This is a genomic window from Bisgaardia hudsonensis, assembly GCF_004345785.1.
GTDB lineage: Bacteria > Pseudomonadota > Gammaproteobacteria > Enterobacterales > Pasteurellaceae > Bisgaardia > Bisgaardia hudsonensis.
The window spans coordinates 517,659-575,329 of the sequence record NZ_SLXI01000001.1; the positions used below are offsets into that span (position 1 = coordinate 517,659).

Annotated in this window: 56 protein-coding genes and 2 pseudogenes (1 of these 58 only partly in view); 26 read left to right on the plus strand and 32 right to left on the minus strand. The window is 32.7% G+C overall.

The window, feature by feature from the left end:
* Together EV697_RS02420 and EV697_RS02425 are read left to right on the plus strand one after the other, a co-directional pair.
* Positions 1 to 451, plus strand: partial view of a hypothetical protein gene (locus tag EV697_RS02420; protein WP_132022156.1) — the 3' portion only. The gene continues 434 nt to the left of window position 1, outside the view; the window shows 451 of its 885 coding nt (coding positions 435-885); its start codon lies off the left edge, out of view; it ends in the stop codon at positions 449 to 451.
* Between the two features lie 81 nt (positions 452 to 532).
* Positions 533 to 1,516, plus strand: coding sequence for an ArdC family protein (locus EV697_RS02425; RefSeq protein WP_132022305.1), 984 nt, complete (start codon positions 533 to 535; stop codon positions 1,514 to 1,516).
* Positions 1,517 to 1,752: 236 nt separating this feature from the next.
* On the opposite strand, the gene EV697_RS02430 is transcribed toward EV697_RS02425, so the two are convergent.
* From EV697_RS02430 to tnpA, 5 genes and pseudogenes are all read right to left on the minus strand, one after another.
* Complete coding sequence (locus EV697_RS02430) at positions 1,753 to 2,913, minus strand: MFS transporter (RefSeq protein ID WP_132022158.1); 1,161 nt, start codon at positions 2,911 to 2,913, stop codon at positions 1,753 to 1,755.
* The gene (locus EV697_RS02435) at positions 2,900 to 4,177 is read right to left on the minus strand and encodes an ABC transporter (protein WP_132022160.1); all 1,278 of its coding nucleotides are present in this window, start codon (positions 4,175 to 4,177) and stop codon (positions 2,900 to 2,902) included. The genes EV697_RS02430 and EV697_RS02435 overlap by 14 nt, the downstream gene beginning before the upstream one ends.
* 9 nt (positions 4,178 to 4,186) lie before the next feature.
* Positions 4,187 to 5,503 (minus strand): periplasmic substrate-binding domain-containing protein, encoded by a 1,317-nt coding sequence (locus EV697_RS02440; RefSeq protein ID WP_132022162.1) that lies wholly within the window; start codon positions 5,501 to 5,503, stop codon positions 4,187 to 4,189.
* On the minus strand, positions 5,500 to 6,444 hold the full coding sequence (locus EV697_RS02445; protein WP_132022164.1) for a ThiF family adenylyltransferase: 945 nt from the start codon (positions 6,442 to 6,444) through the stop codon (positions 5,500 to 5,502). Before EV697_RS02445 ends, EV697_RS02440 begins: the two co-directional genes overlap by 4 nt.
* 325 nt (positions 6,445 to 6,769) lie before the next feature.
* A pseudogene (gene tnpA, locus EV697_RS02450) lies at positions 6,770 to 7,225 on the minus strand (IS200/IS605 family transposase).
* A gap of 550 nt (positions 7,226 to 7,775) precedes the next feature.
* Between tnpA and EV697_RS02455 the strand changes: the two are divergent.
* The 3 genes from EV697_RS02455 to EV697_RS02465 all read left to right on the plus strand — a co-directional run bounded on the left by EV697_RS02455 (position 7,776) and on the right by EV697_RS02465 (position 11,295).
* Positions 7,776 to 8,363, plus strand: coding sequence for a recombinase family protein (locus EV697_RS02455; protein WP_132022166.1), 588 nt, complete (start codon positions 7,776 to 7,778; stop codon positions 8,361 to 8,363).
* 98 nt (positions 8,364 to 8,461) lie between these two features.
* The gene (gene mobH / locus EV697_RS02460; RefSeq protein WP_132022168.1) at positions 8,462 to 10,372 is read left to right on the plus strand and encodes a MobH family relaxase; all 1,911 of its coding nucleotides are present in this window, start codon (positions 8,462 to 8,464) and stop codon (positions 10,370 to 10,372) included.
* A gap of 134 nt (positions 10,373 to 10,506) precedes the next feature.
* Positions 10,507 to 11,295, plus strand: a complete 789-nt coding sequence (locus EV697_RS02465; RefSeq protein WP_132022170.1) for a tyrosine-type recombinase/integrase — start codon at positions 10,507 to 10,509, stop codon at positions 11,293 to 11,295.
* 275 nt (positions 11,296 to 11,570) lie between these two features.
* Here EV697_RS02465 and EV697_RS02470 read toward each other — a convergent pair whose 3' ends face one another.
* The 3 genes from EV697_RS02470 to EV697_RS02480 all read right to left on the minus strand — a co-directional run bounded on the left by EV697_RS02470 (position 11,571) and on the right by EV697_RS02480 (position 13,697).
* Positions 11,571 to 12,245: a hypothetical protein gene (locus EV697_RS02470; protein WP_132022172.1), complete on the minus strand. Its 675-nt coding sequence runs from the start codon at positions 12,243 to 12,245 to the stop codon at positions 11,571 to 11,573.
* A 404-nt stretch (positions 12,246 to 12,649) separates the two neighbouring features.
* Positions 12,650 to 13,051, minus strand: coding sequence for a MerR family DNA-binding protein (locus EV697_RS02475; protein WP_132022174.1), 402 nt, complete (start codon positions 13,049 to 13,051; stop codon positions 12,650 to 12,652).
* 16 nt (positions 13,052 to 13,067) lie between these two features.
* Positions 13,068 to 13,697: a cation diffusion facilitator family transporter gene (locus EV697_RS02480; RefSeq protein WP_132022176.1), complete on the minus strand. Its 630-nt coding sequence runs from the start codon at positions 13,695 to 13,697 to the stop codon at positions 13,068 to 13,070.
* A 161-nt stretch (positions 13,698 to 13,858) separates the two neighbouring features.
* On the opposite strand from EV697_RS02480, the gene EV697_RS02485 reads away from it, so the two are divergent.
* Together EV697_RS02485 and rluB are read left to right on the plus strand one after the other, a co-directional pair.
* A complete protein-coding gene (locus EV697_RS02485) occupies positions 13,859 to 14,482 on the plus strand; it encodes an L-threonylcarbamoyladenylate synthase (protein WP_132022178.1) in 624 nt (207 codons plus the stop codon).
* 218 nt (positions 14,483 to 14,700) lie between these two features.
* Positions 14,701 to 15,621 (plus strand): annotated as a pseudogene (gene rluB / locus EV697_RS02490) (23S rRNA pseudouridine(2605) synthase RluB); the annotation flags it as partial.
* Positions 15,622 to 15,699: 78 nt separating this feature from the next.
* On the opposite strand, the gene EV697_RS02495 reads toward rluB, so the two are convergent.
* Complete coding sequence (locus tag EV697_RS02495; RefSeq protein WP_132022182.1) at positions 15,700 to 16,908, minus strand: aromatic amino acid transport family protein; 1,209 nt, start codon at positions 16,906 to 16,908, stop codon at positions 15,700 to 15,702.
* Between the two features lie 277 nt (positions 16,909 to 17,185).
* Here EV697_RS02495 and ribH point away from each other — a divergent pair, with 277 nt between their 5' ends.
* The 6 genes from ribH to dapB are packed head-to-tail and all read left to right on the plus strand — an operon-like array spanning position 17,186 to position 21,139.
* Positions 17,186 to 17,659, plus strand: a complete 474-nt coding sequence (ribH, locus tag EV697_RS02500; protein WP_132022184.1) for a 6,7-dimethyl-8-ribityllumazine synthase — start codon at positions 17,186 to 17,188, stop codon at positions 17,657 to 17,659.
* A gap of 27 nt (positions 17,660 to 17,686) precedes the next feature.
* Positions 17,687 to 18,124, plus strand: a complete 438-nt coding sequence (gene nusB, locus EV697_RS02505) for a transcription antitermination factor NusB (protein WP_132022186.1) — start codon at positions 17,687 to 17,689, stop codon at positions 18,122 to 18,124.
* A gap of 25 nt (positions 18,125 to 18,149) precedes the next feature.
* Entirely contained in the window at positions 18,150 to 19,145 is a 996-nt protein-coding gene (thiL, locus tag EV697_RS02510) for a thiamine-phosphate kinase (protein WP_132022188.1), read from the plus strand.
* 7 nt (positions 19,146 to 19,152) lie between these two features.
* Complete coding sequence (locus EV697_RS02515; protein ID WP_132022190.1) at positions 19,153 to 19,638, plus strand: phosphatidylglycerophosphatase A family protein; 486 nt, start codon at positions 19,153 to 19,155, stop codon at positions 19,636 to 19,638.
* A gap of 29 nt (positions 19,639 to 19,667) precedes the next feature.
* Positions 19,668 to 20,291, plus strand: a complete 624-nt coding sequence (locus EV697_RS02520; protein WP_132022192.1) for a LysE family transporter — start codon at positions 19,668 to 19,670, stop codon at positions 20,289 to 20,291.
* Between the two features lie 35 nt (positions 20,292 to 20,326).
* Positions 20,327 to 21,139, plus strand: a complete 813-nt coding sequence (dapB, locus tag EV697_RS02525; RefSeq protein WP_132022194.1) for a 4-hydroxy-tetrahydrodipicolinate reductase — start codon at positions 20,327 to 20,329, stop codon at positions 21,137 to 21,139.
* A 58-nt stretch (positions 21,140 to 21,197) separates the two neighbouring features.
* Here dapB and EV697_RS02530 read toward each other — a convergent pair whose 3' ends face one another.
* The 6 genes from EV697_RS02530 to EV697_RS02555 are packed head-to-tail and all read right to left on the minus strand — an operon-like array spanning position 21,198 to position 27,213.
* A complete protein-coding gene (locus EV697_RS02530; protein ID WP_132022196.1) occupies positions 21,198 to 21,761 on the minus strand; it encodes a YtfJ family protein in 564 nt (187 codons plus the stop codon).
* Positions 21,762 to 21,795: 34 nt separating this feature from the next.
* A complete protein-coding gene (locus tag EV697_RS02535) occupies positions 21,796 to 22,602 on the minus strand; it encodes a peptide ABC transporter ATP-binding protein (protein WP_132022198.1) in 807 nt (268 codons plus the stop codon).
* Positions 22,603 to 22,610: 8 nt separating this feature from the next.
* Entirely contained in the window at positions 22,611 to 23,663 is a 1,053-nt protein-coding gene (locus tag EV697_RS02540; RefSeq protein ID WP_132022200.1) for a peptide ABC transporter ATP-binding protein, read from the minus strand.
* Positions 23,664 to 23,673: 10 nt separating this feature from the next.
* A complete protein-coding gene (locus tag EV697_RS02545; RefSeq protein WP_132022202.1) occupies positions 23,674 to 24,561 on the minus strand; it encodes an ABC transporter permease subunit in 888 nt (295 codons plus the stop codon).
* Complete coding sequence (locus EV697_RS02550; protein WP_132022204.1) at positions 24,551 to 25,516, minus strand: ABC transporter permease; 966 nt, start codon at positions 25,514 to 25,516, stop codon at positions 24,551 to 24,553. The genes EV697_RS02545 and EV697_RS02550 overlap by 11 nt, the downstream gene beginning before the upstream one ends.
* Positions 25,516 to 27,213: an ABC transporter substrate-binding protein gene (locus EV697_RS02555; RefSeq protein ID WP_132022206.1), complete on the minus strand. Its 1,698-nt coding sequence runs from the start codon at positions 27,211 to 27,213 to the stop codon at positions 25,516 to 25,518. Before EV697_RS02555 ends, EV697_RS02550 begins: the two co-directional genes overlap by 1 nt.
* A 195-nt stretch (positions 27,214 to 27,408) precedes the next feature.
* Here EV697_RS02555 and EV697_RS02560 point away from each other — a divergent pair, with 195 nt between their 5' ends.
* From EV697_RS02560 to EV697_RS02570, 3 genes are all read left to right on the plus strand, one after another.
* Complete coding sequence (locus tag EV697_RS02560; protein WP_132022208.1) at positions 27,409 to 28,827, plus strand: YcjX family GTP-binding protein; 1,419 nt, start codon at positions 27,409 to 27,411, stop codon at positions 28,825 to 28,827.
* A gap of 62 nt (positions 28,828 to 28,889) precedes the next feature.
* Positions 28,890 to 29,987, plus strand: coding sequence for a TIGR01620 family protein (locus tag EV697_RS02565; protein ID WP_132022210.1), 1,098 nt, complete (start codon positions 28,890 to 28,892; stop codon positions 29,985 to 29,987).
* 67 nt (positions 29,988 to 30,054) lie between these two features.
* Entirely contained in the window at positions 30,055 to 30,999 is a 945-nt protein-coding gene (locus tag EV697_RS02570; protein WP_132022212.1) for a sigma 54-interacting transcriptional regulator, read from the plus strand.
* Positions 31,000 to 31,057: 58 nt separating this feature from the next.
* Here the strand turns inward: EV697_RS02570 and EV697_RS02575 are convergent, their stop codons facing one another.
* From EV697_RS02575 to fumC, 3 genes are all read right to left on the minus strand, one after another.
* A complete protein-coding gene (locus tag EV697_RS02575) occupies positions 31,058 to 31,492 on the minus strand; it encodes a Z-ring associated ZapG family protein (RefSeq protein WP_132022214.1) in 435 nt (144 codons plus the stop codon).
* 103 nt (positions 31,493 to 31,595) lie between these two features.
* On the minus strand, positions 31,596 to 32,207 hold the full coding sequence (locus tag EV697_RS02580; protein ID WP_132022216.1) for a chalcone isomerase family protein: 612 nt from the start codon (positions 32,205 to 32,207) through the stop codon (positions 31,596 to 31,598).
* Positions 32,208 to 32,308: 101 nt separating this feature from the next.
* Positions 32,309 to 33,703 (minus strand): class II fumarate hydratase, encoded by a 1,395-nt coding sequence (gene fumC / locus EV697_RS02585; RefSeq protein WP_132022218.1) that lies wholly within the window; start codon positions 33,701 to 33,703, stop codon positions 32,309 to 32,311.
* A 377-nt stretch (positions 33,704 to 34,080) separates the two neighbouring features.
* On the opposite strand from fumC, the gene EV697_RS02590 reads away from it, so the two are divergent.
* Positions 34,081 to 34,809 carry an AzlC family ABC transporter permease gene (locus tag EV697_RS02590; protein WP_236824071.1) on the plus strand — a complete coding sequence of 243 codons (729 nt, stop codon included), beginning with the start codon at positions 34,081 to 34,083 and terminating at the stop codon, positions 34,807 to 34,809.
* 1 nt (position 34,810) lies between these two features.
* Positions 34,811 to 35,140, plus strand: coding sequence for a branched-chain amino acid transporter permease (locus EV697_RS02595; protein ID WP_132022220.1), 330 nt, complete (start codon positions 34,811 to 34,813; stop codon positions 35,138 to 35,140).
* Between the two features lie 61 nt (positions 35,141 to 35,201).
* Here EV697_RS02595 and EV697_RS02600 read toward each other — a convergent pair whose 3' ends face one another.
* Together EV697_RS02600 and dacB are read right to left on the minus strand one after the other, a co-directional pair.
* Positions 35,202 to 35,996, minus strand: a complete 795-nt coding sequence (locus tag EV697_RS02600) for an MOSC domain-containing protein (protein ID WP_132022222.1) — start codon at positions 35,994 to 35,996, stop codon at positions 35,202 to 35,204.
* Positions 35,993 to 37,381 (minus strand): serine-type D-Ala-D-Ala carboxypeptidase, encoded by a 1,389-nt coding sequence (gene dacB / locus EV697_RS02605; protein ID WP_236824072.1) that lies wholly within the window; start codon positions 37,379 to 37,381, stop codon positions 35,993 to 35,995. Before dacB ends, EV697_RS02600 begins: the two co-directional genes overlap by 4 nt.
* Positions 37,382 to 37,605: 224 nt before the next feature.
* On the opposite strand from dacB, the gene greA reads away from it, so the two are divergent.
* Complete coding sequence (greA, locus tag EV697_RS02610; protein ID WP_132022226.1) at positions 37,606 to 38,082, plus strand: transcription elongation factor GreA; 477 nt, start codon at positions 37,606 to 37,608, stop codon at positions 38,080 to 38,082.
* 44 nt (positions 38,083 to 38,126) lie between these two features.
* Here greA and yhbY read toward each other — a convergent pair whose 3' ends face one another.
* Entirely contained in the window at positions 38,127 to 38,426 is a 300-nt protein-coding gene (gene yhbY, locus EV697_RS02615) for a ribosome assembly RNA-binding protein YhbY (protein WP_132022228.1), read from the minus strand.
* Positions 38,427 to 38,542: 116 nt separating this feature from the next.
* On the opposite strand from yhbY, the gene rlmE reads away from it, so the two are divergent.
* The 5 genes from rlmE to sixA all read left to right on the plus strand — a co-directional run bounded on the left by rlmE (position 38,543) and on the right by sixA (position 43,964).
* Entirely contained in the window at positions 38,543 to 39,172 is a 630-nt protein-coding gene (rlmE, locus tag EV697_RS02620; protein ID WP_132022230.1) for a 23S rRNA (uridine(2552)-2'-O)-methyltransferase RlmE, read from the plus strand.
* A gap of 113 nt (positions 39,173 to 39,285) precedes the next feature.
* Positions 39,286 to 41,181, plus strand: a complete 1,896-nt coding sequence (gene ftsH, locus EV697_RS02625) for an ATP-dependent zinc metalloprotease FtsH (protein WP_132022232.1) — start codon at positions 39,286 to 39,288, stop codon at positions 41,179 to 41,181.
* Between the two features lie 109 nt (positions 41,182 to 41,290).
* The gene (folP, locus tag EV697_RS02630) at positions 41,291 to 42,118 is read left to right on the plus strand and encodes a dihydropteroate synthase (RefSeq protein WP_132022234.1); all 828 of its coding nucleotides are present in this window, start codon (positions 41,291 to 41,293) and stop codon (positions 42,116 to 42,118) included.
* A 30-nt stretch (positions 42,119 to 42,148) separates the two neighbouring features.
* Positions 42,149 to 43,483 carry a phosphoglucosamine mutase gene (gene glmM, locus EV697_RS02635; protein WP_132022236.1) on the plus strand — a complete coding sequence of 445 codons (1,335 nt, stop codon included), beginning with the start codon at positions 42,149 to 42,151 and terminating at the stop codon, positions 43,481 to 43,483.
* Between the two features lie 13 nt (positions 43,484 to 43,496).
* Entirely contained in the window at positions 43,497 to 43,964 is a 468-nt protein-coding gene (gene sixA / locus EV697_RS02640) for a phosphohistidine phosphatase SixA (RefSeq protein ID WP_132022238.1), read from the plus strand.
* A 65-nt stretch (positions 43,965 to 44,029) separates the two neighbouring features.
* Here sixA and dolP read toward each other — a convergent pair whose 3' ends face one another.
* The 4 genes from dolP to EV697_RS02660 are packed head-to-tail and all read right to left on the minus strand — an operon-like array spanning position 44,030 to position 47,360.
* Positions 44,030 to 44,617 (minus strand): division/outer membrane stress-associated lipid-binding lipoprotein, encoded by a 588-nt coding sequence (gene dolP, locus EV697_RS02645; RefSeq protein ID WP_132022240.1) that lies wholly within the window; start codon positions 44,615 to 44,617, stop codon positions 44,030 to 44,032.
* Positions 44,618 to 44,674: 57 nt separating this feature from the next.
* Positions 44,675 to 45,259, minus strand: coding sequence for a D-sedoheptulose-7-phosphate isomerase (locus tag EV697_RS02650; RefSeq protein WP_132022242.1), 585 nt, complete (start codon positions 45,257 to 45,259; stop codon positions 44,675 to 44,677).
* A gap of 9 nt (positions 45,260 to 45,268) precedes the next feature.
* Complete coding sequence (locus tag EV697_RS02655; protein WP_132022244.1) at positions 45,269 to 45,631, minus strand: YraN family protein; 363 nt, start codon at positions 45,629 to 45,631, stop codon at positions 45,269 to 45,271.
* 1 nt (position 45,632) lies between these two features.
* Positions 45,633 to 47,360, minus strand: coding sequence for a penicillin-binding protein activator (locus tag EV697_RS02660; protein ID WP_132022246.1), 1,728 nt, complete (start codon positions 47,358 to 47,360; stop codon positions 45,633 to 45,635).
* A 76-nt stretch (positions 47,361 to 47,436) separates the two neighbouring features.
* Here EV697_RS02660 and rsmI point away from each other — a divergent pair, with 76 nt between their 5' ends.
* Positions 47,437 to 48,282, plus strand: a complete 846-nt coding sequence (gene rsmI / locus EV697_RS02665) for a 16S rRNA (cytidine(1402)-2'-O)-methyltransferase (RefSeq protein WP_132022248.1) — start codon at positions 47,437 to 47,439, stop codon at positions 48,280 to 48,282.
* An 81-nt stretch (positions 48,283 to 48,363) separates the two neighbouring features.
* Here rsmI and mtgA read toward each other — a convergent pair whose 3' ends face one another.
* From mtgA to tgt, 7 genes are all read right to left on the minus strand, one after another.
* Entirely contained in the window at positions 48,364 to 49,083 is a 720-nt protein-coding gene (mtgA, locus tag EV697_RS02670) for a monofunctional biosynthetic peptidoglycan transglycosylase (protein ID WP_132022250.1), read from the minus strand.
* Positions 49,055 to 49,369, minus strand: coding sequence for a trp operon repressor (gene trpR / locus EV697_RS02675; RefSeq protein WP_132022252.1), 315 nt, complete (start codon positions 49,367 to 49,369; stop codon positions 49,055 to 49,057). The genes mtgA and trpR overlap by 29 nt, the downstream gene beginning before the upstream one ends.
* A gap of 32 nt (positions 49,370 to 49,401) precedes the next feature.
* On the minus strand, positions 49,402 to 51,447 hold the full coding sequence (locus tag EV697_RS02680; protein WP_132022254.1) for a transglycosylase SLT domain-containing protein: 2,046 nt from the start codon (positions 51,445 to 51,447) through the stop codon (positions 49,402 to 49,404).
* A gap of 120 nt (positions 51,448 to 51,567) precedes the next feature.
* Entirely contained in the window at positions 51,568 to 52,533 is a 966-nt protein-coding gene (secF, locus tag EV697_RS02685; protein ID WP_132022256.1) for a protein translocase subunit SecF, read from the minus strand.
* A gap of 11 nt (positions 52,534 to 52,544) precedes the next feature.
* Positions 52,545 to 54,395, minus strand: a complete 1,851-nt coding sequence (gene secD, locus EV697_RS02690) for a protein translocase subunit SecD (RefSeq protein WP_132022258.1) — start codon at positions 54,393 to 54,395, stop codon at positions 52,545 to 52,547.
* Positions 54,396 to 54,444: 49 nt separating this feature from the next.
* Entirely contained in the window at positions 54,445 to 54,744 is a 300-nt protein-coding gene (gene yajC, locus EV697_RS02695) for a preprotein translocase subunit YajC (RefSeq protein ID WP_132022260.1), read from the minus strand.
* A 105-nt stretch (positions 54,745 to 54,849) separates the two neighbouring features.
* On the minus strand, positions 54,850 to 56,013 hold the full coding sequence (tgt, locus tag EV697_RS02700; RefSeq protein WP_132022311.1) for a tRNA guanosine(34) transglycosylase Tgt: 1,164 nt from the start codon (positions 56,011 to 56,013) through the stop codon (positions 54,850 to 54,852).
* A gap of 194 nt (positions 56,014 to 56,207) precedes the next feature.
* Between tgt and EV697_RS02705 the strand changes: the two genes are divergently transcribed.
* Positions 56,208 to 57,626, plus strand: coding sequence for a YdgA family protein (locus EV697_RS02705; protein ID WP_132022261.1), 1,419 nt, complete (start codon positions 56,208 to 56,210; stop codon positions 57,624 to 57,626).
* Positions 57,627 to 57,671 lie beyond the last annotated feature (45 nt).

The window sequence follows — 57,671 nt, forward strand, 5'->3', positions numbered from 1 at the left end:
TATTCAAGACTTATCTAAGCAATTAGCACAAGAAGGTTATCGAATTATTGAGGCTACGCCATATCAAAAAGAAGTTGCTTATCAATTTGAGACTCAACATTATCGAGTTGAATTTGTGACTGAACCCCATGAGTTTTATGCCCATCATTTTGAAACCTATATGTATGATTGTGACTTTGAAGATGTCGAAAGTCTTTGCAAATCGGTACTGAATGGTACTCGTATTGCGAATGTTTATGCTCAAGTTTTAGATAAAGAAACCGGCATTGCATTAGGTGAAGATTACTTTGGCTATCTATGTTATGACCAACATGACAAGACCTTTGGGGGCTATCGCCAAATTTTGATTCGAGAGGCAATTAAAGCTGCATGTTCAAAAGATGGATTGATTAGTCGCCAGGCACAATTAATGCAGAAAAAATTATCGTATTTACATACACCGACAAACTGAGTTCCATCTCAGCATATCACCCATTGGGGAACATATTCCCTAGTGGGCGTGTTCTCCATTTTTACTTTAGGAGAACACATGATGAACACTCAAATTCAACACAAACCAGACTTATACCAAGAAATCACCGACCGCATCATCAAATGCCTTGAAGATGGCACTGTACCTTGGCTAAAACCATGGACTACACCTGATGCGGCATCTTGTTTTGCAACTGTGTTACCACGTAATGCCGTTTCAGGACGCTTATATTCAGGAGTGAACATCCTTTTATTATGGATTGCCGCCGCTGAACATGAGTATAAACAATGCAAGTGGATTACTGCACAAGCAGCCAATAAATTAGGTGGTCACGTACGTAAAGGGGAAAAAGCAACCATTATTGTTAATTATAACCCTATCGACCGTGAAAAATGTGATGACGACGGTAATCCAATCTTGGATGAGGATGGTAATCCGGAAATGGAACATTTTGCTGTGTTAAGAAGACATCCGCTTTTTAATATTGAGCAATGCGATGGGCTTCCAAATTCAATGTATGATACTGTGTCAGCAGAAAATGCAGATGCTGAAACAGTGCAATACACCTTATTTGCTGAAATCCGGCAGATGATTAAAGGTATGGATTTAGAAGTCAAAATAATGCCAAGTAATCGTGCATTCTATCGTCCTGGCGAGGATAAGGTAGTCATGCCTGAAATGAAACAATTCAATTCAGAAGCAAGATTCTATGGCACATTACTTCATGAAATGACCCATGCAACAGGTCACCTAAAACGCTTAAATCGGGAAGGTATTACCTCCGGTAAGGCAAAATTTGGTAATCAAGTTTATGCTTTTGAAGAGCTTGTTGCTGAAATGGGCGGCGCATTTGTCTGTGCACATTTAGGATTTAATGAAGTACCACAAAATGCAGCTTATATTGAAAGTTGGATCAAAGTATTGAAGGAGGACAAACGAGCAATATTTAAAGCCTCAGGATTTGCACGTAATGCGTGTGAATACATGATGGATGCACTCAATGTTCAACAACAATACGAAAAACATTTTTCTGATGCAGAATAATAAAGACTGAGGAATATTGTAAATCGTAATATTCCTTTAATCCCAAGGGGACTATCCCCTTGGGTATAGTGTATCCCTTTGTATTAATAATGGAGTACATAATGCTTGTTATTTTAACATATAACTCTATAGATTTTGAACTTTACAAAATAAAAATTGAGTATATAAATGGCATTTGTACTTTATCTCAAAAAACTCAAGGATAATAATGCATACAATTACTAATTAGTAATCTTTTATTTATTATACTTTTTACTGTAGATATGAAATATTGTTATAAAAACTAGCATGCAAAAAATTCCAGATGCAAAAATTATTTTGCTAAAATCAAAATAGTTAGATAACGCGCCAATTAACCAAAATGAGAAAATCATTATTAAAGAGCACAACGAGTTGACCATAGATAAAATAGTTCCTCTATCATTTGGTGAAAGAGAGTGATTTAATAATACTCCGAGAGATGTATCTATAATCTCATAACTGATTAAAATTATAATGAAAGTCAAAGCTATCCATATACCGCCAAACATAAGAGAAAGGCCTAGAAAACATAACAGTAGTAAGGAAAATAGCATTATTGACCTTTTTTCTCCAATTAAATCGGCAATCCCTCCTGAAAACACCGATGAAAAAGCACTAAATAAAAAAGAAACAGAGTATATTCCAGAGATAAACAATAAAGAAAAATCATTATCTTTAAGAACTGTTTGATAATACAAGGTAATAGAAGAAAATACTCCTTGAAATATGGCAAGAGAAATAATCAATATATATATATTTAACGATATATTGTGCAACATTTTAAATGTAGAAATACTTTCTCTATCATGAATAAAATTTCTCTTATAAAAGTCTACTACAGAAAATAGAACAATCATTGCAATAAATTGACTAATAACTCCTAAATAAAATACCATATCCCAGGCATTGTACTCCGCGATTACTCCTCCTAAGAAAGAACTTATTGCCAAAGCAGATATAGAAATGAAGTTATATCTCCCTATAATCTTATGATATAAATTTTTTCTTCTCTTAAATAAAAGTTCATCATAAATTAATGATTGTTCTGTCCCTGATAGTAATGCAATACCAAATCCATAAATAATGAAGAATATAAATACAGAGATATTATTTTCGGCAACAAGCATTCCAATAAGATAGATTATAGTGCATACTAATCCTAAAAACATTGATATTTTTCGTCCAAACCTATCAGAAACAATTCCAGATGGAACTTCAAATATAAACATTGCTATATTTAATCCAATCTGAAAAAAGGATATTTCAGACATCGAAAACCCTTTACCTTGCAAATATATCATCCATAAACTTCTTTCAAAAAACAGGCTACTAAAAAAACCAAAAATCAGCACCTTTGATATATTATTTAATTTCATAGATAAACCTTTTCATATCAAACAACTCTAAACACTCTATAATAAAATCAATATCATTCTCGGTGAATTCATCTTTTAATGAGGTAAATATATCATTTATATCCATCGATGGATTAATATTTCCTATCATACAAAAATCAATGTATTTATTGTAAATCATGTTAGATAAACTATGTAGTAAATAGTCAATATTTCTACTCTCTAAATTAAGCCCTCTAATATATTGGAATTTGGACTCATCTAAACAGACCCATCCTACAGACTCAAAAATAGGCATGAATTTAGCTAATGCAGATTCGACATATAATATTTTATTAGGGTATATTTTGTAAATATGTTCTAAAAATAGTCTTAACATACCGCATCCTCTTATAATGGGATGGAAGATTACTCTATATAATACTTTTATTTTATTGTTTATGTTTAGCAAGCTATCATTTTCTTCATCATTAGAATAGGGAGTTCTAAAAACCAAAACGCCAACAATATTTCCTTTATATACCAATTTATAGTAATCTGCATTATAACTATCATTTATATGTTCTTCTGCTGAAGGGAAATAATGATATTTTTCTAACAACTCATATTCATGATATGTAGCTTCGTCTATTATTATATCTTTTTCAAATGGGTTGATTTGCGAGATGGGATTTAATTCTAGATTAACATTTGAATATAAATCAAATGATATATGGCAATCAGGGAAAAGATATTTTCTTATATTCTCATCATTTGATATTAATATAAAGTTGAACTTGAATTTATTAGAAAATCGTCTTAAATTGTAGCTAAGAAAATAGGCTGTTTCTCTATCCAAATCACTACAAAATTCATCACAGTAAACATTTTTTATTCCATTGGAAAGGATTAAGGCGATTAAGAATCTGAACTTTTGGCCGGAAGAAAGGCTATTATATGGAGTTAAATACAAGTATGGTTCTGATAATCCAGAGACATTTAGAAAATATATAGCTTCTTTAAAATCATATTTTAAAATATCTATTATAGGAAGATCGCCATTACTTATTTTTATATCTTTTATATCAAAAAAATTATATTTTTCTTTGAGCAATTTCCCTAAAGTACTTTTACCAACTCCAGAATGTCCTGTTATAAGAGTTATACCATTACTGATGGTAGAGTCCAAACTAGATAGTTCTACATTATTTAAATTAAATATATCCCTATGAGGATTAGAAATACCAAAACTATTGCAAACAATATCACATTTTTCTGATGAAAATTTTAAATCAAAACTAACCATACATAATCCCTAGAAATTATAAACACCTTTATCACTAATATAGAAATTTTTTAGATGTGATGACTTCATGTAGATAAATCTTCCCCTACAAATTGGTAAGCATAATGCATGAGACAATAAATATTCACTTTGATTTTTATAATCATCTTCCGGGCCTTCACTATTCAATATTTTTAAATATTGCTCTATATCTTTACTATCAAGATAAGACATATAAAAAATTGACAAATCATAATTATTTTCTGTTAATAATACACTTAATGTTAGATAAATATCATATTTAGACTTATCTATTTTGCAGTAAGTATGTATATCAAATCCATGTAAATTTATTTTTAATCCTAGATTAGAAAGAAAATCACACAAGACAAATATAATATGTTCATTTGGATAATAATCCAAATATGCTATATTAATCTCTTTAGGGCTAATATTGTTAACTATATGACATTCTTTATATTCAAGATCATTGTCAAAAAAATATCCATTTAATGGTGATAAAATATTTAAAAGATTTTTATTTATATAATCTGTTAATAGTTTTTTAAAAGCAGACTTAAATATGACAAATTCCTTTTTCATCCCTAATATAAAAAATATGTTTGATTCTTTATTTATTACTTTTTCATGAGCCACCAATTCATTAGGGAAATATGTACAGCTAGTCACATCAACATTACCCTTTCTATACAACTCTATTGGATAGTAAAGATTCTTATTTACTATAAAGTTAACATACTTTATATTTTCATATTTATTTAAACAATAACCATTTCTTTCTAAGGTAATTTGATATTCTTTTATTTTAAATATTTTAAATTTACCATTAGATACATGTAATTCTGGATAATTATTCTCATTAAAATAAACAGGTGAGAATTCAACATTAGAAAAAAGATCACAATAATCAACCTGTCTATTATAGACAATCTTTAACATGTTTTTATCTACGATATCAATAATACCGATGTCCCCGTGATGAATATCATCATATAATATCGATGGCACCCCCTCAATAAAATCAAGGTAGTAAGAAAACATTGTTCTATTCATTATTTGATAGAGGAGTGTTTTATAAATGCTTGTAGATGTTAGCTTCTGACCATTTGAGAAAAACAGCCCATCAAAAAGCTCAAGAGTTATTGAATGATCTTTTGTATTTAAATAATGATTTTTTATATAATTACTGCTATAAACACCATCCTTTTTATTGAATAAAGGTTCATACAACATAGAAGCAATGCATCTTGAGGAAAAATCTTTACACTCAAAGGGAAAAGATAACTCAAATTCTGCATCTAGTAAAATATTGATATAATTTTTCATATAACTTCACACTCAAATGTTTGAAAATTAAAAATTTTCCTGTAGTAGAGGTTTTCGATTCGAGGATTTATAAAATATTGAAGTATATCTTGGCACATCATGCTCCCTATCATCATATTAGTTGTTGGTAGCGATCCCTTAATTGGTTTACTAATTAAATTTGGAGACTTATCATATTTCTTATTGCTTTCAACAAATGGATATATCGATATAGGCCCCCAAAATCCACTATTTATTCCTACACCACAGTTAATGCTAGGTATTTCTAATAGAGTGGATACATCAAATATAATTCTTTCTATATTTTGGGGAGTATCTAACGCATTTATTATAAAATCGGGGCAGTAATCTATACATATAGATTTTAAAAGAGAGTGATTATCAATATAATCTCTAGAATTTTCAATATTTAAATTACCATATATTAACTTTAACCTATCCCTTACAGCATCAACTTTATATAAACCTACATCATCTTTTGTAAATAAGATTTGTCGATTTAAATTAGATTTATCAACAATATCTGAATCAACAATAAAAAAATCTTTTATACCTAGTCTCAGTAGGTTATCCAAAACAACGCATCCAATACCTCCAACCCCTAATAATAGAATTCTACTATTCGAGATAGTATTTTGAATATCAATTGGAGATCTAGGGTCTCTAGAGTCCATTAAACTTTCAATGAGGTAAATATTTCTGTCTAGTTCAGAATTCTCATAATAATGAGTATAGTTTTTTATAATTAAATTATGTTCAATTAAAACTTCTACTAGGTCATTGGGTAAATCGCTTAAAGTCCATTCCCTTTTTTTTAGGAGAGAAAAATACGTTTGATCATCATCAAAAATCTCAACACATTTAGTACCTAAAAAAATTTTGGTACTCAACTCATCATAGTGCAGTAAAGCATCTGTCTTTAATTTATAATTTTTTCCCATTTTATAGTTCCAAACCTATTGACAATAAACTAGCTTAATAGTATAAAAATGATGCTTGTAAAGCAAGCAAAAACTCCTTTTAACTATAAAAGGTCTATATTCATTACTCTCTAAGTGAGGATATTTATGAACAATAATGCAACTCAAAATAAACCAATGAAAGTTACTGCAAAACATGTTAGAGAAAGCACTACTCGTTGCTAGTTTCTTTTAACTTCAACGCCCGTGAAACGGGCGTTTTTTCGGCTACCTTATAAAGGCCTAGTACTTCATATGCCCCTCAAGGAGCATGTGAATTCTGACAACCGTTCAATAACTCTCTGGCTCACCCCTTAAAGGGATCAATATATTCTTTCTTCGATAAATTATCCTGAATCATATCTTCCTTTTCCTGATTTCGGATATATTCCTCTACAACTTTCGTATTTAAACCTACTGTACTTACATAATAGCCTTTCGCCCAAAAATTTCGGTTCCCATACTTATATTTTAGGTTTGCATGCCTTTCAAAAATCATTAACGATGACTTGCCTTTTAAATACCCCATAAAACTTTAGACCGACAATTTCGGAGGGATTTTGAGTAGCATATGAATATGATCTTTCATCGCATGGGCTTCTATTATTTCCACATTTTTGTAATTACATAATTGCCTCAATATTCTCCCTATATCCATTCGCAATTTTCCATAAATCGCCTTTCGTCTGAACTTAGGAATAAAGACAATATGATACTTACAGTTCCATATAGTCTTTATTCCGGTATATAGAAGAAAAACAATTTATGGCGTATTAGAGAATATAAAGATTTACTGTATTTGTAGTAAATTATTACATTAACGATTTTTCTAATTGATTATTTAAAGCATACAATGCTGGATATTTTTCTCTATTCCTACTTACACAAATTAATACAGATTTGCTCACACACTGCATCAATACACATGCTCCTTGAGGGGCATATGAAGTACTAGGCCTTTATAAGGTAGCCTAAAATTGCCCATTCAATGAGCGGATTGTTATGATAACTTAGCCTTTCTCATAAGCCCCATAATGTGTATATATCTACGCCTACCTTTTTTGAACTACAGTTAGGAAAAGTAATAGGCTGTATGTTTATATAGAAAGGTGAAATAAACCTAAGAATCATTTTTCCCCTGATGAGAATTAATTTTCCCAAGTTCTAAAAAACGAACGTTTTTTTGACACATTTTGAAAAACAGAAAAATATTCATTTTTACCTGTATTTTCAGTTCAATAACTCAGTTTAAAAATCTATGTTCATAAACTCATTTGGATATTGAGTTTTTATACTATATAGGTGGAATTATTATGTTAATTGGCTATGCTCGAGTTTCAACAGAAGAGCAAAATCTAGATCTTCAAATTGATGCACTTACCAAAGCAGGATGTGAAAAGATATTTACAGATAAAGATTCTAGAACTTTATTTAATCGTTCTGGATTATTAGAGGCATTGGAATATTTAAGAAAGGGGGATACTTTAGTTATCTGGAAATTAGACAGACTCGGAGGTCGAACAAAAAATCTGCTAGAGCTGTTTGATGTTCTGCAACAAAGGAATATCAATTTGAAAAGTATAAAGGATTCGATTGATACTGGCTCAGCAATTGGTAAATTATTTTTCCATTTTAGTTCTGCGTTAGCAGAATTTGAAGTTGATATGCTTAGAGAAAGGACACGTGCAGGTTTAGCAGCGGCAAGAGCACGTGGGCGATTAGGTGGAAGACCGAGATCTCTCAGTGAAATTCAAAAACAGCAAGCTTTTGATTTATATTACAGTAAAAAACACAGCGTAGATAGTATCTGTAAAACTCTCTCTATATCCAAGGGAACATTTTACAATTACCTGAAAAAGGAAAAATCCTTAAACGGCAAAAAGATAAAGGAAAGCCCCTAAGGGCTTTTAAGGGTAATTTTTCCAAGGGGAAAGGTCTTACCCAAAAAGGCGAAAAGGCCAAAGGGCTAGTTCTTCAACAATATTATAGAGATTATGTTATGTTGAAAATATTCAATAAATTTTTTAAAAAAGAACCATCATTATTACCAGGAACAGAGTTAGATACTCACTTAGTTCAGGATAAAGATGGTTGGATTTATCCTAAAAATGCAAATGAACTACTTAATACTAATTTACGCAGAAAATATCTTGGATTGCTTTGGCAACAAGTTTCTATGGATAGAAAGATGTTCAATGTGCTTTACCAGAAACCAATAGAAAACTATGCTGAAATTGTACAATTATTACCAGCTTCAGAAGCTCATCATCATTCGCATATAGGTGGTATGCTTGATCATGGTTTAGAAGTTATTACTTTCTCAGCTAAATTGCGCCAGAGCTACGTTTTACCCCCAAATGCAGCCCCCGAAGATCAATCTAAACAACGTGATGCTTGGACTGCAGCCACTATTTATATAGCTCTTGTGCATGATATTGGTAAGGTTATTACAGATGTTGAAATTATTTTGAAAGATGGTACAAGGTGGTTTGCATGGAATGGAATACCATCCCAGCCTTATAAATTTAAATATATTAAAGGTAGAGACTATGATTTTCATCCTGTTATAGGTAGCTTTCTTGCTAATCAATTAATTCCTAAATCTGCGTTTGATTGGATTGCACAATTTCCTGAAGTCCTATCATCCTTAATGTATGCAATGGCGGGGCACTATGATAAGGCGGGATTATTATCTGAAATCATACAAAAAGCTGATCAACATAGCGTTACAGTTGCCCTTGGTGGTGATGTAAATAAATTGGTACAACGCCCTGTTAATTCGCTTGCCAAGCAGTTGGTTATGGCATTGCGTTATTTATTGGAACATAAAATTAAGTTAAATACTCCTAAGGGACCTGCCGATGGTTGGTTTACAGAGGATGGATTGTGGTTAATGAGTAAGACTACAGCTGATAGTATTCGTGCTTACTTATTAGGGCAGGGTATCTCGGTACCTAAAGATAATGGAAAATTATTTGATGAAATGCAATCATTAGGGATTGTTGAGGCAACTACTGAGGGGACAGCAATATGGCATTGTCGAATTCAAGCTGATTCAGGTTGGACTCCTCCTTCATCATTTACACTATTAAGAATTAAGCCTGAAGTCGCTTGGGAAAATATAAGTATTAGACCGCAGTACTTCGCAGGTAAAGTTAAAATAGAAGATAATTCACATGTAAATGAAAATTTATCTAAGCCAGAGCAAGATGTTGTAGTACCAAAAAATACTCCGACATTAGAAGTAAAAAATATGCGGGCAGAAGCTAAACCAATTCATAAAATTGAAGAAAATACATCTTTAGTCGGAATGGAAAATGACTTAACAGAACAATTGCTAAGTATGTTTGATGTCAATATTAATGCTGAAACAGAGCAAAATAACACATATATTGAACCAGTAATTGATAATATAGAACCAAGTAAGATTTGCATTGAAGCAGTCAATGATATAGAGAACGTAAAAAAACAGCCCAAATATAATTCTACGGCGATAACAGTTAAAGAAGATTCTCATTCAGGTAAAAAGTTTGTGGATTGGTTAAAGAAAGGAATTGCTCAGAATAAATTTGCAATTAGTAAAAATACTGCTAAATTACATATTGTTGAAGGTGCATTATTTCTTGTGTCTCCTGCTATATTTGAGCAATTTTTGCAAGAGAATGGATTATCCTACGATAAAGATTCTATTACTAACTTACAATATAAATTTCAAGATTTGGGATTGCATACACCTAAAAATGTAATGATAAAAGGTAAGCCTGATAGTATAAATTTCTGGCGTTGTGCTGTAACTGGTCCAAGAAAAACTTCATATTTAACAGGATATTTGATAAAAGATACTAGTCTCTTTTTTGGAGACAAAGTTCTTTTAAATAATTTATGTCTAACTTTGCAAAAAGAGGAATAGTTGTATGAATAAATCAATATCTTTTAATGAACTATTAGAACAATTTTTTTTTCTATCGTAGTTATCTACGCCCTGAAACAAAGCGTAGTTATCAAAACGTAATTAATATTATTCAGAAAAGATTTTCTGATAAAATGGCTGAAAATATTAGTAATATCGACTTAATTATCTGGAGAAATGAGATTCTTAATGTAAAAATAAAGCCTGTTACCTGGAATAATTATGTCAGGCATTTAAAAGCTATCTATAATGTTGGTATTAGATACAATATTATTCATATTCCAAGCAATCCATTTTATGGATTATTCATCAAAGAATCCAAACGTAAGAAAAAAACGTTATCAAAAGAGCAATTAGATAAATTAAGCTATACTTTAGATGGAAATATTGAATTGCCTGAAATGTTAAAGCCAAGCTGGTTTATTAATTGTCTAGTAATGACATTACGCTGTACGGGAATTCGTCGTTCTCAACTGGTACAACTACAAATACAAGATGTAGATCTTAGTCGTAAGATTATCTATATTTCTCCAGAAATTAACAAAAACCATGATTACCACATGGTTCCAATATCAGATAATTTGTATCCTCACATAGAGCTTTTATTAGGGAAGTTAAAAGAGCGGAAACAACTATTAAATAGCCAATTATTCAATTTTAACTTATTTTCTATAGCTACTCGTAGGAGAGGGAAAAATATGAGTGTCAATCAGGTCACCCATATTTTTCGGTGTATATCTAATGTTGTTGGATTCACATCATCTCCGCATCGTTTCAGACATACAGTAGCAACCTCACTAATGAAAAATCCTGAAAATGTTTATGTTGTACAAAAATTGTTAGGACATAAAGATATTAGTGTTACATTAGGGTATATTGAGCATGATGTAGAAATGCTAAGAGATTCTGTAAATTTATTGTGACGTCTCAAATAAGGCGTTAATTAAAAGATAATAAGTTTCAGCGATCAATTGATGAAATATTGATAGGAATTAATAAAAAATGAAGGGGAACATAAGTTCCCCATTACAACATGTTAATGTTAGCCGCGCCTAACAACCCAATTTTAATTTGGTTCGTACAAGTACTCGGATCCCTGCATTTTAAATGACCGAGGGGACATTCTCCCAGCCATTCACCCTTACACTATAAGGATGATATTTCTGTATTCTATAGAAAAAATAACTAATGTCAATACTCATTTTTTAGTTTTAGGTAGAGGACCAAACAATGTTAATGCAGAAATTCTTGCATTAGGGTAAAGCTTTTTCAATATGTGTTTTGCGCTAGCTAGTGTTAGCCCAGATGTAAAAATATCATCAACTAGCACTATATTAGTAGGAGAATAATTCTCAAATATACTCGTGGTGCCCGATATTTTGTAAATAGGGAAAAGATAATGCCTATATTGAACTTTTACATTTTTGATACTGAGTGTTTCTTTATTTCTATTTAAAGCTGTTTTAATGATTTGTTTCTCTTTATCTGGAATAGCTTCATTTGAAGAAATTAGCTCAATTATCTCTCCTGGGGTCTTTTTAACAATATAGTTTTTAATATCGAGAATATTAATATTATAGATCTTCCGTATTATTTTGGATATATCTAAAGGAATACTACAACTGGATGACATTGGAATAATGAGGTCAAAATTACATTTATCACCGAAATAATTTACAATTGAGCGGCTAGCATAATCATATAATTCATCAATAGTATCTTTTTTAGTTGTAAGATTATCGCTATTTTTCATTGCATATAACATAGGGCAATTATCGCCAAGTGGTCGATTACGTGAACGACGAATAATTTCTCTCTGAATAATTGAATATAAATAGTCATCTTCCCATTGAGCACATTGAATTTGGGGCACATTAGTTTTGTTAGATATGGTTACAACATTGTTCTCTATTATAAACTTCATCGAATGCATTTCAGTAATCAAAAAATTAGGTAAAAGTATATCAGATATGTGGAGCATCATACACTATGGGGTCATAAAATATTAGGAATGAGCCTTACACAATTTGATCATATTTTTACATTCAGACTTTACAAACATAAAAAAGCTATGTAAGATTGGAAAAGTTGATTAAATAATCAATATAATGCCCTATTCAGGATGTATTGGCTAGGTACATCCAAGTAAGGGGAAATATTTTAGTGATTTACTAGAATATCTTCCTACGCACTTGATTCAAAATCCGCCGCCCTTAAAAGCGTGCCGGTTCGAGTCCGGCCACTGGCACCAATAGCTAAATTCATTTCTACTTATGATTATTCCTCTTTAGTTAGATAGGTCAATACTTTGCATTGATGCACTTGATTGTTTGAACAGTTTTCCAAAGTAAGTAGGGTCTGTTTAATTTCCTGCAGTTGATTTATTTTCAATTCTACATTTTTCAAGTGTTTGGCGACGAGATTGTCAGCATCGTGGCAACTGTTTTGAGGCTGATTTTGCAAATTACGCAATTGTTTGATCTCTTGGATGCTAAAACCTAGAGAGCGACAAACTTTGATAAAATTGAGTTCTTGCAGGCTTTTATTAGTAAATAAACGATAGCCGTTTGCTCCTCGTTTGGGAGGAGTAAGAATACTGATAGATTCATAATATCGTATGGTTTCTGGCGACAATCCTGTTAATGTACTTAATTCTTTCTTTCTTAAAAATTGCTTCATATTGAGATATCCTCTATTAGTGTCTGCAACAGATGTTTGGTTTAGTGCGTTGTGCTAATTCTTGATGAGCTTGTTTGATTATTTGGATACCGGAAGATAATGCCAAATAACTCATAATTACAGCAACTACTAAATCGGGATAATAGGTTCGAGTTAGATAAACGCCATAAGAAGCAAATACCACAGCAATATTGCCTAAGGCATCATTACGAGAACACAACCATACACTTCGCATATTACTTTCACCATCACGAAACTGATATAGTATTACAGCAACTATCACATTAACTAACAACGCTAATACACCCAAGATACCCATGTCACTATAACTGGGTAGCTGTCCTTGAAAGAATTGATACACAGTTAGACAGGTTACTAATCCGCCTAATACTATCATGGAATATCCTTTTATAATAGAAGCTTTAGAACGGTAATAAATGCTCATGGGCAAAACAGTTAAACTGATACCATAATTGGCTGCATCACTAAAAAAATCAATACTATCGGCAATCAATGAAACCGAGTCCGCCTTTATACCAGTAAATATTTCCATAATAAACATAGTGGCATTGAGTATTAAGGCTATCCATAAAATACGTTTGAAACGTGGAGTTTTAATGGTGGGAATATTGTGTAAACAAGCCATAGGGATATCCTTTCTAAAGAATCATTCGAGTTTAAAGAATTATCCAAGCATAAAGCTTGTAGTAGATACAAAGTCAACTCTAATATAATAAAAGATCTTTTCCCAATAAAAATGTATAATTAACCAGTTTTATTGATTATCAGTAAGAGATAGGTGGCGTTGTGAGTCAATTTTTTTATATACACCCTGAAAATCCGCAAGTGAGGTTAATTAATCAAGCAGTGGAAATTTTGAAAAATGGTGGGGTGATTGTTTATCCAACAGATTCTGGTTATGCGTTAGGTTGTATGATTGGCGATAAGCATGCGATGGATCGGATTGTCACTATTCGTCAGCTCCCTGAGGGGCATAATTTTACTTTGGTTTGTAGTGATTTGTCGGAGTTGTCTAATTATTCTGTTGTAAATAATACGGCTTATCGCTTACTGAAAAATAATACACCGGGGCGTTATACTTTTATTTTGACTGCGACGAAAGAGTTGCCACGTCGTTTAATGACATCAAAACGAAAAACTATTGGTATTCGTGTACCTGATAATCAAATTGCATTAGATTTATTAAAAGCATTAGGCGAGCCGATTTTATCTTGTTCGTTAATGTTACCAGGGGAAGAATATGTAACGCAATCTGATCCTGAAGAAATTCGTGATCGTTTGGAAAAACAAGTTGATTTAATTATTCACGGTGGATATTTAGGTCAAGATCCGACAACGGTCGTTGATTTAACGGGCGACAGTCCTGTTATTTTGCGTGAAGGTAGTGGGGATATTACACCATTTGTGTAATCTACTATTTTTACTTTATTAGACGCTTGTGAAAGCGACAAGGAAAATTTATGAGATCAAACAATAAGCAACAATTTAAACCACAGTTTTCAGAAAAAAGAGAACAACAGGGTGGCTTTCACTCCCCTAAAAATGAACGAGATAAGAAGCAAGAACGTTATTCAAGAAAAGATAATGAGCAAGGTGCGGTCAAATCTAAACAAGTTTTTAGAAAGAATGTAAAAAACTCGAAACCTTCAAATAAGCCCGTTTCTAGTACTGTTTCGTTAAAATCAGGTAAAGTGGAAGGAGAAAAATTACAAAAGGTATTAGCGAGAGCTGGTCAAGGATCTCGTCGTGAGTTAGAAACAATGATTTTAGATGGTCGTGTAAGTGTTGATGGTAAAATTGCAACGTTAGGCGATCGTATTGATATTAATTCTGGAGTAAAAATCCGTATTGATGGGCGTTTAATTAATTTACTGCACGCTCAAAAAGAATTATGCCGAGTGCTAATGTATTATAAACCTGAAGGGGTGCTATGTACACGTAGTGATCCAGAAGGACGCGCAACAGTATTTGATCGTTTACCACGTTTGACTGGAGCTCGTTGGATTGCAGTAGGGCGTTTAGATATTAATACATCAGGATTATTATTATTTACTACTGATGGAGAATTAGCAAACCGTTTAATGCACCCTAGCCGAGAAGTTGAACGTGAATATTCAGTACGCGTTTTTGGACAAGTGGATGATGCAATGATTGCCCGTTTACGTAAAGGTGTGCAGCTTGAAGATGGACCAGCACAGTTTAATTCAATTAAGGTTGCTGGAGGACAAGGGATTAATCAATGGTTTGATGTTACCTTAACAGAAGGGCGTAATCGTGAGGTTCGTCGCCTTTGGGAATCGCAAGGGGTTCAAGTCAGTCGTCTTATTCGTATTCGTTATGGGGATATTAAATTAATGAAATCTCTGCCACGTGGTGGTTGGGAAGAAATGGATTTAGAAAATGTGAATTATTTACGTCAATTAGTGGATTTACCACCTGAAACTGAAAGTAAGTTAGATGTAACAAAACCACGTCGCCGAGCGAAAACAAGCCAAATTCGTAAAGCGGTAAAACGTTATTCAGAAGTCGCAAAACGTTATAAGAAATAATCTAGCTATAAAATTGTTAAATTAAAAACAGCACCTTATTTGGTGCTGTTTTTTTGATCTTAATTAATTGATTGTATCTTAGCCTGCAACCACAGGGAGATAGCCAGCTTGGATTAAGAAAGGTACATTCATAATTAACACTCCTAGAATAAGGGCGATAACTAATCCTAGATTTCCTCCGAAAACACGGTATTTTAAATCAGGGTATTTTCTTCTTAATACAAATGCCATACCTACTGGTAATACTAAACCATAGAATGTAAACATTTGTCCTGCATAGCTTAATACACCTAAAAAATCACGATAGAATAATGCAAAGAGTAAAACTGGCACAAAAGTTAGTAAGCTAAGTGAAATACGATTAGCATTAATATTAACTCGTTTTAATAAATCATCAAGACAATCAACAAGTGCTAACGCAACACCTAAATAAGACGTAATCAGGGCTAATGCAGAGAATAAACGTACAAATTCACTAATAAAGCTACTTCCTGTTGCTTGTAATGTTGCTGCAATTAAGCCATTTAATGTTGGATCTTGACGGATAATTTCAATAAATTGTAATTGTGAAAATACGCCATGTGTTGCCATTTGCCATAGAATATAAGCTACTAATGGAATAGCCGTACCACCGATAATGGCAATACGTAAACGACGAATATCGCCATCTAAGTAATTATTGATACTCGGGATAACTACGTGGAAACCAAATGAGGTAAAGAATACTGGGCTAGCAGAAATAATAACTAAATATTTTAATGGTAACGCACCTAAGTTTTCTGAAGTAACCAATGGTAACATCATTAATAGAACAAAAAAGAACGCAACTAATTTTACTAAGAATAAAATACGAGTAAATGCATCAACCGCTTGTGTTCCGATAGTAACAGCAATAGCAAAAACTATAACAAACAGAATAATTGAAATACTTTCCGCATTTTCACCTAAGAAATCTAGGAAGGGAGCAAGTAAATTTCCACCCCCCAGTGCATACACAGTCAGAATGGCGTACATAAAAATCACTAAGGAAAGGGTAGCGAGTATTCTACCGATGATGCCAAAATGTTGTTCTGCAAGTGTGGCGATACCTGCATCTTGTCGTTCTGCTTTTTGATAAACTTCGACAAATAGCAAAGCACTGTATGAAAGTAGTAGCCATAAAGTAAAAAGTAAAAGTAATGTGTAACTAAATCCCATTTCTGCGGAGGTAAGTGGCATAGCTAACATTCCAGCGCCAATAGTTGTTCCTGCAACAATTAGAGCACTGCCAAAAGTTTTATTTTTCATATGATGTTATTTCCTGTATAAAAGTAAAATAAAAAAGATGGTTGAATTCTACCGCACTTTTTTTTATAAGTGTATTATTTTTTTTACAGATTTGTATAAAATAAATTACGAAGTCTATTTTTTAATAATTTTTGGTAGGCTGCCTAGACTATCATATTATTACTAAAGTTGTTATATGCTATTCGTTTATATTTAATCGAAAACTCTTATTATATACATTAATGATTTATGATAGAATTTATCTCTAATTATTAATATAGACATAAAAGGAAATATTATGAAAATATTGGAAGGTGTTGTTGCTGCGCCAGAAGCAAAAGTTGCGGTAGTTATTGCTCGTTTTAATAGTTTTATTAATGAAAGTTTATTAGAAGGCGCTTTGGACGCATTAAAACGTATTGGGCAAGTGAAAAATGAGAATATTACTTTAGTGAGAGCTCCTGGGGCTTATGAACTCCCTCTAGTTGCAAGACGTTTAGCCGAAAGTAAAAAATATGATGCCATTGTTGCTTTAGGAACGGTTATTCGTGGAGGTACTGCTCATTTTGAATATGTAGCAGGTGAAGCCAGTAGTGGATTGGGGCAAGTGGCGATGCAATCTGAAATACCAGTAGCATTTGGCGTATTAACAACAGAAAATATTGAACAAGCTATTGAAAGAGCTGGAACTAAAGCGGGTAATAAAGGGGCTGAAGCGGCATTAGTTGCATTGGAAATGGTCAATTTATTAAAGCAAATTGAAAAGGCTTAAATTTTAATATAAAAAATAGAAGATAATATGACAGAAAAAGTAAAAAAAATCTCGCCACGTCGTCGAGCGAGAGAATGTGCTGTGCAAGCATTATATTCTTGGGCGATTTCAAAAAATTCGCCTGAACAGATTGAATTGACCTTTTTTATTGATCAGGAAGATGAATTTAAAGGTGTTGATAAGCCTTATTTTCGTAAATTATTCAATGGTGCCATATCTAATGTTGATACAGTAGATACTACAATGACGCCTTATTTAGATCGCGCATCAGATGAATTAGATCCCATTGAACGAGCAATTTTACGTCTTTCAGTATATGAATTACAATTTGAGCTAGATGTTCCTTATAAAGTAGTGATTAATGAGGCGATTGAAGTTGCTAAAGTATTTGGATCTGACGATAGCCATAAATATGTTAATGGTGTGTTAGACAAAGTAGCTTCTTCATTATCTCGTCGTGGATAATAAATAGGCGTTAAAAGGAATTACAATGAGTAATGGTGAATTTGAGATTATTCAGCGTTATTTTACTTTATCTAAACGTCCTCCTCGTAAAGATGTGATTGTATCTATTGGCGATGATTGTGCTATTACTGAGCATCGCCAAAGTCAGCGGATAGCAATAACTACTGATACAATGGTAGAACATACGCATTTTTTACCGACAATATCAGCCGCCGATTTAGCTTATAAACTAGTTGCGACAAATTTAAGTGATCTTGCTGCGATGGGGGCGGAGCCTGCTTGGTTTTCTTTAGCTTTAACATTACCTAATATTGATGAACAATGGTTAAGTGAATTTAGTGAGAGCTTCTTTGCTATATTAGATCATTATAATGTGGAACTTATTGGTGGTGATACGACAAAAGGTCAAGTTAAAACATTAACCGTTACAGCACAAGGTATTATTCCTAAAGGTAAAGCTTTGTGTCGACATAGTGCTAGAGTAGGTGATTGGATTTATGTTTCAGGATCTCTTGGGGATAGTGCTGCTGGTCTAGAATTATTATTAAAAGGTAAAACTGCGGTCAATTTAACCGAAGAATTTTTAATAAAACGTCATTTACGTCCAACACCAAGAGTATTATTAGGATTGGAGCTTTCTAGTTCTTTATTGGCTAATGCCGCAATTGATATTTCAGATGGTTTAGTTGCAGATTTAGGGCATATTTTAGAACGAAGTGATTGTAGTGCTGTAATTGATTTAGATAAATTACCTTTATCGCCTGAATTAATTTCTTATGCTGGGCGAGAGAAAGCCGAGATATTCGCACTGACTGGTGGAGAGGATTACGAACTATGTTTTACTGTTTCTCACGATAAGAAAGATAAGTTAAATAGATATTTGGCTAATATTGGCGTACCTTATACTTGTATTGGACAACTTCGAGCTATTCATAGTAATAACAAGCAACGAATAAATTTTCAACGTGATGGTCAAAAAGTTATCTTGGACAATCTAGTTGGTTTTGATCATTTTAAATAGGCTATTTATGCAACATAATCCTCTTGATAATCTTAGTTTAAAAAATCCGATTCATTTTTTTGCATTAGGTTTGGGATCTGGATTGATGAAACCTGCACCAGGTACTTGGGGAAGTTTTATTGCTACAATTATTGGTTACTTTCTATTACAAATTGTTAATCATAGTTTTTTTACTATCTTTACAGTGCTTTGTTTTTGGATTGGTTGCTATTTGTGTCAGAAAACTGCAGAAGATATGCAAGTTCACGATCATGGTGCAATTGTTTGGGATGAATTTGTTGGGATTTTTATTACGATACTTGCTATTCCTGAGCTTTCAGTCAAGTGGTGTATCGTTGCATTTGTTATATTTCGATTTTTTGATATTCTCAAACCTTATCCAATACGTTACTTTGATCAAAAATTAGAGAGTGGATTTGGTATTATGATTGATGATGTTTTAGCTGCGATATATTCAATTGGGGTTATTTTTATTTTTAGAATAATTTTCTAGTATTATTCGATTTTAATATAGGTAGTAGAATGTTAAACCTTTTTATCATTCATTTAATTGGGCTAATGAGTCCAGGGCCTGATTTCCTCTATGTTGTTAGAACGGCGATTAGAGATTCAAGAAGTCGTGCTATTGCCTCTGTATTTGGCATTACACTTGGTGTTGGTTTTTGGGCTATATCGGCAATTTTAGGATTATCTTTATTATTTACTACGTATCCTTTTTTGCAAGGTATTATAATGTTACTAGGCGGAAGCTACTTACTATATATAGGCTTTCATATGCTAGCAAGTCGTCATAATATAAGATTTGAGGACGCTTACCAGTCTGAAAATACGACCATAGGAAAAGCGGTTTTAAAAGGCTTGTTTGTTAATTTATCCAATGCAAAAGTTGTTATTTATTTTAGTAGTGTAATGTCTTTTGTATTGGTAGATATTACCGAAACGGGAGTCATTTTTGGTGCTTTATCTATTATTGTTATAGAAACTTTTCTTTATTTTTATTTAATATCTTTTTTATTTTCAAGAGGTATGGTAAAACAATTTTATTCTAATTATAGTCGTTATTTAGATAATATTGCTGGGATAATATTTTTAGGATTTGCGTTATATTTAATTTATAGCAGTATTCAATTAGAACTTAAGATTTAGTTTAATGTTTACGAATATAAAAGAAGGAACAGATTATGACATTAAGAATTGCTATTGTTGGTGCTGGTGGAAGAATGGGGCGTCAGTTAATTCAAGCTGTGTATAATGCTGAATCTATTGAATTAGGTGCAGTATTTGAACGACAAGGATCTTCTTTGGTTGGTGCTGATGCTGGTGAATTAGCAGGTATTGGTAAATTAGGTGTGATAGTAAAAGATGATTTAAATACACAAAAAGATCAATTTGATGTATTAATTGATTTCACTCGTCCAGAAGGAACTTTAGAACATATTCAGTTTTGTATTAAAAACCATAAAAAAATGATTATTGGTACTACTGGATTTGATGATCAAGGTAAACAAGTGATTCGAGATGCTTCTAAGAATATTGCAATTGTGTTTGCTTCCAATTACAGTGTGGGTGTTAACCTTGTTTTTAAATTGTTAGAAAAGGCAGCAAAGGTAATGGGGGATAATTGTGATATTGAAATTATTGAAGCTCATCATCGACATAAAGTAGATGCACCTTCTGGTACAGCACTATCTATGGGTGAACATATTGCGAAAATATTAGATCGAGATTTGAAAAAAGATGGGGTTTTTGCTCGTGATGGGATAGTCGGTGAAAGAAAACCAAATGAAATTGGATTCTCTACTATTCGTGCTAGTGATATTGTTGGGGAACATTCAGTATGGTTTGCTGATATTGGTGAAAGAGTAGAAATATCTCATAAAGCATCAAGTCGAATGACCTTTGCAAATGGGGCTGTTAGAGCGGCTAAATGGATTAGTGCTAAAGAAACAGGTTTATTTGATATGACTGATGTTTTGGATTTGAATAATTTATAGTAGATAAGACCGCACTTATGGTAAGATAAATACTTATAATAAGTGCGGTTCTATTTTTTTATTTATTTTTTAATAATTCTTTTACTAAATTGATGATTTTATCTATTTCTTCAGAAGATAATTTTCCTTCTGATACGTATTGTACTTTAGCATTTTTATCTAATACGACAATCAAGCTTTCCTTCTCTTTTAATTGCCACGCATTTTTGACAGTGCTGTGTTGATCAAGAATAATTTGGCTATGCTCATTTTCTTTTTTTGCTTCTTCTGTACTTGTTTTTACAAAGATAGCCGTTCCAAATATCGCATCATCTGCATTAATGATATTTGTTGTTTGATAGTGAGTAGGATTAAATTTTGCATTTTTAATTGCTGACATTAAAGGAATATTTTTTTCTTTGACTGTTGTACGTCCTGCGATATGTTGCAAGACTCTTACTTTTCCAATCAAATTCTGAGAATTCCAGACTTGGTATTCAATTTGATCATCTATCAGTTTCAATTCTCCCTTTTCTTCTATTTTAACTAAAGGTAATGCTTCATTGATTTTGATATTATGAGCAAAAACATTGCTAGCAATAAATACAGAGATTACAGAGGTAAATAATGTTAATTTTTTCATATATATTCCTTATTGAAATAATTTGAATTGTATTTTAATTTTGTATTGATTCCCAAGAATCATTTGTTAATAATTGACCAAAGTGACTTTCTACTAAGCGTTTTGTTATATCAGCTTTAGGCTCCGTAAATAACTGTTTTGTTGAGCCATATTCAACCATTTTTCCTTCATCCATTACTAAGACATCATCAGCAATATGTTTTATAATTCCCAAATTTTGTCCAATGTAAATATAAGAAATACCTAACTTTTCTTGAATATCTAACATTAGATTCATCAGTTGTATTTTAACTGTCGCATCTAATGATTCCAGTGCGTCATCAATAATAATTATTTCAGGATAAAGGATAATTGCTCGGGCTAGTGCAATACGTTGCTTTTGGCTGATAGACATTGAACTAATGCCAATATGAACATGTTCTGGACGAAGTCCTACTAAGCGTAATGTACTGGCGATTCTTTGATTTCGTTCTTCTTCATTAAGATTTGTAGAAAGCTCTAAAGGGGAATCGAGTATCTGTCCAATATTTAAACGAGGGTTAAAAGCAGAATTAGGATCTTGAAAGACCATTCTAATATGTTGTGAGCGGTATTGATAATCACCAAATTTCAGCTTTTTACCTTTAAATAAAATTTTTCCATAAGAGGGCTTTTTTATTCCTACAATCATTTTAGCAACAGTTGATTTTCCCGAACCATTTCTCCCTATAATTGCTAAGGTCTTTTTTCTTTCTAGTGTGAAGCTAACATCATCTACTGCTTTAAATTTTGAAGCACCAAACAAGCCGATATAATCACTAAATGATTTTGTTAAGTTTTCTACTTTTAGTAATGAAAGCATTATTCTTCCTAGTTATTATTTGCAGTATTAATTGTTAAAGGCTCTAATATATTATTTTTTTCTTTCATTTGATTGTCTCTTAAATTTATTGGGTAGTGGCAAGCAAATTCATGTTGTTTAATTTTTACAGTTGATGGTTTTATGACACATTTTTTTTGCGAAAATGGACAACGAGGACCTAATCGACACCCTATTGGCATTTGATTTAACAGAGGAATATTCCCCTTCAACGTACCTAAATGACTTTTTAACGGTATAGGTTGCTTAAAATCAGGCATAGAATGTAGTAATGCCTTTGTATAAGGATGATGTGGTTGTTTTAGAATACTTTCTTTAGGACCAGACTCTGCATTTTGACCACAATATAAAATCGTCAAATGATCACACCATTCAGCAATGCTGGTAATATCATTACTTGCAAGTAGAATAGTCGTACCTAAATTTTGATTCATACTTGAAAGTAATCGAAATACTTGGGTTTTAGTAATCGATTCTAGTGAGTTAGTTGGCTCATCTGCAATTAGTAAACGAGGTTGATTAGCGATGGCTAGGGCTACCATCACTTTTTGACCTTCTCCCTCGGTAATTTCTGTTGGATAACTTCCCATTATATCTTTATGATCTTTAATTCCAACTCGATGTAATAATTCTATTGCGCGACGTTTTTTCCAACCAAACCATTGCCACCAACGTCCTTTGAAGGTCCAAGATGGAATATTTTGTATTAATTGTTTTGCAATTTTTTTACTCGGATCTAAAGAGTTCAGAGAACCTTGATAAATCATCGAAATTTCTCTTCCGATAATTTTTCTTCGCTTCATTGGATTTAATTTTAATAACTCAATATCATTGAATCGAAATCTATCAGCGGTAACAATCCAAGAGTCCTTAGCAGAATTGCAAATAACTTTTGCAATGATACTCTTACCTGATCCTGACTCCCCAACAAGTCCACAAATATCCCCTTCATTGAGCGTTAAGTTTACATTATCAACGATCCGAATATTGCCTTTTGAGGTTTTTATATCAACACATAAATTACGTATATCTAACAATGCCATAATAATTTACCTACGCATAATATTTTTCTATTGCTTTGCATAATCCGTTGCTAAAAATAAGCCCAATAATAATGGTTCCAATAATAGCAATACCTGGTAGGATAACTGTCCAAGGTGCGAGATAAAGTAGTCCCATAGAATCTTTTATCATTGCTCCCCATTCTGGCATTGGTCTTTGTGCACCCAAAGAAATAAAACTTAATGCACTAATATCAACAATAGCGATAGTTAATGCTCGTGTGATTTCTTTAATATATTGTATGGTGATATTAGGTAGAATAGTGGTTTTCAATAAATACCAATTACTCGCCCCATCTAACCTTAATGTTAAGATATAATCTTTTTTGAGTTCTTGTTGAATTGCCTGATAAATTTCGTGAATAAAGTAAGGCAATAATGCTAAGGTGATTGATAGCATTGCATTCATTAAGCTAGGTTGCATTAATGTCGCAATGATAATAGCGATTAATAACACAGGAATTGATAAAAAGCTATCAAAGAAATGTTCCAATATTCTCGAACGTATTCCCTCTGAAAATCCAGCTATAATGCCTAGTACTCCCCCAATAATAGCTGTAATGATAACCACAATTAACGCTGATCCTAAAGTATAGCTAGTACCAATTATTAAGCGACTTAATATATCTCTACCAATGTCATCTGTTCCTAGAAAATAGCTTATTTTTCCACCTTCTGCCCAAGATGGTGGCATTAATTCAAATCCAACAAATTGCTGATTGCTGGGGTATGGTGCAATAAAATAGCTAAAAATAGCGATAATAATTAAGATAACAAAAAGATAAAAACTTAATAAAGCAGCCTTATCTTGATAGAAGAGTAACCAAATTTTACGTATCCCTTGTGTTTCTCTAAATTCTTCTGGTAGTTTATCTCGCATACCAACCTTTCTTATTAAATGGATCTAATATAAAAATGAGTATTTCTGTAAATAAATTAACAATAGCAATACATAAACCAATTACAATAACACCAGCGGAGATACTATTATAATCTTGTAGGTTTACAGCATTAATTATCCAACGCCCAATACCAGGCCAGCCAAATGTTCCTTCAATTAACATACATTGAGCAACTATTATCGTAAATAATCTTGGTATTTTAGGTACAAGTAAGGGTAATGTGTTTGGTAATATGTATCTATATAAAATCTTTGTATTTGACCAACCATGCGTAATAGATATTTTTATATAATTTTGTGTAAAGAGAAAATCTGAGCGTTGTTGTACGAAACTTGCAATTTCCATTAATGGTAATATAGTTAAAACTAAAGTAGGTAATGCTAAGTGTTGTAAAACATTTTGAATAATTTTTATTTTATATGGCTCATCAATAAACCATACATCAATGATTGAAAAGCCAGTCAATGGTTTTATTTCATATAAAAGATTATAAGGACCGATAGCTGATATTTCCCAATTATTTACAGCAGAGAAATAAAGTAGAATAGGAGCTATCCAAAAAATAGGAATAGATAAACCTACTACGTAGATTGATTTTATTGTTTTTCCCAAAAAATTATGCCCATTGGTTGAACTTATAAATCCAAGTGGCAATCCTAATAGAAGAGAAAGGAACATCGCCATTGTACAAAGCTCTAAAGTCGGGGGAAGCACTGCAAAAATAAGATTTTTTACCGCTTCTCCAGCGTTATAGCTTATGCCTAGATCGCCATTTAGTAAATTTTGTAGATAGAAAAAATAACCAGAATAAAAATGAGGTGTTGCTAGAACCTCATTAAGTGGATCTTTCAATAAAATATTGTAACTAACCAAAGTTAATATAAATAATGTAATAAACAGCAGAAGTAAATGCTTTAAAAATGACACAATCATTATCTACTCTCCTGTTTTAATGAAAGCATTGAAAAATTGACATTACCAAAAGGGGACATTTTTAGTCCTTCAACGCGATTATTTACAACTAATAGTCTTTTCACGTTAGCTAAGGGAATGATTGGTACCTTAGAGAGCACTATTTCTTGGGCAATATTATAATATCTTGCTCTTGAGCGTAAGTTTGTTGTAATGAGTGCTTGATTCATTGCTAGCTCAAAAGGCGCATAGCACCAATTAGACAAATTAGTTATCTCTGTTTGAGAGCCACAGCTTAAAATTGGTCGCATAAAGCTATCTGGATCGAGGTTTCCTGCAAGCCAACCTGTTAGAATGAGATCATAATCTTCTTTCTTGTGTTGAATTTGACTAATAAGAAAAGTTCGAGTTACATTGGTTACGTTAACCTTTACCCCTACTTTTTCTAGATCAGATTTGATTAATTCTGCCATCTTTATTGGAGCTGGGTTATAAACTTGTTCTTCATTAAATACCCATATATTTAGTGTTATTTCTTTATTCGCTAAATATTTTTTGGCCGCTTCTGGATTATAATCATAAGCATAATCAGGCGTATTCACTACTGATGCCCAAGATATTTTTGGAATAATATTATTCGCTACATATGCGGTATTATGATAAATAGTTTTTGTGATTCTTTTCCTATCAATTGATTGAGATATTGCTCGACGAAAATCTACGTCTTGTATTAGCGGTTTTTGTAAATTAAAAGCAAGATAAGATAGATTCATTCCTTCTGTCGATATTAAAGAATATCGATTATTATTTTTAAGTAATCCTAATTGGCTAACTTCAAGATTGGCAGAAATATGGCATTCATTATTTAAAAATTTAACAATTCTGCCTGTTCGTTCAGTGGAAAGATCAATAATAATATTGTTGATCTTAGCATCTTTATTCCAATAATCTGGATTTTTTTCCAAACGGACATATTGATTACGAATATAATTTTTTATTTTATAAGGACCTGTACCAACAGGTAAAGTATTTAACTGAACTAAATTATCATCAGCACTTAATTGTAAGGCATATTCTTGTGATAGTATCACCGCATATTGACTAGCTAAGTGCGAAAGTACCGACGCATCTGGTTGATATAATGTAATTTCAACTTGATCTGGTTTAGTCGCTTTTACTGACTTAATTTTTTCACTTAATTTAATACTTTCAAAAAAAGGAAAGCGAACTTTTTTGGCTTTTTCGTGAAAAATTTTATATTGTGGATTTTTATAGGTTATTTCTCCCGTATCAAGTTCAGGTAATGAAGCGTTTTGACCTAAAACACGATTTAAAGAAAATACTACATCTTCTGCATTGAAATCTCTTGTTGGGGTAAACCAATCAGTATCGTGAAATTTCACATTATGGCGTAAATTAATTATGATTTTTTTACCATCGTCAGAAATTGAAAATGACCTAGCTAATACAGGCTCTAACGTGGAGCTATTATCTCTTATCTCAAATAATTTATTGTAAATCTGTTCAGTTACCACATTCATACTTGTGCCAGCATCTGCTGTTTGTGGATTGAATGAGAAACCATTTGCATTAGTGCAGTAAATTAGCCCATTATCAGTTAGTATTTTAGGTACACGAGGGGCGGAAAATACATTAAAAGTAATAGCAAACAAACAACAGAGAAGTACAGTAAATCGTATAATTTTTATTTTTAACATAACAGTAATACTGTGATAAATTTCTTCATTTATGATAGATTAGACTAAATTGTAAGGCATATTCATTAAATTGGCTAGTTTATATAGAAAGAGTTTATGAGGAATTATTTTTATATGGCGATTATATCGTAATATGAGCCAATATTTTTTATTAATTTTTGTTTAGAAATAGCGAATTAGGATATTAGAACTATTATGTTGGATTATATACAAAATGAAATTGACGATATAATTAACCGCACTTTAGATCGCTCTTTACGTATCGCTGTAACAGGCTTAAGTCGTAGTGGCAAAACAGCATTTATTACTAGTCTAATGAATCAGTTACTTAATATTAATCAATTGGAAAATAAACATCTTCCACTATTTCAGGCTTCACGTAATAAATCAATTATCGCAGTCAAACGAATTGGGCAGAAAGATTTAAAAATCCCACGTTTTGATTATGAGAGTAACCTCAATAGTTTGATGAAAACACCACCAGAATGGCCTAGTTCAACAACAGGGGTAAGTGAAACGCGACTAGCGATTCGTTATCAACGGCAACAGGGCGTAATGCGTCATTTTAAGGATAAAAGCACATTATATATCGATATTTTTGATTATCCAGGGGAATGGTTATTGGATTTACCACTATTATCATTAAGTTATCAACAATGGTCATTACAACAAGCTTCATTACCAATCCATTACCAAGCACGATATCAAGCATTATCGACTGTTTGGTTAGAAAAATTAAAAAAAATAGATCTAACCACTGCGGCTGATGAGGATATTCTGGCACAAATAGCCAAAGATTATACCGACTTTTTATTTTCAGCTAAAGCTGAAGGATTACACTTTATTCAACCTGGACGCTTTGTATTACCCGGTGAATTAGCTGGATCGCCTGCATTACAATTTTTTCCATTAATTCATCTAAAGGAAGAAGAATGGCGGAAACTGAGTGCAACTAAAAAATCAGGTAGCTATTTCTCTGTTCTTACTCAGCGATATGAGTTTTATCGTCAGAAGATTGTAAAAGTATTTTATCAAGATTATTTTTCAACTTTTGATAGACAGGTTATTTTGGCGGATTGTTTATCGCCATTAAATCATAGTCAACAAGCATTTTTAGATATGAAAGAAGCATTACAACAACTTTTCAACAATTTTCATTATGGAAAACGGAGCTTATTACATCGCTTATTTTCTCCAAATATTGATAAACTGATGTTTATTGCTACAAAAGCAGATCATATTACAACGGATCAATTACCTAATTTAATGAGCTTAATGAAACAGCTTGTACAAGAAGGAGGACATTATGTTGCATATGAAGGGATTGAAACAGATTACACGGCAATTTCTGCAATTCGAGCCACAAAACAGGTTTCTATTAATAAAGATGGGCAAGTTTTTAAAGCAATACAAGGAATGCGATCTTCTGATCATAAAAATATTACGCTATATCCAGGATCTGTACCGAATCGTTTACCTAATGCTGAATTTTGGGATAAACAGAAATTTGAGTTTGATACCTTTGAGCCACAACCTTTAGGAGAAGATGGGATGCTTCCTCATTTGAGAATGGATTTAGTGTTACAATTTTTACTAGCAGACAAACTGGATTGAAAAATCATTTCTATTCAGAAAAAGTGCGGTATTTTTTATCGAAGTTTTTAGAGTAAATGAATATGCAAAAACAAATTTTTAGTAAAGAAAATATTCAAGATAGCAAGAATGATAATAATGGAGAGCCATTTGTACCTCGTCAAGAATTTGATGAGGCGTCAGTAAAAATTGAAGACGAGGTGATAGATAGTGAAAGTTTACAAGGTGAATTATTAACAGAGGAATTTTCTGATATCGTTAAGCCAAAGCCAAAATGGTGGAAAAAAGTTTTCGTCAGTACGGTAATTTTATTTATTGTCGCAACAGTTGCTCAGTCTATTCAATGGATTATTAATAGTTGGCAACAAAATCAATGGTTATCTCTTGCATTTTCTATTGTTGCATTTTCAGTGTTATTACTCGGACTTACGATGATTATTCAAGAAATGAGACATCTTGTTGCCTTACGGAAAAGAATGTTATTACAAGAAAAAAGTGAGGCACTTTCGCTAGAAAGTGCGGTCGATTTAAACACTGATTCTCAATATAGTTTTGAAGAAGGGCAAAAATTATGTCTTTCGGTGGTAGATAATATAAAAATGCCTAAAAATACATTAGAGTTAGTGGAGTGGAAACAACTAATTAATGAAAGTTATTCGGCACAAGAAGTAGTTCACTTATTTAGCGAAACGGTATTATCACCTATTGATAAACAGGCTAAAAAACTGGTAACTAAAAATGCGGTTGAATGTGCTGTAATTATTGCAGTTAGTCCACTCGCAGTGGTTGATATGTTTTTCCTTGCTTGGCGTAATATTCGCCTGATTAATCAATTAGCTAAAATTTATGGTATTGAACTTGGTTACGTTAGCCGTTTACGATTATTAAAAATGGTCTTTCTTAATATGGCGTTTGCGGGGGCAACTGAAATTGTTCAAGATATTGGAATGGATTGGCTTTCTCAAGACATTACCGCAAAGGTATCTTCACGCATTGCTCAGGGGATCGGTGTTGGGTTATTAACAGCAAGATTAGGTATTAAAGCAATGGAATTTTGTCGTCCGATTGTATTTGAAAAAAATGAAAAACCTCGTTTATCTCATATTCAAAAAGAATTACTTACCACATTAAAGTCAACTATTTTGAGAGAAAATAAGATCAAAGAAAATGTAAAAATGTAAATTTTTCTTTCCATTTTTATTTGCTATATTATTATAGTGCTAATTTATTTTAATGAGAGAACCTTTTATGTTTTCAGAAAAAACCTCTTTTTCCGATATTATTTTTCAAAGTGAAAAAATGCGATCGGTAATTGAAACGGCAAAAAAATTTGCTGTTCTAGATGCCCCCTTACTTATTCAAGGAGAAACTGGAACAGGAAAAGATCTTTTTGCTCGAGCTTGCCATAATTTGAGCCCTAGAGGAACAAAAAAATTTATTGCCATTAATTGTGCAGGGCTACCGCCAGAAGATGCTGAGAGTGAAATGTTTGGGCATTCAGATGGGAACAATGAAACGATAGGTTTTTTTGAATATGCAGATGGTGGAACAGTATTACTTGATGGTATTTCAGAGCTTTCTTTATATTTACAAGCAAAATTACTTCGATTTATTACAGATGGAACATTTAAGAGAGTAGGCGAAGAAAAAGGTCATTATGCAAATGTGAGAGTAATTTGTACTTCCCAAGTTCCTTTACATATTTGTGTAAAACAAGGAAAAATGCGTGGCGATTTATTTCATCGATTAGATGTGCTGACGATAAATATTCCTTCGCTTCGTGAACGACCAGAAGATATTGACTTATTACTTCCCCTCTTTATTAAACAAATCTCAACAAGGTTATCGATTAATCAACCATCTTATAACGATACTTTTTTAAGTTATTTAAAAAATTATACTTGGTCAGGTAATATTCGAGAGCTATATAATGCTCTATTTAGAGCTTGTTCTTTATCTGAAAATAATCAGTTGTCTGTGAGTGGATTAAATTTGATAGAACAAGAAATTTTATCTCTCACAGTTGAACAGTTCCAAGATGAAACCTTAGATGAAATAATGGGAAAATTTGAAGCAATGGTATTACAAAAGTTTTATAGTGAATACCCAAGCACCAGAAAATTAGCCGCAAGATTAGGGGTTTCTCATACTGCTATTGCTAATAAATTAAAGCAATATGGGATTGCTCGCTAATAAAAAATAAAGGATCAAAAATTATTTGATCCTTTTATAGTAAATGATTTTATTGTATTTACTTTTCTGCTTTTAAAATGCCTGATGCACCTTCAGAATAATCTCTTGGTTGATCTTTATCATCTTCAGTTTTGTTTACTTCTATATCAATAGCATCTTGTTTTTCTTCTTTATTATCAATAAGGTTTTTAGAGAAGAGTTCTTTGTTAGCTAATTCGGGAAGTAATTCAGTTGATGAAGTGGCTAAGTGTTTATAAAGTTTTTGATAATCTTGAGCCAAAGTTTTTAATAAATCAGCACTTTCAGAAAAATGTTTCTCTAAATGTTGTTTTTGTGTTTCTAGCTCAGTTTTTGTTTGTTTTAATTCTGATTCTGTTTTAAGCTGTTTTTTTACCGATCCTTTTGTTAAACGTAATGCTAAGTAGCCGATAATAAATCCAATAACTAATCCAATAAGAACTGCTTGCCAAGTTTCTAATACAAGGTTTTCCATATTTACACTCCATTCGTGGTTAACAATGTCTTTTCACAGTATAGCATTAAAACAGGTTAAATTCTTAGATATATTTCACATTTTATTAAATCTATGTTATCTACTAGCTATAATCCTGATCTTTATTTTCAAATTGAAAATTAGGTGGTAATTGTGGTGCATTATCTTCTTCATTTAATTGCTTTATTTCAGGATCATAAAATAGATTTTCTTGATTAGAATGAGTATTTTTTTCTTTACCTATTAGCTGTGTTCTAATTTTTGAAAAATGGCTATTTTGTGATAACCATATACCTAAAAATGCTTGATTAAATGATGTTTCAAATTCAAGGTTTAAGATTGAGTCATTTAAAATGAAATAACCTTTATCCTTTAAGGCAATATAGTTTAAAACATCATTTGGTGAAAAATCAGGAAATATATTTTGTAATTGTTTTAATCGTTTATCAAAGTCTTCTTTGTAACCTAGCGATTTAATTTCTTTTATCAAGGTAATTGCAAAACTTCTGCCCTCGATAGGCTTGTTATATTTAAAGGATAATAATAAAGGTCGGTCACCTTCTGAATATTCGCCATTTTCGGTATAAAGACCCATTGTATAGACGTCAAATGGTCCCCAGTTGTAATTTGCATTACCTACCATTTCCCATTGTGCTAACACTGAATTTGAAAGTAAGCTTATGATAAATAATAACTGATAAGCTCGTCGTTTCATAAGAATCTCGTTATCTAAAAATTTTTTGCATTATAACAATAAATAAAAAAAAGGCGAGAATCTAACTCGCCTTATTTACAGATTTACAGACTATTTAGTCATTATTTTAAACTACCAACCATATCTTCAGGGCGTACCCATTCATCAAATTGTTCAGCAGTTAATAAACCTAAATTAATTGCTTCTTCTTTTAACGTTGTGCCATTTTTATGAGCAGTTTTAGCTATTTTAGCTGCATTTTCATAACCAATATGAGTATTTAACGCAGTAACTAACATCAAGGAATTATCAAGTTGCTGTTTAATGCGCGGATAGTTTGGTTCAATACCTGCCGCACAATGCTCATCAAAGGATACACAAGCATCTGCCAATAATTGAGCTGATTGTAAGAAGTTTGCCGCCATTACTGGTTTAAACACATTTAATTGGAAATGACCTTGTGAACCTGCAAATGAGATTGTTGTATCATTACCTAAAACTTGAGCACAAACCATTGTCATAGCTTCACATTGAGTAGGATTTACTTTACCTGGCATAATTGATGAACCTGGTTCATTTTCTGGAATTAAGATTTCACCGATACCAGAACGAGGACCAGAAGCTAATAAGCGAATATCATTAGCGATTTTGAATAAAGACATCGCTAATTGCTTTAATGCACCATGAGTTTCAACTACGGCATCATGAGTTGCTAATGCTTCAAATTTATTTTCAGCAGTAATAAAAGGTAAACCTGTAAATTTAGCAATATAATCAGCTACTTTTACATCATAACCTTTCGGTGTATTTAACCCAGTTCCTACTGCGGTACCACCTAATGCTAATTGACCTAAATGTGGTAATGTATTTTTTAATGCACGTAAACCAAAATCTAGTTGTGCAGCGTAGGCTGAGAATTCTTGACCTAATGTTAATGGTGTTGCATCCATTAAGTGAGTACGACCAATTTTTACGACATCTTTAAATGCTTCTGATTTTTGAGCAAAAGTTTTTTGTAAACGTTCTACGCAAGGAATAGTTACTTCTACGACTTTTTTATAAGCAGCAATGTGCATTGCCGTTGGGTAAGTATCATTAGAAGATTGAGATTTATTTACATCGTCATTAGGGTGAATAATTGATTTTTCACCTAATTTTCCACCATTAATAACATGAGCACGATTTGCAATAACTTCATTTAGGTTCATATTAGATTGTGTACCAGAACCTGTTTGCCAAATTACGAGAGGGAATTGATCATCTAATTTATTTGCTAGAATTTCATCACAAGCTTGAGCAATTAAATCACGTTTTTCGACAGGTAAAACACCTAATTCATGGTTAGCATAAGCAGCCGCTTTTTTTAAATAACCAAATGCTTCAATAATTTCTTTAGGCATTGATGCCGCTGGACCAATTTTAAAATTATTGCGTGAACGTTCGGTTTGTGCTGCCCAGTATTTATCTGCTGGAACTTGCACTTCACCCATAGTATCTTTTTCAATACGAAATGTCATTTGTTATACCTCTTTATAAAATGTAATAAAACTTTCTAAAGTTTAACACTTTAGTAGTAGAAAAGGAATGTAGGTAAAAGTGTAAAATAAAAAAGTGTGATATAGATCATTAAAGTTGATTGCATATTTTTATGGTATTTATTTTTTGTTCTTTGAATAAAATTTTATCTTAAGTTATTATATTAGCGAATATTTTTACTAGAATTAATTTGATTAAAGTGCGGTTGATTTTAGTATTATTTTTAACTTTAACTTTAACTTTAACTTTAACTTTAACTTTAACTTTAACTTTAACTTTAACTTTAACTTTAACTTTAACTTTAACTTTAACTTTAACTTTTTTATTCTTGATTATTGTTATGATGCTTGGGGAAACAATGGCTTTAACTCCACAAAAAAATAAACTTATTTTAGCTGCTGCGAAAGCTGCATTTCCTTATTCTTCACCAATGATTATGGGATTTCTCTTTTTAGGGGCATCTTATGGTATTTATATGCATTCTTTGGGATTTGGTTTTATTTATCCTATGTTAACATCAATGTTAATTTATGGTGGTTCAGTAGAGTTCGTTGTTGCTGGAATGTTATTGCTACCTTTTGCACCTCTGCAAGTTTTTTTACTGACGTTAATGATTAGTGGAAGGCAAATATTTTATTCAGTTTCTATGTTAGATAAATATGGTAGCCATTTAGGGAAAAAACGTTGGTATTTGATTAGCGCAATGGTTGATGAGAGTTTTTCGCTTAATTATATGGCAAAAATACCTGCAACGTTAGATAAAGGTTGGTATATGTTTTTTGTAACACTCTATCTACATATTTATTGGGTTGTAGGTGCGACCGTTGGTAATTTATTTAGTGAATATTCTGTTTTAAATTTACAAGGTGTTGAATTTGCAATGACTGCATTATTTTTGGTTATTTTTGTGGAAAATTGGATAAAAGAGCAATCTCATGAAGCGTCATTATTGGGGATCGGAATAACTTTATTATGTTTATGTGTTTTTGGAAAAGAGAATTTTCTTATTCCTACATTAATTGGCATTCTTGTTATATTAACTTTTCGTCGTTTCAAATTAGCATCTAAATTAGAGGTGGAAGATTAAAATGACATTAATAGAACAATGTTTAACGGTTGGTGTAGCAATTTTAGCCGTACAATTATCCCGATTATTACCATTTTGGTTATTTCCTCCCCATCGTCCCATTCCTGAATATATTCGATATTTAGGTAAGGTATTACCCGCAACGATGTTTGGTATGCTTGTTGTGTATTGTTATAAAAATGTTGATTTTTCAGATGGTTATCGAATATTACCTGAATTTATTGCGGGGACAGTAGTGGTAGTTTTACATTTTTGGAAGAAAAATATGTTTTTATCTATGTTGCTTGGGACTGGATTATATATGTATTTGGTTCAAGTGGTTTTTGCTTAGTATGTTATATAAATAATGAAGAAATTTTTTATTTCTTCATTCTGGTTTAGTTAGATCAGCTTTATTTGTAAGAAAGTATTTTAATTTCATCTCCTTCCTTAATAATACCTGTATTCATTGGAATGAGATTGATTCCAAAAAGAGGTTTACCATTCTCATTTGTATTTATTCGTTTTAAGGTACGGAAAGGTTCTGCTTTAGGATCAAGTTGATTTGTGTAGATGTTTCTGGTTGTCAAAATACAGCGAGTACAAGGGTGAGTATGTAAAAACTTTACATTACCTATTTGAATTTCATGCCAATTTTGTTCAGAAAATGCGGAATAACCTTTTATCACTACATTAGGACGAAATTGTAACATGGTTATTTCAGTTGGGCATTCAGATTTAACTTTTTCTAGTGATTCTTCTGTACAAAGTAAAATTGGATAACCATCAGCAAAAGAAACATTATATTCTGGGTAATGTTTAATTTTTCGTTGGCTTTGTTCTCCAAGCCAGCGTAGTTGTACATTATCTTTTATTTTATCTGTTAACCACTGATTAATTTCCTGTTTAGCTACAAGAGATGGGAAATGATCTCCCCAAACTTCATTATTTCGGGAATAGAGAAAATCTTGATATTGAATACGAATAAATGAACCGTTTTTATGATGGATTTCGATACCCTGAGCAATAGGGAAGGCAAATAGCTCATAAAGTGTGCTATGTGTTCTTGCGGTAATAAATTTACCATTAAGATCCGTCAGCATAAATTCTCGATCAAAATTTAATCCTTGCATTTGTACAATGGATTGGGAAATTTTATAGGCTTTAGTTGATTTTATTGGGTAAATATAAATTTCGTGTAACATTATTTCTCCTGATAAAGGGCATTATAAAGTTTATTTTCAAATTGCACTAAGGGTGCTCGTTTTGTTTTTTGGTCTAAACTACCTGTTGAATAACCATTAATAAATTGTACAAAAGCAACTTTTTGCCCATACTTATTGGTCATAAATCCTGCTAGATTATAGACACCTTTTAATGCCCCTGTTTTGGCTGAAATATTTTTAACTAATGGTTCTTTTATCATTGAACCTCGTCCACTAAGGGTGCCATCTACACCTGCAATAGGAAAACTATCAAGTAAATGTAAGCTATTTTCATTTTGAATAATGTATTCTAATGCTTGAAGCATTGTTTGAGCGGATATTAAATTATGTCTAGATAGTCCTGAGCCATCAGCCATTATAGTATTTTTGAATTTTATGCCTGCCTTTGAAGATAAAATTTGCTCAACAGCTTTTGCTCCGAGTTGAAAGGTAGCAGGGCGATTATAATAATGAAATGCGATTGTTCTGAAAAGACTATCTGCAATTTGATTATCTGATTTCTTTAACATTTTTTTGATTAATTCTGGTAGTGGTTTTGAAAAATGTTGAGCCAAAATATCGCCTTTTTGTGAATTATGTGGTTGTAAGATTTTTCCTTTAAATTCAATATTTAAACGAGCTAATTGACGTTTAATTATTTCTGCTATATAAGCATTAGGATCTTGAACAGCAAAACTTAATCCAAAAGATTTATTATGTGGAGCAAGACAGCCTTTAAGTTGATAGCGGTTATTATCATGAACGATGACATCTAATTGACAGAAGGCTGCTTCATTTTTATTTACAATTGGAATTCGACCAAAAACTTGTATTGGATATTTACTTGGAATATTAATTTTAGCTAATTGGCCTATTGGTTGATTAGCATCTAATTCAACATAAAAACAATTATTATCAATGTTGGCAGCAGATGGAGGGGAATTAAAACACATAGTTAAGTCATTCCAAATCCAGCCCAAACCACGATCATGGCCAATAAATACAGCGGTATCTAAAATGAGATCGCCAGAGATTTTATGAATGCCTTTTTGTTTTAATTGACTGAGTAATTTATAGAGTTGATCAGATGTAAAGTCAGGATCGCCAGTAAATTTAATAATTAAATTACCTTTTAAAGTATTATTTTGGATTTTTGCAGTGGTTAATAAACTTGTTTCAAATTGAAATTGTTCTTGTAGTACTAGCTTTGCCACTAGTGCAGTAAGTATTTTTTGTGTACTGGCAGGTAACATTAAATTGCTATCTTGATAATTTGCTATTATTCTATTTTCATCTAAATTCTTAGCTAGAAATCCTAAAGCTGTGCCATCAGGCAAAGTGTTCATTAAAGTAGGTATAGAAATATCTGCTTTTGTTATTTGAGGCATACAAAGTATAAGGGATACTAAACTTAGTTTTAGTTGTTTTATATTTATTAGGAATTTACACATGATGAGGATTTATGGTTGCTATTTTTTTTCAGACGAACAATAATAGTACTCTGATTAGCAAGAGTAAATATATTTCTTGCAAGAAATTATTTTATTAGCTACGGCAATATTTTTATATTGTCGTACTTTTTTTCACACAGAATAAAGGAACATAAAGGTTTATGAAACAAATTCCAATGACTGTACGTGGTGCAGAACAATTAAAACAAGAATTGGAGCATTTAAAAAATATACGCCGCCCAGAAATTATTAAAGCTATTGCTGAAGCTCGTGAACATGGCGATCTTAAAGAAAATGCAGAATATCATGCCGCTCGTGAACAACAAGGTTTTTGTGAAGGACGTATTCAAGAAATAGAGAGTAAACTATCAAATTGTCAGATAATTGATGTAACCAAATTATCAAATAATGGAAAAGTGGTTTTTGGCGCAACAGTTGTATTATTGAATGTTGATACTGATGAGGAAGTGACTTATCAGATAGTTGGAGATGATGAAGCCGATATCAAGCAAGGGCTTATTTCAGTTAACTCTCCTATAGCAAGAGGATTAGTTGCTAAAGAAGTTGATGACATAGTTAAAATTCAAACACCGGGTGGTATTATTGAGTTTGAGATAATTGAAGTTAAGTATAAATAATTGACTGTTGCGAAAAGGACGCAATATAGCGTCCTTTTTTGTCATTATTTACGGGGTAATTGAATGAGAGGTTCTTTACTTGGCTTATATAGTACGAGTATATGTCCGATTGTTTGTACTTTGTGAGAATGAGTTTCTCGGATGATAGCATCTATAATAAGCTGTTTGGTTTCATGATCTGCCCCTGAAATTTTGACTTTGATTAATTCATGATGATTTAATGCATTGTCGATTTCAGCGATAACGCCCTCAGTTAAACCATTGCTACCTAGCATAACAACGGGGTTTAAATGATGAGCTAAACCTTTTAGATATTGCTTTTGTTTTGTTGATAACGTCATTATTTTATTGTCCTAAATGATAAAAGTGCGGTTAGATTTTTATAATTTTTTTAAAAACTAACTTGAAGTAGGGAATTTTACCCTTATATTGAAAGAACTACCACAAAATTTAAGAGATTATGGGAAAGAAAAAACGTTCGGCTAGTTCAAGCCGCTGGTTAAATGAGCATTTTAAAGACCCTTTTGTGCAAAAAGCACATAAGCAAAAATTGCGTTCACGTGCTTATTTTAAACTTGATGAGATACAGAAATCAGATCGTTTATTTAAACATGGTATGACCGTGGTTGATTTAGGTGCAGCACCAGGAGGATGGTCACAGTATGTGGTTAGCCAAATTGGTGGCAAAGGACGAATTATAGCTTGTGATATTTTAGAAATGGATCCTATTGTAGGTGTTGATTTTTTACAAGGGGATTTTAGAGATGAAAATGTATTAAAGGCTTTATTAGGGCGAGTAGGAGAGAATAAAGTTGATGTGGTTATGTCTGATATGGCACCTAATTTTAGTGGGATGCCTTCTGTCGATATTCCTCGATCAATGTATCTAGTTGAACTCGCTCTTGATATGTGTAAACAGGTCTTAGCTCCTAAAGGGAGTTTTGTGGTAAAAGTATTTCAAGGTGAAGGTTTTGATGAATATTTAAGAGAGATTCGCTCTCTGTTTGATGTTGTTAAAGTACGTAAGCCCGAGGCTTCTCGAGGTCGTTCTCGAGAGGTTTATATTGTAGCCATTGGTTATAAGTATTGATTATTATATATAAATAAAAACAATTAATTTGATTGCTTTAATTTTTCATATATATGTAGTAATCTTCGTATGACAAATTATTAACTAAAAAAAGAGGTAATACCTTGAACGATATGGTAAAAAATTTAGTCCTTTGGATTGTGGTTGCGGTGGTAATGATGACTGCATATCAGGGATTTAATACTGATTCCTCAGGGAATTCAATTGATTATACAACGTTTATTAGTGACGTAGAAAATAGTCAAATTTCTGCGACAAAATTTAATGAGCGTGGTGAGATTTTTGTAACAAAAAAAGATGGTTCTAAATATACAACTGTTTTACCAACGCCACTAGAAGATAGAAAATTGCTTGATGATTTACTTAAATCAAAAGTAAAAGTAGATGGTGCGTTGCCTGAAGGGCGTAGTTTCCTTTCGCAAATTTTTATTTCTTGGTTCCCTATGCTTCTGCTTATAGGTGTTTGGTTTTTCTTTATGCGTCAGATGCAAGGCGGTGGTGGAAAAGCCATGAGCTTTGGAAAGAGTAAAGCAAAGATGCTAACAAAGGATCAAATTAAAACAACTTTTGCTGATGTAGCAGGCTGTGATGAAGCCAAAGAGGAAGTTGGCGAGATTGTTGATTTCTTAAGAGATCCAACAAAATTCCAAAAGTTAGGTGGACGTATTCCTAAAGGTATTTTGATGGTTGGTCCTCCTGGTACTGGTAAAACATTGTTGGCAAAAGCTATTGCTGGTGAGGCAAAAGTCCCTTTCTTCACAATTTCAGGTTCTGATTTTGTTGAAATGTTTGTTGGGGTTGGTGCTTCTCGTGTGCGTGATATGTTTGAACAAGCTAAGAAAAATGCACCTTGTCTGATCTTTATTGATGAAATTGATGCAGTTGGTCGCCAACGTGGTGCAGGACTTGGTGGTGGACATGATGAGCGTGAACAAACTTTAAACCAAATGCTTGTGGAAATGGATGGTTTCGAAGGTAAAGAAGGGGTTATTGTTATTGCTGCGACTAACCGACCTGATGTATTGGATCCTGCATTGACTCGACCTGGACGTTTTGATCGTCAAGTGATGGTAGGTTTGCCTGATGTTCGAGGGCGTGAGCAAATTCTTAAAGTACATATGCGTAAAGTACCTATTGCACCAGAAGTGGATGCAATGGTATTAGCTCGCGGTACCCCGGGTTATTCTGGTGCAGATCTTGCGAATCTTGTTAATGAGGCTGCTTTATTTGCTGCAAGAACAAATAAACGTATTGTTACAATGCTTGAATTTGAAAAAGCAAAAGATAAGATTAATATGGGGCCTGAACGTCGTACGATGATTATGACCGATAAGCAGAAGGAATCAACAGCTTATCATGAAGCTGGTCATGCTATCGTTGGTTATTTAGTCCCAGAACATGATCCTGTTCATAAAGTAACAATCATTCCTCGTGGGCGCGCATTAGGGGTAACGTTCTTTTTACCAGAAGGTGATCAGATTAGTATTAGCTATAAACAATTAGAAAGTAAATTATCTACGTTATATGCAGGACGCCTAGCGGAAGAGCTTATTTATGGGGAAGAAAATATTTCTACTGGAGCGTCAAATGATATTAAGGTAGCCACTAATATTGCACGTAATATGGTGACGCAATGGGGATTCTCGGATTCTTTAGGACCTATATTATACGCTGAAGATGAGGGAGAGGTCTTTTTAGGTCGCTCTATGGCAAAAGCAAAACATATGTCAGATACAACAGCACATATTATTGATGAAGAAATTCGTACATTAATCGCTCGCAATTATGAAAGAGCTAGACAGTTGCTCATTGATAATATGGATATTTTGCATGCGATGAAAGATGCTTTGGTAACTTATGAAACGATTGAAGAGCCTCAAATTAAACAATTAATGAATAGAGAGCCGGTTACTCCACCTAATGGTTGGGAAGATAAAACTTCATCAGATAATGTTGATACAAAAGATGATGAAAGTGCGGTAGAAAAAACGGAAGATTCTGATAAATAATCATTAATAAAATAAAAGCCTTTTTAGTTTGCTAAAAAGGCTTTTTATTTTGGTTAGTTTAAGGATTCCGATATAATTAGATATTATTTTTTGTGAGAGAAAACTCCAAATGAAATTATATGCAAACGGTAAGAGTCTTGATCTTACGACACCTCATATTATGGGGATTTTGAATTTTACCCCAGACTCCTTTTCTGATAGTGGAAAATTTTTTCAATTAGATAAAGCACTCATGCAGGTTGAAAAAATGTTGCAAGAAGGTGCGACAATTATTGATGTTGGGGGAGAATCAACCAGACCAATGGCGGATGAAATTACGTTAGAACAGGAGCTAGAGCGTGTTGTCCCTTTAGTTGAAGCAGTGAGAACACGTTTTGATTGTTGGATATCTGTTGATACATCTAAAGCAAAAGTGATGGAAGAGAGTGCTAAAGTTGGTATGGATATGATTAATGATATTCGAGCTTTGCGTGAGCCTAATGCTTTAGAAACTGCTACTAATTTAGATTTGCCTGTTTGTCTTATGCATATGCAAGGTCAACCAAGAACAATGCAACAAGATCCAGTATATGAGAATGTGGTTACCGATGTTCTTAAATTTTTAGAAAATCGTACCGCACTTTGTTTAAATACTGGTATTCGCAAGGAAAATATTATTTGGGATCCTGGATTTGGCTTTGGTAAAACATTGCATCATAATTATGAATTATTGAAAAATTTTAATATCTTTTGTGAAAAAGGCTATCCTGTTTTAGCTGGATTATCGCGTAAATCAATGATAGGTTTGGTTTTAGATAAATCTGTTGAACATCGTGTTGTGGGCAGTGTAGCCGGTGCGTTGCTTTCTATTGTGAATGGTGCTCGAATTGTTCGAGTTCATGATGTGGCTGAAACCGCAGATGCATTAAAAATTTGGTTGGCTACAAGCAATGCTTAAAAATAATAAAATTAAATAAAGGAATTAAAAATGTCAGAACGTAAATATTTTGGAACAGACGGTATTCGTGGAAAAGTTGGTGCTTCTCCGATTACGCCAGACTTTGCTTTAAAATTGGGATGGGCTGCTGGAAAGGTATTGGCGACTCATGGTTCGAATAAAGTATTAATTGGTAAAGATACGCGTATTTCTGGGTATATGTTAGAGTCTGCGTTAGAGGCTGGATTGGCAGCAGCGGGCTTATCTGCTGCTTTTACAGGACCAATGCCAACCCCTGCGATTGCTTATTTAACTAGAACATTTCGAGCAGAGGCGGGTATTGTCATTTCTGCTTCACATAACCCTTATTATGATAATGGTATTAAATTTTTCTCAACAGATGGTACAAAATTACCAGATGAAGTTGAGCTTGCAATAGAAGCTATGCTTGATGAGCCGATGGATTGTGTGGAATCGGCTGAGTTAGGTCGAGCAAGTCGTATTAAAGATGCAGCGGGGCGCTACATTGAATTTTGTAAAAGTACTTTCCCCGCTCATTTAAGCTTAGAGAATTACAAAATTGTTGTAGATTGTGCTAATGGGGCAACTTATCATATCGCACCTAATGTGATGAGAGAGTTAGGGGCTGAAGTAATAGAAATTGGTACTTCACCAAATGGAATGAATATTAATCAAAAATGTGGCGCTACTGATATAAAATCTCTACAAGATAAAGTAAAAGAAACTAACGCTGATGTAGGTTTAGCCTATGATGGCGATGGAGATCGTCTGATTATGGTTGATCATTTAGGTAATAAAGTTGACGGTGATCAGATTATATTTATTATTGCCCGAGAGGCTTTGCGTAATGGATCGTTGCAAGGTGGTGTAGTTGGGACATTAATGAGTAATATGCGTTTAGAACTAGCCTTAAAAGAACTTGCAATTCCTTTTGTAAGAGCCAATGTTGGCGATCGCTATGTACTTGAAAAAATGCAAGAGCATAATTGGAAACTTGGTGGGGAAAATTCAGGTCATATTATTATTTCAGATAAGAATACAACAGGTGATGGTATTATTGCTTCTTTGGCCGTTTTATCTGCAATGGTTCAGCATAATTTATCTTTAAATGAATTAACAAAAGCGGTACAACTTTTCCCACAAGTGTTAATTAATGTTCATTTTTCTGGTGGTCAGAATCCACTTGATTCGGAAACAGTAAAATTAACAGCACAAGAAGTCGAAGCAAAATTAGCTGGTAAAGGACGAATTTTATTACGAAAATCAGGAACTGAGCCATTAATTCGTGTTATGGTTGAATGTGAAGATGGAGCATTAGCACAAGAATGTGCAGAGAAAATAGCAAGCGCAGTAAGAGAAAATTAATTAGAGAGAAAGTATGCAAATTTTTATTATGCGTCATGGTGAGGCAGAAATGATGGCTGAGTCAGATATGGCTCGCCATCTTACATCAAATGGTCGTAAACAAGTTCGACAGCAAGCAGAATGGTTAAAATCAGTAGGGGTTAATATTGATAAAGTTATTGTGAGCCCTTATGTTCGGGCACAGGAAACTTTTGATGAAGTAAATGCAGTATTTGTAGATACGCTAAGAGGTAAGAAAGAATTGTGTAAATCAATTACCCCTTATGGTGATGTAGCAATAGTGATTGAATATTTATCAGTTCTTAATGATGAAGGTGTTGAGAATGTTTTCTTAATTTCTCACTTACCTTTGGTTGGAGAAATTGTTGCGAGATTAGTCAATCAAACTAATACAGTAAATTTTTATCCTTCGACTATTGTACAAATTGAATGGAATAAAAGTGATAAAAGAGGTCAGTTAAAGCATATTTGCATACCTTAACATAATAACATCCTTTCTCATTTTTAGATGAGAAAGAATGTTTAGATTAAAAAATTAATTTTAGTTTATTGTATATAATTAAAGACTTTTACTACTTTTTTTACACCAAGTATATTTCTAGCAACATTTGCAGCAGCATTGGCTTGATCTTGTGTAACATTACCCATTAAGAAGACTTCCCCATTTTCTGTAATTGCTTTTATGTCTGTACTTTTTACATTTGAATCAACAAGTAATTTTGATTTTACTTGTGTAGTAATCCAACCATCTTTACTGATTTGCCCGAATGAAATCGGCGATCCTACACGTAATTCATTATATACTTTATTCACGTATTCAACGCCTTCAGTTAGGTTTGTAACCTGCTCCTTTAATGTTTCATTTGGAACTTGACCGATTAATAGAATTTGCCCACTATAGGATACGACATTAATACGAGCTTCAGATTTTATTTGGCTATCTTTATTAATTGTCAGTAATACTTTTTCTTCAAGTGTTTCATCATCTACTTGTGTACCAACTGTTCTTGGATCGGTTGCTATTTTTGTTGCAGCCGCTGCTCCAACACCAACAACAGTTGCAGTAACACATCCTTGTAACAGTATTACAGATCCGATAATTAGGCTTAGTAACTTAATTTGTTTGATATTCATATAATGCTCCTTTTATTTAAGGGATATAGTTTGTATTGAAAATATTTATTTACCAAATTACGTATGAGAAAATAACTTATAATCAATGAGTTCACAAATACTATTAATAATAAATAAGTGGTTTTCTAAAATACGGCTTTCTTTTATTGCAGGAACGGAAATCTCAATATCGTTGTCAGTTAAAAATCCCTTAATATGATCATTCTTTGTTCCTGTTAAAGCAATTACATGCACTTCTTTAGTTAAAGCGCAACGAATGATGTTTAAAATTGCTTCTTCATTTCCTAATGGTGAAAATATTACCAATAAGTCACCGGCTTGTGCAATCGCATTAAATTGGCGTTGATAGATATTATTTGAATCTTCATCAAAAAGAATTGAAGATCCTATCGCTCCCTCCAAGCTAAGTAGAACTGAGGGAAAACTTGGTCTCTGTAATTCATAGCGATTGAGAAGATTTGCAACAAAAAATTGTGCATTAGCATAAGAACGGCCATGACCACATACAATAATTTTATTATTTCTCAGTAAGCAATCTACAATATTTTCAGCCCCCCTTACTATATTTCTAGTTAGTAGGCTAGAGGCTGATATTTGTATTTGTATACTTTCAGAATAAATATCTTTAATTTTATTTAGCATAATAATTTATTATTCATCTAAAAAATTAGGTAACCATTCAACATCATTGTCTGATGCACCAAAAGCAACGAGATCAAAACGGCAATCTGTATCTTCCAAGCTTAAGTCATATTGAGATAACCATGCACTTGCAGTATTGAGCCACTTTGTTTGTTTTCTGTAATCAACACTTTCGATAGCCGTACCAAAATCGTCATTTTTGCGTTGTCTAACTTCAACAAATACAATGGTTGCTTGATCTTTCATTATTAAATCAAGTTCGCCACATTTGAAATGTTGATTTGCTGCAATGAATGTTAATCCTTGCTTTTCCAAGAAAAGGCGAGCTTGATATTCAAAACTCGCCCCCTGATCTCGTTTAGAGAAAAACATATTAATTTTCTTCTACATAAATTGTAGCATCTTTATATTGGAACCAAGTCATTTCACGTTCAATATTGCAATTAGAATTAGTCGTTAATTTTCCAGTTAGACCATTAATACTAAAACTAGGAATTTGACGTATTTCATTGAATTGATTAATTAACAACCAAGCATCTGTACCCATTGCATATAAACGCATTAAAGAATAATCATTATTTACTAATTGTGCTGTTTTTTGATATTGTGTTGATTCAGCTTCTTTGAAGAAAGGTATATCACTAAATTTAACACCATTCATAAGTAAGTTATATTCTGGACCATTATTTGGTGAGTGACTACGAGAGCTTGCATATAATTTGATATTTTGATTTGTATTATCAACCACTGTTTTAATTTCTGCAAGCTGTTGGCTATCTGAAATAATATACAGTGCCTGAATATTTGAATTTAAGCTAGATTGTAATGCCCCAACAATATCATCATATTGATTATAAAATTTTACATTCGCATCAGTAGCAGAGATTTGTTGCCAACGAACGTTGAATGCAGAAGCAACTCGTTGTCCTAAATCATTTTGTGGTACCACAACTAATGGTATACGAACCCCATCATTCCACATTTTTGTTGCGGCTGATTCAGCTTCATCCTCAGGAGACAATCCATAATAACAAAGCTGGTTAATTGGGCGTGCATTTGCTGTTGAATTTAATGCAAGAATATTAACACCTTGAATTAATGATGGAGAATTTAAAAGCACATCAACATTCTGTTTTAATAATGGACCAACAATAGTGTTAATACCTTGCTGTTTCGCCGTTGCTATAATTTGATCTACTGGCATTGTCATCGTATCAAAAACAGCCACTTGAATATTACTATCGCCTTTAGCATCATCAAAACCTTGTTTAATGGTATCACCAATAAGTTTTGCACTACTTGTTAAAGGGAGCACTAACCCAATTTGAGATAAACGTGTTTCTTGAAAGTTAAATAATGCTTGTAATTCAGTTGGAAATAAATAAGCCGCACTATGACTTGGATATGATGCTTTCCATCTTTGTAGTGCTTCGCTGAGTAAATTTGTTTGATTTAGGTTATCATTATAGGTTCTTACTAAGGCTAACCACCCACCAAGAGCAATATTTCCATTTGCTGACGTATTATTTATGATCCCTTTATTTGTATTACGTAATAACGTCCAAGTGCAGTCAATATTTTCTTGTTTTCTTTGAGTATCAGTTAAATAAGAATCCATTTGAATTCTTGCTTTTACCGCCTCAATTGAATTGTGGCTATTTTCTTCTATGTGTGCAATGGCTTGATAATAACGTGATTTTTGAGAGTTACTTAATAAATTTAGATTAATTTTAGCGAGTAAATTTCTAGCATATGTGCTTTTCTTTTTAACTGCAGCTATATGTGCATCAATAATGGATTTATCAAGTAATTGTTCTTTATTAAGATCTTTTAGTTCTGACAAGAATGCTTCAGCCTGTGCTATTTTATTTTCTGTAATAAGTACTCGGGCAGCTAATAGCTTATAAGTTTGTTGATCTTCAACATTTGGTGCTTTTTCAATATGACTTATATAATAATCTGAATTTGCATTGGCATCTTTTCTTAATTCACTAGTAAAACTGCTATCAAAAAAATTGGATGTACAGCCGGCTAAAAATAGTGTAAATAAAAATGGTATTAATCGTTTCTTAATATGAACCGCTTGTAATAGAATAGACATAATTGCTCCTTAGGTAAATGCAATAAAACGATCTTACTTATCTAATACATTAAAATCAAATAAAAGAAGTAAAAAAATGAATAATTTAACTGGAACTCTATATATTGTCGCAACACCCATTGGGAATTTACAAGATATTACCCAACGAGCATTGGATATTTTTTCTCAAGTTGATTTAATTGCCGCAGAAGATACAAGGCATAGTGGCTTATTATTAAGTCATTATGGTATAAAAAAGCCATTTTTTGCATTACACGATCATAATGAGCAACATAAAGCTGATTTATTAGTGGAAAAGTTACAACAAGGAATAAATATTGCTCTTATTTCTGATGCAGGAACACCATTAATTAGCGATCCTGGTTTTCATCTGGTGAGAAAATGCCGACAAGTTGACATTAAAGTCGTACCTCTACCAGGAGCTTGTGCTGCTATTACTGCATTATGTGCATCGGGTATTGCCTCTGATCGTTTTTGTTTTGAAGGATTCCTTCCTGCAAAAACAAAAGCACGTTGTGATAAATTGGAAAGTTTGCTTGAAGAACAAAGAACGATGATTTTCTATGAATCTACTCATCGTATTTTAGATTGTTTGAAGGATATTGAAAAAGTATTTGGTGAAGATCGTTATTTGGTGTTAGCAAGAGAAATTACTAAAACCTGGGAAACGATCAAAGGTGATAAAGTTTCAGCTTTACGTTCTTGGTTAGAAGAAGATCCTAATCGTACTAAAGGTGAAATGGTCTTGATTATTGAAGGAATACAAAAACAAGATAACAATGATATTTCATCACAAGCAATAAAAGCGTTAAAACTACTAGTAAAAGAATTACCCTTAAAAAAAGCGGCTGCGATAGTAGCGGAACTGTATGGCTACAAGAAGAATGAGTTGTATCAGCTTGGTCTGGAGCATTTAGAATAAAGGATATTTTTAACTATAAAGTACGGTATAAAAAATAGATATTTTGAAAAATATTAAAAATTTATACCGCACTTTAGTTTATTAATCTAGCTTTTCTAAATAACCTTTCCCTAATTGATTCATTTGTTTCATTATCCAAGCTTGCTTTCTTTTTACATAAGCACTTGGTTTATTGACTTTAAAAATAATTGGATTAGGTAAAACCGAGGCAAGTAAAGCAGATTCTTGTTGAGTTAATTGTTTGGCGGATTTTTTAAAATAATATTGGCTAGCGGCTTCTACACCAAAAATACCATTTCCAAATTCAGCGATATTTAAGTATACCTCTAAAATACGCTTTTTATTCCATAATAGTTCAAGACTTAGGGTTACTGGTACTTCAATAGCTTTACGGAGCCAACTTTGACCGTGCCACAGGTATAGGTTTTTAGCTGTTTGCTGTGAAATAGTGGAACCACCTCGTGTTTTTTTTGATTTTTGATTATGTTTTAAAGCACTTTCAATGGCATTCCAATCGAAACCATTATGTTCAGGAAATAATTGATCTTCTGTGGCAATAACCGCTAATTGCATATAAGGCGAGATACTAGCTAAGTTTACCCATTTGTATTTTATAGGATAAGTTTCCCCTGTTATCCAATGGCTAATTTTCTGTTGAGCCATATAAGATGAAAAGGGGATAGCAAAAAAACGAAAGAGTAGAGTAAGAGTAAAAAATCCTAATACTACAAAAATAATACCACAGCGTAATTTGGCTAGAATAAAAGAAAATTTATTTTTCTTTGTTTTTCTTTTGCTCATTGAGTTGCTCTTTTATCCATTGCATAAAGTCTGGAGGCATCATTTTTATCATATTTGATCCTCTCGTAATCGTCGCTGCACTGGTATTTAGATTTTGTTGAATTTCTCGCTGTGGAATGTTGCCATTTAGTAATTGATCCACTATTTGTAATCTTAGTCCTACGGCATCTCGTTCATCTGCGGTAAGTAAAAGGGTTAATAGATCTTGTCCCTTACCTTGTTCAAAAGCGGTATTTAATATAGCCATGAAATCTTGCCAATGATCCATATTACGACTTACATACATATCAATATTCCTTTCTTAGCGTTACTATTGTACTAGTATAATCTATTTTTTTCTTCTTGGGTAAATTTTTCTAGAACTTTATGTTGTAAAATTTGATAATAATAGTCATAAGCTAGTACGTTTTGGACATAACCTCTAGTTTCATAATAAGGGATAGTTGCAATAAATTCAGCCATAGTCAATTTACCTTGTGATTTATCTAACCATTGATCTACTCGATGTGAACCTGCATTATAAGCAGCGGCAATTAAGATCCGATTGTTCCCATATTTGTCATAAAGCTCCTGTAAATGTTGAGTTCCCAGCATAATATTATCAAAAGGATCGAATAATTGACTCTCTTTTTTATAAGGTAATTCTTGGCGTTGTGCGGTTAATCTTGCAGTACTTGGTAATAGCTGCATTAATCCTCTCGCATTGGCATGTGATGAAACATCGGTACGCCATGCACTTTCTTGACGAGCGATCGCCATAGCAAAAGTGCGGTGGATTTTTCGATTTTTTAGTAAAATATCAAACCAATCTTGATAAGCATTAGGTAAACGTAATCCAATATAATCCCAGGCTTTTGCTTTAATGGTTGCTTCTACTTGTAGATCAAACCATTGTTTTGACTCTGCATATTTTGCAAGAGTGAGTTTCTCGTTAAAATCACTTTGTTCTAGTAGGTAATACCATTCTTGATTAACCGCATATTTATCATCTAAATAATAAAGTTCTTCAATTCTTGTTAATGGTACTGAAAATTTTTGAACGACATTTAATATTTGTTGTTGATCGGATACACGTTTTATTTCAGGGTAATAAGCAACTTTTAATTCTTCTGCTGCGAGCATAGGGTAGAAACCACGCTCATTTTTTGCAAGTTGTTCAAAAATAGTGTTAGCTTTTGATTTTTTACCTTGTTTTTGCCAATATTTAGCTAACCAATATTGCCATTCCTGTTCATTTTTTGTTTTATCAGAAAGGATATTTAACCATTTAAAAATATCTTCTTTTTGACGAATAGCAGCACGAATACGGCGTTCTAATAGCTTATCATTTTTAAGATTTCGCAATGTATCATCACGCCATTTTTGTAATGAAGAATTTTCAGTATCAAAAATATGTGATAGTAGAATACTTTTCCATTGATTTATTTGTTGTTCACTCAAATTGAAATGTATTGCCCATTCTTGAAATAGATTAAATGGATTTAATTTGTCTAAATCATTTTCATTTAACCCTTTTATAAAAGAGGGATAAGCATTTAATAAAATAATTTTACTATTTTCATTTTCAGGTAATAATTTTTCAATGGAAAACTGATTGTCAGGATTGATTAAGTTTTGGGAATTTTGTCGTAAGTTATATAAATCAGTTAACCAAATTTTTAATTCAGGATCAGTTGCTTGTAATGTAAGATGTTTTAGTAGCCCTGTATTATTGCTGTTAAAAGCAAGTAAAGCTCGTTTTTTTACCAATTCTTCAGTTAATCCACCTTGTTCAAACCATTTAGCTAACAGTGGATCACAACTATTTGGTAAACTATCTCCAGTTAACCATAGCTGAGAAAGATCAAGAGCGTTTTTATTAAGTGCGGTTATTTTTTCTCGGTTTTTTTGTTGTTCATATTCAGCTTTTTGAACAATACATTGAGAACTGGTATCTGTCGGCAAGTTTAATTTATTATCAATAATTATTTGCCAATTTTCTTGTTTTTGTTGTTGCACTAACCAAGCTCTTTTTAGATCATTAGTTTTATAAAAATTAGGATTATTTTTTTCAAATTGATCAATGACTGAAAACTCAATTTCTTCTATTTCAGATAATAACAGGTTGTATTTAGCATAAGTATAAAGAGGGTAATCTTTTATCTCTTCTAATAATTGACTTGTGATAGAACGTGTTTTTTCACTATTAGATATGGCTAAAAACTGATTAATTTTTTGGTAAATCTCTCGCTGTTTTTGTAATTTCTGCTGTTGAGCTAAGGGATTTATTTCAACATTTGATGAAATATTAGTAGCAACCTGTTGACTAGCAAAGGAAGTAAAACTGATGAAAGAAATTGCTATTGTTAATAATCTTATTCGCATAGTTAAACTTCCTTTATTGAAATATTGATATAAACAAAAACCCGATCAATTCGGGTTTATGAAAATCTTAAAAAATTAGACCGCACTTTATTGAGAAAGTGCGGTATTATTATTTCTAATTTATGGCATTTCTTCAATGTCTTCTTTGCTGACTTTCTTAATAATCATATGCTCACGTTTTAATCCGAGATCTAATGCCACAGAAATAGCAATATAGATTGTAGAATAAGTACCAAAAGCAATACCAATTAATAAAGCCAAAGAGAAGCTATGAATTGTTGGACCACCAAAAATAAATAATGAAACTACCACAAATAGCGTAGTAATTGAGGTCATCAAAGTACGAGCTAAGGTTTGTGTTAAGGAAATATCAATAATTTCTAAAGTTTCAACACGGCGAATCTTTCTAAAATTCTCACGAACACGGTCAAATACTACGATACTATCATTTAACGAGTAGCCGACTACCGATAAAATCGCCGCCACGAAAGTAAGATCCATTTCAATTTGGAAAAATGAAAAAATACCTAGTGTGACCATTACGTCATGAGCAAGAGCAACAATTCCTCCTACGGCAAGACGCCATTCAAATCGTAAACCAATATAAGCAAGTAGTAATAATAAAGTTGCTAAAGTTGCATAAATTGCACCCTGTGTTAATTCTTCCCCGACATTTGGTCCTACGAAATCAACACTAAGTACTTGTATTCCATTATCCAATGTAACAAGCATATCCTTAATCTCATTACCGATTTTAGCATCACCAGCAGAAGCAGAAAGGCGGATCATCACATCTTTTACTCCACCATTCGTTTGTACAATAGCACTAGGAAAACCATTTGCTTTTAATGTATCTCTTACTTTTGGTAAGTCAGCGGGTTGGGAAAAGGTTGTTTGTACAACTGTACCGCCTGTAAAATCAAGTCCCCAGTTAAATCCTTTTGTTACAATAAAGAAAATACTTAGAATAGTAACAAAAAGTGAAAAGGCATAACCAACAAAACGATATTTTGTAAACGGAATTAATTTAAAGGGAAGGATAATTCCCTTATGATCATATTTTTCTTTACGTCTAAATAAACTCACAGTATGCACCTTTAAATTGATAATTTTTTAACACGTTTACCACCATATACCCAGTTTGCGAGCATACGTGTACCTGTGATTGCCGTAAACATTGAAATTGCCACACCTAATGAAAGCGTAATAGCAAATCCTTTTACTGGACCTGTTCCCACTGCATAAAGCACAATGGAAGTTAAAATTGTGGTTAAGTTAGCATCAAAAATACTACTAAATGCACCACTATATCCTTCGTGGATTGCTTGTTGAATGGTTCGTCCGTTACGAATTTCTTCTCTTATCCGTTCAAAGATAAGCACGTTGGCATCGACAGACATTCCTACGGATAAGACAATCCCTGCAATTCCAGGCATTGTTAATGTTGCACCGGGAAGTAATGACATTAATCCCACTAACAAGACCATATTTGCCATTAGTGCGATATTTGCAAAAAAACCAAAGAGTTTATAATAAACCAACATAAATACGATAGTAATAACTAATCCCCAAATTCCAGCGGTCAGTCCTTGTTCCACATTTTGAGCTCCAAGAGAAGGACCAACAGTACGCTCTTCAACTATTTGGATTGGAGCAGTTAATGCACCGGAACGTAATAATACAGAAAGATTTTGAGCTTCCGCAGGGCTGTCAATACCTGTAATTTGGAATTGGCTACCGAAACGACCTTGAATAGTCGCAACGTTAATCACTTCTTCGTGTTTTTCTAAAATAGATTTTCCGTTGTCATCTTTTTTACCACTATCTTTATATTCTACATATAAAGTTGCCATTGGTTTTTTTAGATTTAATTTGGTGGTTTGAGACATTATCTCACCGCCTTCAGAATCTAAATTAACACTGACTTGTGGTGAAGAGGTGTTTTGATCTACGCCTGAACTAGCATTAGTGATATGTTCCCCACCTAATACGGCTCGTTTATAAAGCACTACAGGGCGACCACTACGATCATATTTTACTTCAGAATCTGATGGAACCAATCCTTTTAAGGCAGCTTCAAGATTAGCATTTTGGTTAACTAAACGAAATTCTAATGTAGCTGTTGCGCCTAAAATCTCTTTTGCTCGAGCAGTATCTTGTACACCAGGTAATTCAACCACAATACGTTCAGCACCTTGACGTTGAATAACTGGCTCAGCTACCCCTAATTCTTCTACACGGCGACGTAAAATACTTAAGTTTTGTTCAATCGCATGATCACGAGCTTCAATTAGAGCTGCTTCAGAGAATTGTAATGAAAGGGTATTTTCTGATATTGATTTTACATCAAGTGTTGGGTGTTTTTTTCTTAGGAAACGTTCAACCGTAGAAAGTTCTTCTGGTTTTAGTAAGATAATTTCAGTACTAAATGAATTACCTGCACGAATGGCAGAATAGCGATATTTTTCTTTACGCAATTCAGTACGTAAACTATCTTCTAGTTGTTCTTGACGTTTACCTAAAGCCGTATTCATATCGACTTCCATTAGAAAGCGAACCCCACCACGTAAATCAAGTCCCCATTTCATCGGATTACCACCAATGCTTGATAGCCATTGTGGTGTTGCTGGGGCTAGGTTTAGTGCAATCGAATAAGCATTACCGAGTTTCTCTGCGATCTTGTCTTTAGCTAATAATTGAGAGTCAGTATTATGAAATCTAACTAAAATCGATCCATTATTTAAGGAAAGTGATTTTGAATCTAGATTATTTTCATTTAATAAGTTTTGAATGTCAGCTAGAACAGCTGTATCGGCTTGTTGTCCACGAGTTCCTGAAATTTGAACTGCGGGATCTTCACCGTAAAGATTTGGAAGTGAGTACAAAACTCCAATGGCGATCACAAGGATCACCATTATATTCTTCCATAAAGGGTAACGATTTAACATACTTTTTAGTTCCCTTGAGGAATAAATTAAAAGATAAATAAATTAAAAATTAAAGGGATTTTAATGATCCTTTTGGCAATACCGCCACAATAAAATCACGTTTAATGGTAATTTCAGTCGTATCATTTAATGCAATTACTACATAATCAGTTTCAGCACCAATTTTAGTGATTTTACCGATAATACCGCCAGAAGTAAGTACTTCGGTTCCTTTTGCTAATTCAGACATTAATTTTTGATGGGCTTTATTACGTTTTGCTTGTGGGCGATAAATCATAAAATAGAAAATTAAGCCGAAAATAACAAAAATAAATAACATTGATAAAGGGCTACCTTGTTGAGCGTCCATGTGTTTATCCTTTTAAAGTTAAGTTGATATTAATATAAAAATAGATGTTTAAAATAGCATAAAATACGCTTAAAGTGAAAATATCTTTTAATTTTAACCGCACTTTTATTTACTATTATCTTGACTATTTATTTCAGTTTGTAATGGTGGAATCGGTTTGCCAATTCTTGCATAAAATGTTTCTACAAATTCCTCAAATTTACCTTCATCAATAGCCGTTCGAATCTCAGCCATTAAACGTTGATAATAGCGTAAATTATGAATAGTATTTAATCTTGCCCCTAAAATTTCACCACACTTATCTAAATGATATAAATAGGCTTTGGTATAATTTTTACAAGTATAACAATCACATTCTGGATCTAGTGGTGTGATATCATCTCGATATTTGGCATTACGAATTTTTACAATCCCATCAGTAACAAATAAATGTCCGTTACGAGCATTGCGAGTAGGCATTACGCAGTCAAACATATCAATACCACGTCTTACCCCTTCCACTAAATCTTCGGGTTTACCAACACCCATCAAATAGCGTGGTTTGTCTGTCGGAAGCTGTGGACAAACAGACTCTAAAATACGGTGCATATCTTCTTTAGGTTCACCAACGGCTAAGCCACCTACGGCATAGCCATCAAAACCAATATTTACCAATCCTTCAACAGAAATCTTGCGTAATTCTTCGAATGTACCACCTTGAACAATACCAAATAAAGCATTTTTATTACCTAATTCATCAAAACGATCACGGCTACGTTTAGCCCAACGTAATGACATTTCCATTGATTTTTTTGTGTAATCAAAAGTTGAAGGATAAGGGGCACATTCGTCAAAGATCATTACAATATCTGAACCAAGATCATATTGAATTTCCATTGATTTTTCAGGGGATAAAAAAATATGTTCCCCATTAATCGGGTTTTGAAATTTAACCCCTTCTTCCGTAATTTTTCTAATTTTGCCAAGACTAAAAACTTGAAAACCACCGCTATCTGTTAAAATCGGGCGATGCCATTGCATAAAATCGTGCAAATCACCATGTTTACGCATCACTTCTTGACCAGGACGTAGCCAAAGATGGAAAGTATTACCAAGTAAAATTTCCGCACCAGTTGCTCTTACTTCTTCTGGCGTCATACCTTTTACTGTGCCATAAGTTCCTACAGGCATAAAGGCAGGAGTTTCTACTTTAAATTCACCTTGTGGGCGATTAAAGGTCATCGTACCACGACGTGCATTGCCATCGGTCGTGTGTAATGTAAATTTCATTGTCATAAATATATTTTTCCTTTTCGAATAAACAGTTCGAGGGTTGTTGTAATTGTTTCGAAGAGGGCATTATAAGGGAATTTCATACAAATGTTTAGTCTTATCAAATAGTTTCGAGTATCATATAAATTAAGTTAGAACTAAGTGTAATAGTATTTTTTAATAAATACATAATTAAGGTGAAAGGAGAAAAAATGAAATTATCCACAATAGCTGTTTCTGTTGCTGTTATTTTAGGTGCTTCAGTAGTTGGTGGTAGTTGGTACACAGGAAAGCAAATTGAATCACAATATCAACAATGGGTTGATATTGGTAATACTGAGTTAAAAAAATTAGATATTTATGGTATTCAAGCTGAAATTAAAAATATAAGGGTAGAACGTCACTTTTTTAGTTCAGATGTTCAATATGATTTAGCCGTAAAAGGAATAGAAGGTAACGCAGAAGTATATACTTTTAAAGGAAATGATAAGGTTCAACATGGACCATTCCCAATTAATCGCTTAACTTCGCTTAAATTTTCGCCTATTATGGCAAGCGTTAAAAATCAGATCATTGCACCAGAAGCTTTCCGTTCTTATCTTAAACAAGATGAATTATTATCAGGAAATACAGATCTGAGTTATTCAGGAGATACCAATGGTCAATTTGTGATAAATACAATTGAGTCAGTTGGTGAAAAGGAAGATAGTTCATTTAAAATTGATAAGATTAATCTAAATTTTGATTTAAATAGATTACAAGAAGGTAAAGTAGAAATTATCACGCCAAAAATAACAATTAAAGATAGCGATGCTTTGGTTGATTTTGAAGGAGTGAAATTTACTCAAGATACTAAGAAAAACGCAAAATATACCTATCTTAATGAAGAAGATTATCGACTTGAAATGGACAAATTGACTTTTACTTATTTTGAAGATGCTGGTACTTTTGTAATGAATGACCTTAAGTATAATAGTGATCAAAAATTTGTAGAAAATGGGAAGTTAGCAGTAACTAGTGATCTCCTATCTAAAATAGCACTTATTCAAGGCGATAAAAAAGCTGAGTTAGGAAAATTTAAGTTTGATTTTGATGCCGAATTAGATGCCTTATTAACCGATCAGTTTGTAGCGTTTCTTTATCAAAATTACAAAAATATGGATAAAATGCCTCAAAAAGAAGTGGAAGAACATTACTTAAAATTGTTGCAATCAGAGCCAAAATTTAATTTCAAAGAAATTTCATTAGAAAATAGTCAAGGTAAAACGGATTTATCATTGGATATTGCACTTAATAAATTTGATCCAAAAATGTTAAATCATTTGGAAAATATAGTCTCAATTTTTAATAAACTCAAAGTAAAAGCTAAACTCAATATTCCATTTACCAAAGAATTTATTGCCGAAGTGAGTAAATTTGATCCAAATGTGCCGCAATCACCAGAGGAAATGGTCGATGAATTAGTGATATTAGCAAAACAACAATCACCCTATTTAACCGTAGATGATAAAAATATAGGCTTTAATTTAGAAACAAAAGATGGTGATGTATTTATTAATGAAAAGCTAATTCCAAAGAAAGAAGTGAATGCTGCTTTGATGATGATTCTTTTTTCATTAGCAGTACATTAAAATCTTAAAATAACTTATTGTGCTTAACTTACTTAACTAAAGTGC

Bases quoted from the DNA above. Each gene is read 5' to 3' on its own strand.
- EV697_RS02540 (WP_132022200.1), bottom strand. From the start codon at position 23,663: ATGGCATTGTTAGATATACGTAATTTATGTGTTGATATAAAAACCTCA.
- EV697_RS02655 (WP_132022244.1), bottom strand. From the start codon at position 45,631: ATGTTTTTCTCTAAACGAGATCAGGGGGCGAGTTTTGAATATCAAGCT.
- ftsH (WP_132022232.1), top strand. From the start codon at position 39,286: ATGGTAAAAAATTTAGTCCTTTGGATTGTGGTTGCGGTGGTAATGATG.
- mtgA (WP_132022250.1), bottom strand. From the start codon at position 49,083: ATGAGCAAAAGAAAAACAAAGAAAAATAAATTTTCTTTTATTCTAGCC.
- EV697_RS02705 (WP_132022261.1), top strand. From the start codon at position 56,208: ATGAAATTATCCACAATAGCTGTTTCTGTTGCTGTTATTTTAGGTGCT.
- mobH (WP_132022168.1), top strand. From the start codon at position 8,462: ATGTTGAAAATATTCAATAAATTTTTTAAAAAAGAACCATCATTATTA.
- greA (WP_132022226.1), top strand. From the start codon at position 37,606: ATGAAACAAATTCCAATGACTGTACGTGGTGCAGAACAATTAAAACAA.
- thiL (WP_132022188.1), top strand. From the start codon at position 18,150: ATGAGTAATGGTGAATTTGAGATTATTCAGCGTTATTTTACTTTATCT.
- EV697_RS02425 (WP_132022305.1), top strand. From the start codon at position 533: ATGAACACTCAAATTCAACACAAACCAGACTTATACCAAGAAATCACC.
- EV697_RS02455 (WP_132022166.1), top strand. From the start codon at position 7,776: ATGTTAATTGGCTATGCTCGAGTTTCAACAGAAGAGCAAAATCTAGAT.
- rsmI (WP_132022248.1), top strand. From the start codon at position 47,437: ATGAATAATTTAACTGGAACTCTATATATTGTCGCAACACCCATTGGG.
- EV697_RS02680 (WP_132022254.1), bottom strand. From the start codon at position 51,447: ATGCGAATAAGATTATTAACAATAGCAATTTCTTTCATCAGTTTTACT.
- EV697_RS02435 (WP_132022160.1), bottom strand. From the start codon at position 4,177: ATGGTTAGTTTTGATTTAAAATTTTCATCAGAAAAATGTGATATTGTT.
- secD (WP_132022258.1), bottom strand. From the start codon at position 54,395: ATGTTAAATCGTTACCCTTTATGGAAGAATATAATGGTGATCCTTGTG.
- EV697_RS02660 (WP_132022246.1), bottom strand. From the start codon at position 47,360: ATGTCTATTCTATTACAAGCGGTTCATATTAAGAAACGATTAATACCA.
- EV697_RS02590 (WP_236824071.1), top strand. From the start codon at position 34,081: ATGGCTTTAACTCCACAAAAAAATAAACTTATTTTAGCTGCTGCGAAA.
- dacB (WP_236824072.1), bottom strand. From the start codon at position 37,381: ATGCCTCAAATAACAAAAGCAGATATTTCTATACCTACTTTAATGAAC.
- dolP (WP_132022240.1), bottom strand. From the start codon at position 44,617: ATGAATATCAAACAAATTAAGTTACTAAGCCTAATTATCGGATCTGTA.
- EV697_RS02545 (WP_132022202.1), bottom strand. From the start codon at position 24,561: ATGCGAGATAAACTACCAGAAGAATTTAGAGAAACACAAGGGATACGT.
- EV697_RS02515 (WP_132022190.1), top strand. From the start codon at position 19,153: ATGCAACATAATCCTCTTGATAATCTTAGTTTAAAAAATCCGATTCAT.
- dapB (WP_132022194.1), top strand. From the start codon at position 20,327: ATGACATTAAGAATTGCTATTGTTGGTGCTGGTGGAAGAATGGGGCGT.
- EV697_RS02465 (WP_132022170.1), top strand. From the start codon at position 10,507: ATGGCTGAAAATATTAGTAATATCGACTTAATTATCTGGAGAAATGAG.
- ribH (WP_132022184.1), top strand. From the start codon at position 17,186: ATGAAAATATTGGAAGGTGTTGTTGCTGCGCCAGAAGCAAAAGTTGCG.
- sixA (WP_132022238.1), top strand. From the start codon at position 43,497: ATGCAAATTTTTATTATGCGTCATGGTGAGGCAGAAATGATGGCTGAG.
- EV697_RS02430 (WP_132022158.1), bottom strand. From the start codon at position 2,913: ATGAAATTAAATAATATATCAAAGGTGCTGATTTTTGGTTTTTTTAGT.
- rlmE (WP_132022230.1), top strand. From the start codon at position 38,543: ATGGGAAAGAAAAAACGTTCGGCTAGTTCAAGCCGCTGGTTAAATGAG.
- EV697_RS02575 (WP_132022214.1), bottom strand. From the start codon at position 31,492: ATGGAAAACCTTGTATTAGAAACTTGGCAAGCAGTTCTTATTGGATTA.
- EV697_RS02530 (WP_132022196.1), bottom strand. From the start codon at position 21,761: ATGAAAAAATTAACATTATTTACCTCTGTAATCTCTGTATTTATTGCT.
- EV697_RS02650 (WP_132022242.1), bottom strand. From the start codon at position 45,259: ATGCTAAATAAAATTAAAGATATTTATTCTGAAAGTATACAAATACAA.
- EV697_RS02580 (WP_132022216.1), bottom strand. From the start codon at position 32,207: ATGAAACGACGAGCTTATCAGTTATTATTTATCATAAGCTTACTTTCA.
- glmM (WP_132022236.1), top strand. From the start codon at position 42,149: ATGTCAGAACGTAAATATTTTGGAACAGACGGTATTCGTGGAAAAGTT.
- EV697_RS02555 (WP_132022206.1), bottom strand. From the start codon at position 27,213: ATGTTAAAAATAAAAATTATACGATTTACTGTACTTCTCTGTTGTTTG.
- yajC (WP_132022260.1), bottom strand. From the start codon at position 54,744: ATGGACGCTCAACAAGGTAGCCCTTTATCAATGTTATTTATTTTTGTT.
- EV697_RS02480 (WP_132022176.1), bottom strand. From the start codon at position 13,697: ATGGCTTGTTTACACAATATTCCCACCATTAAAACTCCACGTTTCAAA.
- EV697_RS02520 (WP_132022192.1), top strand. From the start codon at position 19,668: ATGTTAAACCTTTTTATCATTCATTTAATTGGGCTAATGAGTCCAGGG.
- EV697_RS02445 (WP_132022164.1), bottom strand. From the start codon at position 6,444: ATGGGAAAAAATTATAAATTAAAGACAGATGCTTTACTGCACTATGAT.
- EV697_RS02475 (WP_132022174.1), bottom strand. From the start codon at position 13,051: ATGAAGCAATTTTTAAGAAAGAAAGAATTAAGTACATTAACAGGATTG.
- fumC (WP_132022218.1), bottom strand. From the start codon at position 33,703: ATGACATTTCGTATTGAAAAAGATACTATGGGTGAAGTGCAAGTTCCA.
- EV697_RS02550 (WP_132022204.1), bottom strand. From the start codon at position 25,516: ATGATTGTGTCATTTTTAAAGCATTTACTTCTGCTGTTTATTACATTA.
- tgt (WP_132022311.1), bottom strand. From the start codon at position 56,013: ATGAAATTTACATTACACACGACCGATGGCAATGCACGTCGTGGTACG.
- EV697_RS02495 (WP_132022182.1), bottom strand. From the start codon at position 16,908: ATGAAAAATAAAACTTTTGGCAGTGCTCTAATTGTTGCAGGAACAACT.
- folP (WP_132022234.1), top strand. From the start codon at position 41,291: ATGAAATTATATGCAAACGGTAAGAGTCTTGATCTTACGACACCTCAT.
- EV697_RS02535 (WP_132022198.1), bottom strand. From the start codon at position 22,602: ATGCTTTCATTACTAAAAGTAGAAAACTTAACAAAATCATTTAGTGAT.
- EV697_RS02570 (WP_132022212.1), top strand. From the start codon at position 30,055: ATGTTTTCAGAAAAAACCTCTTTTTCCGATATTATTTTTCAAAGTGAA.
- trpR (WP_132022252.1), bottom strand. From the start codon at position 49,369: ATGTATGTAAGTCGTAATATGGATCATTGGCAAGATTTCATGGCTATA.
- EV697_RS02595 (WP_132022220.1), top strand. From the start codon at position 34,811: ATGACATTAATAGAACAATGTTTAACGGTTGGTGTAGCAATTTTAGCC.
- nusB (WP_132022186.1), top strand. From the start codon at position 17,687: ATGACAGAAAAAGTAAAAAAAATCTCGCCACGTCGTCGAGCGAGAGAA.
- EV697_RS02560 (WP_132022208.1), top strand. From the start codon at position 27,409: ATGTTGGATTATATACAAAATGAAATTGACGATATAATTAACCGCACT.
- EV697_RS02565 (WP_132022210.1), top strand. From the start codon at position 28,890: ATGCAAAAACAAATTTTTAGTAAAGAAAATATTCAAGATAGCAAGAAT.
- EV697_RS02440 (WP_132022162.1), bottom strand. From the start codon at position 5,503: ATGAAAAATTATATCAATATTTTACTAGATGCAGAATTTGAGTTATCT.